The organism is Rhodopseudomonas palustris (assembly GCF_003031265.1).
Taxonomy (GTDB): Bacteria; Pseudomonadota; Alphaproteobacteria; order Rhizobiales; family Xanthobacteraceae; genus Rhodopseudomonas; species Rhodopseudomonas palustris_H.
Genome location: NZ_CP019966.1, coordinates 3,582,006 through 3,639,676, shown reverse-complemented (window position 1 = coordinate 3,639,676; position 57,671 = coordinate 3,582,006). Strand labels below are relative to the sequence as shown.

Annotated in this window: 47 protein-coding genes and 2 tRNA genes (2 of these 49 cut by a window edge); 36 read left to right on the top strand and 13 right to left on the bottom strand. The window is 64.8% G+C overall.

Annotated features, from left to right (window positions below; translation table 11 throughout):
- A protein-coding gene (locus tag RPPS3_RS16990; RefSeq protein ID WP_107345116.1) for a ferritin-like domain-containing protein crosses the window boundary here: on the bottom strand, window positions 1–232 show its 5' portion. Its footprint begins 278 nt before the window's first position; 232 of the gene's 510 nt are visible here — the first part of the coding sequence; its start codon is at window positions 230–232; its stop codon lies off the left edge, out of view.
- A 230-nt stretch (window positions 233–462) separates the two neighbouring features.
- On the opposite strand from RPPS3_RS16990, the gene RPPS3_RS16985 reads away from it, so the two are divergent.
- Window positions 463–536: transfer RNA gene (locus RPPS3_RS16985), tRNA-Gly, on the top strand.
- A gap of 201 nt (window positions 537–737) precedes the next feature.
- Complete coding sequence (locus RPPS3_RS16975; protein WP_107345114.1) at window positions 738–1,505, top strand: exodeoxyribonuclease III; 768 nt, start codon at window positions 738–740, stop codon at window positions 1,503–1,505.
- A gap of 29 nt (window positions 1,506–1,534) precedes the next feature.
- Here the strand turns inward: RPPS3_RS16975 and nirK are convergent, their stop codons facing one another.
- The 6 genes from nirK to RPPS3_RS16940 form a co-directional block, all read right to left on the bottom strand.
- Complete coding sequence (nirK, locus tag RPPS3_RS16970) at window positions 1,535–2,641, bottom strand: copper-containing nitrite reductase (protein WP_107345113.1); 1,107 nt, start codon at window positions 2,639–2,641, stop codon at window positions 1,535–1,537.
- Between the two features lie 259 nt (window positions 2,642–2,900).
- Window positions 2,901–3,677: an enoyl-CoA hydratase-related protein gene (locus RPPS3_RS16965; RefSeq protein ID WP_107345112.1), complete on the bottom strand. Its 777-nt coding sequence runs from the start codon at window positions 3,675–3,677 to the stop codon at window positions 2,901–2,903.
- A gap of 14 nt (window positions 3,678–3,691) precedes the next feature.
- The gene (locus RPPS3_RS16960; RefSeq protein ID WP_107345111.1) at window positions 3,692–4,519 is read right to left on the bottom strand and encodes an SDR family NAD(P)-dependent oxidoreductase; all 828 of its coding nucleotides are present in this window, start codon (window positions 4,517–4,519) and stop codon (window positions 3,692–3,694) included.
- A gap of 148 nt (window positions 4,520–4,667) precedes the next feature.
- Window positions 4,668–5,090, bottom strand: a complete 423-nt coding sequence (locus tag RPPS3_RS16950; RefSeq protein WP_199852148.1) for a MaoC family dehydratase — start codon at window positions 5,088–5,090, stop codon at window positions 4,668–4,670.
- Window positions 5,087–5,533, bottom strand: coding sequence for a MaoC family dehydratase N-terminal domain-containing protein (locus RPPS3_RS16945; protein WP_107345110.1), 447 nt, complete (start codon window positions 5,531–5,533; stop codon window positions 5,087–5,089). The genes RPPS3_RS16950 and RPPS3_RS16945 overlap by 4 nt, the downstream gene beginning before the upstream one ends.
- Before the next feature lie 10 nt (window positions 5,534–5,543).
- Window positions 5,544–6,728 carry a lipid-transfer protein gene (locus tag RPPS3_RS16940; RefSeq protein ID WP_107345109.1) on the bottom strand — a complete coding sequence of 395 codons (1,185 nt, stop codon included), beginning with the start codon at window positions 6,726–6,728 and terminating at the stop codon, window positions 5,544–5,546.
- A gap of 126 nt (window positions 6,729–6,854) precedes the next feature.
- Here RPPS3_RS16940 and RPPS3_RS16935 point away from each other — a divergent pair, with 126 nt between their 5' ends.
- The 10 genes from RPPS3_RS16935 to RPPS3_RS16890 all read left to right on the top strand — a co-directional run bounded on the left by RPPS3_RS16935 (window position 6,855) and on the right by RPPS3_RS16890 (window position 18,937).
- Entirely contained in the window at window positions 6,855–7,637 is a 783-nt protein-coding gene (locus tag RPPS3_RS16935; RefSeq protein ID WP_107346652.1) for a TetR/AcrR family transcriptional regulator, read from the top strand.
- Entirely contained in the window at window positions 7,555–9,111 is a 1,557-nt protein-coding gene (locus RPPS3_RS16930; RefSeq protein ID WP_107345108.1) for an acyl-CoA synthetase, read from the top strand. Before RPPS3_RS16935 ends, RPPS3_RS16930 begins: the two co-directional genes overlap by 83 nt.
- A 343-nt stretch (window positions 9,112–9,454) precedes the next feature.
- Window positions 9,455–10,660 (top strand): alpha/beta hydrolase family protein, encoded by a 1,206-nt coding sequence (locus RPPS3_RS16925; protein WP_234819971.1) that lies wholly within the window; start codon window positions 9,455–9,457, stop codon window positions 10,658–10,660.
- 453 nt (window positions 10,661–11,113) lie between these two features.
- Complete coding sequence (locus tag RPPS3_RS16920) at window positions 11,114–12,466, top strand: substrate-binding protein (protein WP_107345106.1); 1,353 nt, start codon at window positions 11,114–11,116, stop codon at window positions 12,464–12,466.
- Window positions 12,467–12,711: 245 nt separating this feature from the next.
- Complete coding sequence (locus RPPS3_RS16915; RefSeq protein WP_107345105.1) at window positions 12,712–13,719, top strand: branched-chain amino acid ABC transporter permease; 1,008 nt, start codon at window positions 12,712–12,714, stop codon at window positions 13,717–13,719.
- Window positions 13,720–13,723: 4 nt separating this feature from the next.
- Window positions 13,724–14,947 (top strand): branched-chain amino acid ABC transporter permease, encoded by a 1,224-nt coding sequence (locus RPPS3_RS16910; RefSeq protein WP_107345104.1) that lies wholly within the window; start codon window positions 13,724–13,726, stop codon window positions 14,945–14,947.
- Complete coding sequence (locus RPPS3_RS16905; RefSeq protein WP_107345103.1) at window positions 14,944–15,714, top strand: ABC transporter ATP-binding protein; 771 nt, start codon at window positions 14,944–14,946, stop codon at window positions 15,712–15,714. The genes RPPS3_RS16910 and RPPS3_RS16905 overlap by 4 nt, the downstream gene beginning before the upstream one ends.
- Window positions 15,711–16,463, top strand: coding sequence for an ABC transporter ATP-binding protein (locus RPPS3_RS16900; RefSeq protein WP_107345102.1), 753 nt, complete (start codon window positions 15,711–15,713; stop codon window positions 16,461–16,463). The genes RPPS3_RS16905 and RPPS3_RS16900 overlap by 4 nt, the downstream gene beginning before the upstream one ends.
- A gap of 336 nt (window positions 16,464–16,799) precedes the next feature.
- Window positions 16,800–17,066 carry a hypothetical protein gene (locus RPPS3_RS16895; protein WP_107346651.1) on the top strand — a complete coding sequence of 89 codons (267 nt, stop codon included), beginning with the start codon at window positions 16,800–16,802 and terminating at the stop codon, window positions 17,064–17,066.
- A 209-nt stretch (window positions 17,067–17,275) separates the two neighbouring features.
- Window positions 17,276–18,937 (top strand): NRAMP family divalent metal transporter, encoded by a 1,662-nt coding sequence (locus tag RPPS3_RS16890; RefSeq protein WP_107345101.1) that lies wholly within the window; start codon window positions 17,276–17,278, stop codon window positions 18,935–18,937.
- A 30-nt stretch (window positions 18,938–18,967) separates the two neighbouring features.
- Here RPPS3_RS16890 and RPPS3_RS16885 read toward each other — a convergent pair whose 3' ends face one another.
- On the bottom strand, window positions 18,968–19,630 hold the full coding sequence (locus RPPS3_RS16885; RefSeq protein ID WP_107345100.1) for a TetR/AcrR family transcriptional regulator: 663 nt from the start codon (window positions 19,628–19,630) through the stop codon (window positions 18,968–18,970).
- A 241-nt stretch (window positions 19,631–19,871) separates the two neighbouring features.
- On the opposite strand from RPPS3_RS16885, the gene RPPS3_RS16880 reads away from it, so the two are divergent.
- Window positions 19,872–21,104, top strand: a complete 1,233-nt coding sequence (locus tag RPPS3_RS16880) for an acyl-CoA dehydrogenase family protein (protein WP_013501889.1) — start codon at window positions 19,872–19,874, stop codon at window positions 21,102–21,104.
- Between the two features lie 152 nt (window positions 21,105–21,256).
- The gene (locus RPPS3_RS16875; RefSeq protein WP_107345099.1) at window positions 21,257–22,315 is read left to right on the top strand and encodes a phosphotransferase; all 1,059 of its coding nucleotides are present in this window, start codon (window positions 21,257–21,259) and stop codon (window positions 22,313–22,315) included.
- A 352-nt stretch (window positions 22,316–22,667) separates the two neighbouring features.
- Here RPPS3_RS16875 and RPPS3_RS16870 read toward each other — a convergent pair whose 3' ends face one another.
- Entirely contained in the window at window positions 22,668–23,453 is a 786-nt protein-coding gene (locus RPPS3_RS16870) for an SDR family NAD(P)-dependent oxidoreductase (protein ID WP_107346650.1), read from the bottom strand.
- 156 nt (window positions 23,454–23,609) lie between these two features.
- On the opposite strand from RPPS3_RS16870, the gene RPPS3_RS16865 reads away from it, so the two are divergent.
- Window positions 23,610–24,365 carry a histidine phosphatase family protein gene (locus tag RPPS3_RS16865; protein ID WP_107345098.1) on the top strand — a complete coding sequence of 252 codons (756 nt, stop codon included), beginning with the start codon at window positions 23,610–23,612 and terminating at the stop codon, window positions 24,363–24,365.
- 146 nt (window positions 24,366–24,511) lie between these two features.
- Window positions 24,512–25,279: an SDR family NAD(P)-dependent oxidoreductase gene (locus RPPS3_RS16860; RefSeq protein WP_107345097.1), complete on the top strand. Its 768-nt coding sequence runs from the start codon at window positions 24,512–24,514 to the stop codon at window positions 25,277–25,279.
- Window positions 25,280–25,404: 125 nt separating this feature from the next.
- On the opposite strand, the gene RPPS3_RS16855 is transcribed toward RPPS3_RS16860, so the two are convergent.
- Window positions 25,405–26,628 carry a serine hydrolase domain-containing protein gene (locus tag RPPS3_RS16855; protein ID WP_107345096.1) on the bottom strand — a complete coding sequence of 408 codons (1,224 nt, stop codon included), beginning with the start codon at window positions 26,626–26,628 and terminating at the stop codon, window positions 25,405–25,407.
- Between the two features lie 185 nt (window positions 26,629–26,813).
- Here RPPS3_RS16855 and tuf (RPPS3_RS16850) point away from each other — a divergent pair, with 185 nt between their 5' ends.
- The 13 genes from tuf (RPPS3_RS16850) to RPPS3_RS16785 all read left to right on the top strand — a co-directional run bounded on the left by tuf (RPPS3_RS16850) (window position 26,814) and on the right by RPPS3_RS16785 (window position 47,360).
- Window positions 26,814–28,004, top strand: a complete 1,191-nt coding sequence (tuf, locus tag RPPS3_RS16850; protein WP_107345079.1) for an elongation factor Tu — start codon at window positions 26,814–26,816, stop codon at window positions 28,002–28,004.
- A 528-nt stretch (window positions 28,005–28,532) separates the two neighbouring features.
- Window positions 28,533–28,608, top strand: a tRNA-Trp gene (locus RPPS3_RS16840).
- Between the two features lie 299 nt (window positions 28,609–28,907).
- A complete protein-coding gene (gene secE, locus RPPS3_RS16835; RefSeq protein WP_012496665.1) occupies window positions 28,908–29,096 on the top strand; it encodes a preprotein translocase subunit SecE in 189 nt (62 codons plus the stop codon).
- Window positions 29,097–29,112: 16 nt separating this feature from the next.
- Complete coding sequence (nusG, locus tag RPPS3_RS16830) at window positions 29,113–29,643, top strand: transcription termination/antitermination protein NusG (RefSeq protein ID WP_011158817.1); 531 nt, start codon at window positions 29,113–29,115, stop codon at window positions 29,641–29,643.
- Window positions 29,644–29,857: 214 nt separating this feature from the next.
- On the top strand, window positions 29,858–30,286 hold the full coding sequence (gene rplK, locus RPPS3_RS16825) for a 50S ribosomal protein L11 (RefSeq protein WP_107345094.1): 429 nt from the start codon (window positions 29,858–29,860) through the stop codon (window positions 30,284–30,286).
- 7 nt (window positions 30,287–30,293) lie between these two features.
- Entirely contained in the window at window positions 30,294–30,983 is a 690-nt protein-coding gene (rplA, locus tag RPPS3_RS16820) for a 50S ribosomal protein L1 (protein WP_012496664.1), read from the top strand.
- Window positions 30,984–31,083: 100 nt separating this feature from the next.
- Window positions 31,084–32,034: a 2-hydroxyacid dehydrogenase gene (locus RPPS3_RS16815; RefSeq protein WP_107345093.1), complete on the top strand. Its 951-nt coding sequence runs from the start codon at window positions 31,084–31,086 to the stop codon at window positions 32,032–32,034.
- Window positions 32,035–32,849: 815 nt separating this feature from the next.
- Complete coding sequence (gene rplJ, locus RPPS3_RS16810) at window positions 32,850–33,368, top strand: 50S ribosomal protein L10 (RefSeq protein ID WP_107345092.1); 519 nt, start codon at window positions 32,850–32,852, stop codon at window positions 33,366–33,368.
- 55 nt (window positions 33,369–33,423) lie between these two features.
- Window positions 33,424–33,801 carry a 50S ribosomal protein L7/L12 gene (gene rplL, locus RPPS3_RS16805; protein WP_107345091.1) on the top strand — a complete coding sequence of 126 codons (378 nt, stop codon included), beginning with the start codon at window positions 33,424–33,426 and terminating at the stop codon, window positions 33,799–33,801.
- 466 nt (window positions 33,802–34,267) lie between these two features.
- Window positions 34,268–38,392, top strand: a complete 4,125-nt coding sequence (gene rpoB / locus RPPS3_RS16800) for a DNA-directed RNA polymerase subunit beta (protein ID WP_107345090.1) — start codon at window positions 34,268–34,270, stop codon at window positions 38,390–38,392.
- A gap of 141 nt (window positions 38,393–38,533) precedes the next feature.
- Complete coding sequence (gene rpoC, locus RPPS3_RS16795; RefSeq protein ID WP_107346649.1) at window positions 38,534–42,736, top strand: DNA-directed RNA polymerase subunit beta'; 4,203 nt, start codon at window positions 38,534–38,536, stop codon at window positions 42,734–42,736.
- A gap of 302 nt (window positions 42,737–43,038) precedes the next feature.
- A complete protein-coding gene (locus RPPS3_RS16790) occupies window positions 43,039–45,102 on the top strand; it encodes an FAD-dependent oxidoreductase (protein ID WP_107345089.1) in 2,064 nt (687 codons plus the stop codon).
- A gap of 119 nt (window positions 45,103–45,221) precedes the next feature.
- Window positions 45,222–47,360, top strand: coding sequence for an ABC transporter ATP-binding protein (locus RPPS3_RS16785; RefSeq protein ID WP_107345088.1), 2,139 nt, complete (start codon window positions 45,222–45,224; stop codon window positions 47,358–47,360).
- A 101-nt stretch (window positions 47,361–47,461) separates the two neighbouring features.
- Here RPPS3_RS16785 and RPPS3_RS16780 read toward each other — a convergent pair whose 3' ends face one another.
- Window positions 47,462–47,914 carry a MarR family winged helix-turn-helix transcriptional regulator gene (locus tag RPPS3_RS16780; protein ID WP_107345087.1) on the bottom strand — a complete coding sequence of 151 codons (453 nt, stop codon included), beginning with the start codon at window positions 47,912–47,914 and terminating at the stop codon, window positions 47,462–47,464.
- 145 nt (window positions 47,915–48,059) lie between these two features.
- Here RPPS3_RS16780 and RPPS3_RS16775 point away from each other — a divergent pair, with 145 nt between their 5' ends.
- The gene (locus RPPS3_RS16775; RefSeq protein ID WP_107345086.1) at window positions 48,060–48,488 is read left to right on the top strand and encodes a VOC family protein; all 429 of its coding nucleotides are present in this window, start codon (window positions 48,060–48,062) and stop codon (window positions 48,486–48,488) included.
- Between the two features lie 232 nt (window positions 48,489–48,720).
- Entirely contained in the window at window positions 48,721–49,929 is a 1,209-nt protein-coding gene (locus RPPS3_RS16770; RefSeq protein WP_107345085.1) for an MFS transporter, read from the top strand.
- A 40-nt stretch (window positions 49,930–49,969) separates the two neighbouring features.
- Here RPPS3_RS16770 and RPPS3_RS16765 read toward each other — a convergent pair whose 3' ends face one another.
- A complete protein-coding gene (locus RPPS3_RS16765) occupies window positions 49,970–50,371 on the bottom strand; it encodes a MerR family transcriptional regulator (RefSeq protein WP_107345084.1) in 402 nt (133 codons plus the stop codon).
- Window positions 50,372–50,436: 65 nt separating this feature from the next.
- On the opposite strand from RPPS3_RS16765, the gene RPPS3_RS16760 reads away from it, so the two are divergent.
- Window positions 50,437–52,560 (top strand): heavy metal translocating P-type ATPase, encoded by a 2,124-nt coding sequence (locus tag RPPS3_RS16760; RefSeq protein WP_107345083.1) that lies wholly within the window; start codon window positions 50,437–50,439, stop codon window positions 52,558–52,560.
- 87 nt (window positions 52,561–52,647) lie between these two features.
- Here the strand turns inward: RPPS3_RS16760 and RPPS3_RS16755 are convergent, their stop codons facing one another.
- Window positions 52,648–53,574, bottom strand: a complete 927-nt coding sequence (locus RPPS3_RS16755) for a hypothetical protein (RefSeq protein WP_234819970.1) — start codon at window positions 53,572–53,574, stop codon at window positions 52,648–52,650.
- A 918-nt stretch (window positions 53,575–54,492) separates the two neighbouring features.
- Between RPPS3_RS16755 and rpsL the strand changes: the two genes are divergently transcribed.
- The 4 genes in view from rpsL to tuf (RPPS3_RS16735) are tightly spaced (at most 38 nt apart) and all read left to right on the top strand, a layout consistent with a single transcriptional unit that may run on beyond the window.
- Window positions 54,493–54,864 (top strand): 30S ribosomal protein S12, encoded by a 372-nt coding sequence (gene rpsL / locus RPPS3_RS16750; RefSeq protein ID WP_008969396.1) that lies wholly within the window; start codon window positions 54,493–54,495, stop codon window positions 54,862–54,864.
- Between the two features lie 15 nt (window positions 54,865–54,879).
- Window positions 54,880–55,350, top strand: coding sequence for a 30S ribosomal protein S7 (gene rpsG / locus RPPS3_RS16745; RefSeq protein WP_107345081.1), 471 nt, complete (start codon window positions 54,880–54,882; stop codon window positions 55,348–55,350).
- A gap of 30 nt (window positions 55,351–55,380) precedes the next feature.
- On the top strand, window positions 55,381–57,453 hold the full coding sequence (gene fusA / locus RPPS3_RS16740) for an elongation factor G (RefSeq protein ID WP_107345080.1): 2,073 nt from the start codon (window positions 55,381–55,383) through the stop codon (window positions 57,451–57,453).
- 38 nt (window positions 57,454–57,491) lie between these two features.
- Window positions 57,492–57,671, top strand: the 5' end (the start) of a protein-coding gene (gene tuf, locus RPPS3_RS16735) for an elongation factor Tu (protein ID WP_107345079.1). 1,011 nt of this gene lie beyond the right edge of the window; 180 of the gene's 1,191 nt are visible here — the first part of the coding sequence; it begins with the start codon at window positions 57,492–57,494; the stop codon falls past the right edge of the window.

The following is a 57,671-nucleotide window of genomic DNA, read 5'->3' as shown; positions in this document are numbered from 1 at the left end:
TCACGCCCGATGGCGTCTCGCCGAGCTTCTTGAACACCTGGTCGAGCCGTTCGATCTGCTTCTGGGTCTCTTCCAGATGCGCCTTCAGGCCCTGCGACAGGTCGCGGTTGGTGGCCTGTTCGATCATCTTCGGCAGCGCCTTGGTGATCTGCTGCTCGGCGTAATAGATGTCGCGGAGGCCGTGCAGCAGCAGGTCCTCCATCGTCTGAATGTCCTTGCTGAAAAATCCCATCGTCGCCTCCGCCCAAATGGTCCGCGTCCCGCGGCTCGACCGGAGAACAGGGGACGGCCGATTCTGTTCCGTCGCGTGGCAAGCGCCCGGGGGCGCGGGGCCGCTGGGCCGGGGCAAGACGGGGCGGGCAGCGGTCCGGCGAACTGTCGGGCAATCGGACGACAGAAGTTGGTGGCGCGCCGGCGAGGGGAGTTGAGAGCCCCGGGCGAACGTGTTACGGGGGCTGCATCGCGGGTGTAGCTCAATGGTAGAGCAGCAGCCTTCCAAGCTGAATACGAGGGTTCGATTCCCTTCACCCGCTCCAGTCTCCGATCAAAATTTGATAGATATTGTTGAGGCTTACGGTCCTCGGACCAGGGTCTCCGTTTGACTCTTGCTGGGCAGCCGGACGTCCAGGGCGCAAATCGGGCGCAGGCCCGCGCCGTCGCGGATCAATCCGGCAGCGCTGGCGTTGCTCACGCCGTGGACCTGCTGAGGCGCGGCAGGCGAGCGGGTGCGGAGCGGCGTGAAGATCGCGACCTTCAACGTCAACAACGTCAACAAGCGGCTGCCGCAACTGCTGGCGTGGCTGAAGGCGGCGCGGCCGGACATCGTCTGCCTGCAGGAGCTGAAGGCGGCTGACGCCGAGTTTCCTGACGCGGCACTGCGCAAGGCCGGCTATGCGGCGGCGTGGGTCGGGCAGAAAAGCTGGAATGGCGTCGCGATCCTCGCCCGCCGCGAGATTGTGGTGACGCGGCGGCGGTTGCCCGGCGCGCCGCACGACAAGCAGAGCCGCTACATCGAGGCGGCGGTCGCCGGTATCATCGTCGGCTGCCTGTACGCGCCGAACGGCAATCCGCAGCCCGGACCGAAATTCGACGATAAGCTCGCCTGGCTGAAGCGACTGAACCGCCATGCGGCGACACTGCTGAAGAGCGGGGCGCCGGTGGTGCTGGCGGGCGATTTCAACGTGGTGCCGACGCCGGCCGATATCTACCCGACCAAGTCATGGGACAAGGACGCGCTGGTGCAGCCGGCGGCGCGCAAGCTGTTCGCGGCGCTGCTGCGCCAGGGTTGGACCGATGCACTACGGCACTGCCATCCGGACGACGCGCCCTATACGTTCTGGTCGTACTGGCGAAACCGGTTCGAGCGCGACGCGGGCTTGCGGATCGATCACTTGCTGCTCGATCCGTCGCTGGCGGTGCGGCTGAAGCGGGCCGGTGTCGATCGCAAGGTGCGGGCGGCACCGCAGGCGAGCGATCACGCGCCCGCCTGGATCGTGATCGATTGAACGCGACGTCAGGGGTCTGTTGAAGAAGGCTAGTTACTGGATCCTGCCGGGATCGGCGCCGGCGCCTTTACCTGTTGCATCAGGTCGTCGTTCCACTTGCCTTCGACGTTGAAATTGGCGCTGGCGCCCAGCTCGACCCCTTCGATCAGATTGTGATTGAGGTATGCGTAGATGCCCGGCTGCTTGAAGGTGTAGAGGGCAGCAGCGGCGGACCCACCACGGACGAACCAGGTTTCAAGATTGGTTTCCGGCGGATTTGAAAACTTGCCGGTTTCCCAAACGTAGTCGCCATGTCCGCCGATCAAATGCGGGCGGGTGTCGCGATTCGCCTGGGAATGGATGATCAACACCGACTCGCCGACCTTGGCCGTCATCGCGTTCTTGCCGGTGAGCGCGCCGACGCGACCATTGAATACTTCGTGTGTCGGGATGAGTTTGCGCATCACCTCACGGGTGTCGAAATATGCCTCGGCGGGCGATCCGTAGGTCTTGTAGTTCCCCTTGTCGTCCTTCGGGACATAGAAATCCTGTTCGCCGACATAGTAGATGCGGTCGTAACGAAGCGGCTTTCCCGCGCCGTCCTTCAGGCCGTCGCGGGGCAGCACCATGATCGCGCCATTCATGCCGGACACGACGTGCCAGGGGATCATCGTGCCGCCGGGCGCGCAGTGATAGACGAAAACGCCCGGGCGATCGGCCTTGAAGCGCAGGACGACCTGCTCGCCAGGATTGATCAGCGTCAGCGCGCCGCCACCCAGCGCGCCCGTCGCGGCGTGCAGGTCGATGTTGTGAGGCATGGTGTTGGGGGCAGGATTGATGAGCGTCAGTTCGACGTAGTCGTCCTGATGCACGACCATCAGCGGGCCCGGGATGGAGCCGTTGAATGTCATGGCTTGAATTTTCGTGCCCTCGTCGTCGATCACCAGTTCCTTCTCATGCACCACCAGCTTGAACTCGACGACTTTGGGGCCGTCGGTCGTGGCCTGCTGATGTGAGTGGACGAACGGCGGCGCGACCAGATCGATGCGTTGGCGGGGCAGTTTGGAGATGTCGTCGGCGGCCGGTGACTGGCCTGGTACGCTCAGCGCGACTGCGATGACGGCGGCGTTCAGGAGGAGACCTCTAGGGAATAACATCGTTGTAATCCCTTCGCCTGGGTACGGGAAAGGGAGGCTGTACTAATCGCGCTCTGGTTGTCCAGCGCCTGTGATGCTCGAAAATCCTGGTCGTTAAAGATCAGTAAAGCCTACGCGGACGGTTCATTGAAAATGCCTCCGTCCGCGCTCCACCCCAGCAAGAGCGAAGTTTAGGCTTGGATCACCTCCATCAAACGGATGGCACAAGCCGCGACCAGCTCTGCGGCCGTTGACCCGCTACAGCCTCGGCACTGCGCCGTCAGCGGCCGGTGAAGTTCGGCGCGCGTTTCTCGACGAAGGCGGCTGCGCCTTCGCGCAGGTCGGCGGTGACGAAGGCACGGCCCTGCTGTTCGGCTTCGTCGTCCAGCACCTCGGCGAGCGGGGCGCTCCATGCCGCTTCGATCTGGCGCTTGATCAGGCCGATGCCGATCGGCGGGCCGGCCGCGAGTTGCTCGGCGATGGCCATCGCCTCATCCATCAGGCGCTCATCGTCGACGGCCTGGAAGATCAGGCCGGATTGTTCGGCCTGTTCGGCGGACAGCGGACGGCCGAGCAGCGCCAGGGCGCGCGCACGCGCCACGCCGATCGCGCGCTGTACGAACAGCGAGGTGCCGGCATCGAGTGCGGCGCCGAGCTTGACGAAGCTCAGCACGAATTTGGCCGAGCGCGCCGCCAGAACGATGTCGCCTGCGAGTGCCAGCCCGACACCGGCGCCGGCCGCGGGGCCGTTGACGGCGACGACGATCGGCTTCGCGGCACCGCGCATCGCCTCCAGCACCGGGCTGAGTTCGGCGCGCATCCACGGCGCGACGTCGGCGCCGGCGTTGAAGGTCTCGCTGCCGAGCGCCGCACCGGCGCAGAAGCCTTTGCCGGCACCGGTGAGCAGGATGGCGCGCACCGCGTCGTCTTTGAGCGCCGCGTTCAATGCCGCGCCGAGCTCGCTGAGCAGGCCGCGGCGCATCGCGTTGTATTGCGCCGGGTTGTTCAGCGTCAGCACCGCGACGGCGCCGCGCCGCTCCGACAAAACCACAGTCATCGCCGTATGTCCGCTTACAGGATCAAGCCGCCGCCGCAGACCAGCACTTGGCCGCTGACGTAGTTGGATTCCGGGCTGCAGAACAGATACACCGCGTCAGCCGCTTCCTCCGGCGTGCCGCCGCGCCCGAGCGGGATCATCCGCGCCATCGCGTCCAGCATCTGCGGCTGCACGCCGACCTTGATGTCGCGACCGGCGACGTCGATGGTTTTCTGCTGCGCTTCGATCGGCTGGGTGAGGCGGGTGTTGATCAGGCCGAACGCGACGCAATTGACGTTGACCTTGTAGCGGCCCCATTCCTTGCACAGCGTGCGGGTCAGTCCGACCAGCGAGGCCTTCGCCGACGAGTAGCTGGCCTGGCCGGCATTGCCGTAGAGCCCGGCGATCGACGAGATGTTGACGACTTTCCGGAACACCTCCTGACCGGCCTCGGCTTCCTTCTTGGCGAAGATCCGGATCGGCTCGGCGGCCGCGCGCAGGATGCGGAACGGCGCCACCAGATGCACGTCGAGCATCGCCTGGAATTGCTCGTCGGTCATCTTCTGGATCGTCGAGTCCCAGGTGTAGCCGGCGTTGTTGACGATGATGTCGAGGCCGCCGAACGTCTCCACCGCAGCGCCGACGAAGCGATCGGCGAAGCCGGCTTCCGAAACGCTGCCATTGATCGCGATCGCGTCGCTGCCCATCGCCTTGATCTCGGCAGCGACGGCGTCGCCCGGTTCGGCGTCGAGATCGTTGACGACGACGCGCGCGCCTTCGGATGCGAGCTTCAGCGCGATGGCGCGGCCGATGCCGCGGCCCGATCCGGTGACCAGCGCCACCTTGCCTTGCAGTTTGCCCATGAGATGTCCTTCAAATTGTTGAACGCACACGCAGTTATTAGTGGGTCGTCATGCCCGGGCTCGTCCCGGGCATCCACGCCTTACGGCGGGCAACGACAGCAAAGACGTGGATGGCCGGGACAAGCCCGGCCATGACGGATGAGTAGTGCTAAACGGCGATGATCGCTTCGCCGGCGAGCTTGATCTCGCCGGTCTGGTCGCGGGCGGTCAGGGCGAGTCGGGCGCGGCGCTCGCCGCCGGCCTCGATCAGCTCAGTGACCTGGCCTTCGCAGGTGATCTCGGCACCGAGCTGGGTGATCGCCGCAAATCGCGTCGAAAAGCTGCGGATCCGGCCCGGCGGCACCGCGTCGCTGAGCGCCTGGCCGAGATAGCCCATCACTAGCATGCCGTGGGTGAATACGTCCGGAAAGCCCGACGCCTTGGCGAAGTCGATATCGACGTGGATCGGATTGTGGTCGCCGGAGGCGCCGCAATACAGCGCCAGCCGGTGGCGGTTGATCGCGGGGAAGCGCTTGTGGACGATGCGGTCGCCGACCGCGGGGGAGGTGGTCATGTCCATCGTGTCGGTCATCCGTTACGCACCACGATGGTCCGCGTCGTGTCGGCAACGTGGACGCCGTGCTGATTGGTGACGGCGGTTTCGACGCCGATCAGCGTCATCGCGCCGCCCTTCTTGTCGGTGACGCTGGTCACCTGGGGGCTGAACGTCAACGTGTCGCCGACCATCACTGGGGCGTGGTAGGTGAAGCTCTGTTCGCCGTGCAGCACCCGGCCGAGATCGATCTGAAGCGCGGTGAGAAACTCGAACGGGTTTTCGTTGTCGAGCATCTCGAGGCAAAACAGATAGGTCGGCGGGATCGGCGGCGCCGCGAAGCCTTCGGCCTTGGCCGCAGCGGCGTCGCGATAAACCGGATTGGTCTCGCCGAGGGTGTCGAGGAAGTAGCGCAGTCGTCCTGCTTCGACATGGGCAGTCACCGGCGTGAACCGGCGACCGACAGCGGATTGATCGACCATCAGAGTTGCCTCACGCGCGCTCGTACAGTGTCACCACACAGGCGCCGCCGAGACCGAGATTGTGCTGCAGCGCGCGCTTGGCGCCGTCGACTTGGGTCGCCTCCGCGGTGCCGCGGAGCTGCCGGGTCAGCTCGTAGCATTGCGCCAGGCCGGTGGCGCCGAGCGGATGGCCCTTCGACAGCAGCCCGCCCGACGGATTGGTGACGAACTTTCCGCCATAGGTGTTGTCGCCGTCGGCGATGAACTTCTCGGCCCCGCCTTCGGGGCACAGCCCGAGCGCCTCGTAGGTGATCAGCTCGTTGTGGGCGAAACAGTCGTGCAGCTCGACGACGTCGATGTCATCCGGCCCGACGCCGGCATCTTCGTACACCTTGGTGGCCGCAGCGCGCGCCATGTCGTAGCCGACCACGCGCATCATGTCGTGCGCCTCGAAGGTCGACGCCGTATCGGTCGTCATCGCTTGCGCGGCGATGCGAACGTCGGTGCGGAGGCCGTGCTTCTTGGCGAAGTCTTCGGACACCAGCACCGCGGCGGCGCCGCCGCAGGTGGGGGGACAGGCCATCAGTCGGGTCATCACGCCCGGCCAGATCACCTGGTCATTGAGCACGTCGTCGGCCGAGACCTCCTTGCGGAACAGCGCCAGCGGATTCTTCGCCGCGTGACGGCTGGCCTTGGCGCGGACCTTGGCGAAGGACGACAGCGGCGTGCCGTATTTCTGCATGTGGCTGAGGCCGGCGCCGCCGAAATAGCGCAGTGCCAGCGGCACGCCGGGGGCGTCGATCAACTGATCGGCGGCGGCGTCGAAGTCCTCGAACGCGCTGGGGCGATCGACGAACACCGAGCCGAGCGCGCCGGGCTTCATCTGCTCGAAGCCGAGCGCCAGCACACAGTCGGCAGCGCCGGAAGCAATCGCCTGTCGCGCCAGATAGAGGGCCGTCGAGCCCGTCGAGCAGTTGTTGTTGACGTTGACGATCGGGATGCCGGTCATGCCGACCTGGTACAGCGCGCGCTGACCGCAGGTGGAGTCGCCATAGACGTAACCGACGAAGGCCTGCTGGATCGCATCGTAGCCGAGGCCGGCGTCGCGCAAGGCCAGCCGCGCCGCTTCGGCGCCCATCAGGTGATACGGCTCGTTCGCGCCCGGCTTGACGAACGGGATCATGCCGACGCCGGCGACGTGGACGGGTGACGCCATTGTTCTCTCCCTAAACTTACCCATTGGACTTTTTATTACCCACGAGTAATATATGCGAGCTGCTGGCGAGTCAATCGATCGGCGCCGGATCAGTTACTTGCCAAATTGCTGCCTGCGGAATTTGTGATGAGCGGACATACCGCCGACGACCGATCACCCTGGATGCCGTTCGAGAGCCGCCGCCGCGCCCGCGACGAAAAGCGCGAGGCGGTGCTGCGAACGGCGGTGCATCTGTTCCTCGAACAGGGCTATCATCGCGCCACGCTCAACGAAGTGGCGGAGCGGCTGAACATCACCAAGCCGGCGCTGTACAATTACTTCCGCAGCAAGGAGGAGATTCTGTTCGAGTGTTGGGCGCTCGGTCAGGAGCAGGTCGACGAGATCATTGCGGACATCAGCCGGTCCGGTGACGACGGACTCGGCAAGCTGCGCGCGCTGGTGCGCGCCTATGCCGCAACGATGGCCACGGAGTTCGGTGCCAGCATGGTGCGGTTCAATCCGCGCGATCTGTCGCCGGACAACGAGAAGACGGTGCGCGCCGCCAAGCGCGGCATCGACCAGACGTTCCGCCGCTTCATCGCGGAGGGCGTCGCCGACGGATCGATCAAGTCGTGCGATCCGAAGCTTACCGCGTTCGCGATCGCCGGATCGCTGAACTGGATCGGCCACTGGTATCAGCGCGACGGCGCGCTGTCGCCGGAGGCGATCGCCGACGAATTCGCGATGCGCCTCACCGAGGGGCTCGCCACCCGATCAACCAAGAAGAAGAGCGCCCTTCAGGCGCCCGACGGCAACAACAACAGGAAACGACCCAAGGGAGGACATCATGAACATCACCCACGGCCTGCGCCGCGCGCTGCAGATCAACCCGGAAGGGCTGGCCACCGTCTGCGCCGGCCGCCGACGTAACTGGCGCGAGGTCGGCGACCGCGTCGCGCGGCTCGCTGCCGGCTTGCGTGCCAGCGGTGTCGGCGAGGGCGAACGCGTTGCCATCCTGTCGCTGAATTCGGATCGCTATCTCGAAATGTATCTCGCTGCCGGCTGGTGCGGCGGCGTGATCGTGCCGCTGAACATCCGCTGGAGCGCGCTGGAGAACGAAGACGCGCTGCGCGACTGTCGCGCGGTGGCGCTGGTGGTCGACAAGGCGTTCGCCGCGACTGGTGCCGCATTGGCGCAGGCGATCCCGTCGATGGTGCTGATCTATGCCGACGAAGGCGACGTGCCGGCCGGCATGCAGAGCTATGAGGATCTGATCGCCACTCACGCGCCGATTCCGGATGCGATGCGCAAGGCCGAGGATCTCGCCGGCATCTTCTACACTGGCGGCACCACGGGCCGCTCCAAGGGCGTGATGCTGAGCCACGGCAATCTGATGGCGAACGCACTCAATGCGCTGGGCGAGGGGCTGTTTCCCGGGACGTCTGTCTATCTGCACGCCGCGCCGATGTTCCACCTCGCCAACGGCGCCGCGATGTATTCGCTGCTGCTGTCGGGCGGCTCCAACGTGATGATCCCGTCGTTCACGCCGGAGGGCGTGATGCAAGCGATGCAGAACGAGCGGGTTACCGACGTACTGCTGGTGCCGACCATGATCCAGATGTTCGTCGATCATCCGGCGCTGAAGAATTACGACCTGTCGTCGCTGAAGAACATCGTGTACGGCGCCTCGCCGATCAGCGAGGCCGTGCTGGCCCGCGCTTCGGCGGCGCTGCCGAAGGTGCAGTTTACCCAGGCCTACGGCATGACCGAGCTGTCGCCGATCGCGACGCTGCTGCATTGGAAGGAGCACATCGGCGAGGGCAAGGCCAAGGGGCGGCAGCGCGCCGCCGGCCGGGCCACGCTGGGTTGCGAAGTGCGGATCGTCGATGCCGAGGATCGCACCGTGCCTTATGGGACGGTCGGCGAGATCTGCGTGCGCGGCGACAACATGATGATGGGCTATTGGGAGCGGCCGGAGGAGACCGCGCGCTCGCTCGCTGGGGGCTGGATGCACACCGGCGACGGCGGCTACATGGACGACCACGGCTTCGTTTACGTCGTTGACCGGGTCAAGGACATGATCATCTCCGGCGGTGAGAACGTGTACTCGGTCGAGGTCGAGAACGCAGTGGCGCAGCATCCGGCGGTGGCGCAATGCGCGGTGATCGGCATTCCGCACGAGGCGTGGGGCGAGCAGGTTCACGCGGTGGTGGTCACCAAGGCCGGCGCCACCGTAACGGCGGAAGAGCTGATCGCCCACTGCAAGGCGTTGATCGCCGGCTACAAGTGCCCGCGCAGTGTGGAGATCACCGAGACGCCGCTGCCGCTGTCCGGTGCCGGCAAGATCCTCAAGCGTGAACTGCGCCAGCCGTATTGGGAGAGCCGCGAACGTCGCGTCAGCTGACGCGGCGGCAGGCTGCCACGCACCATCCGCGCCGCGCCGGATCGCCTCGATTGAGGCGTTTCCCGTGCGGCGTTTTCTTTGCGCTCTGCATGCTGGGTCACTGGCGCGCGCTACACTGGCCCGATCGTCGATTCGTCCTTGCTTGCGATCCGAGGCCCTCCATATGCCGGCGCTTTTGAAACACCTGTCAGTTCCTGCTCAGTCAGAGGCAGCCTCAGGCGGGATCGACCGGCAGCGTCGGTCTCTGGTGTTCGGTGCCGCGGCTACCGCCGGCGCCGCTGCGCTCGGCTTCAGCCCGGCACAGGCGGCGGTGCGGCGCTCCTTCCTGCGATCCGGGATTGACATGTCGGCGCGGGTCAGCGCCGCGCGGCTCGACGCCGAGGTCGCCAAGGCGTTCCCGCTGTTCAACGCTCCGGCGATCCTGCCTGCCTTCGATGCCGCCACCGCGAGCGCGCAGGTTGACGTCGATCTACACCGGATCGTGACCACGACCCGCGTTCCCGAGACCGGAGAGCGGCTGAAGGTCAGCGGGCTGTTGGCGGTGCCGGCCGGCAAGACCGGCGAACTGCCGCTGCTGTCGTGGCAGCACGGCACCATCCTGTCGTTCGATCAGGTGCCGTCGAACCTGACCAAGCTGGCCGATCCGGCGTACCAGCTCAGCGATGCGGCGGATTCGCTGGAGACGCTGTTCAACGTGCAGCGGTTCGCGGCGCGCGGCTATGCGGTGATCGCCGCCGACTATGTCGGCAAGGGGCCATTCCGCAACGGCCGAGGGGAGGGCTACGCAGTCAAAGGCGTCAGCGTCCAGACCTGTCTCGACATGCTGGCGGCGGGCGAGGTGGCGATGGCGTCGCTTGGCCTGAAGCCGTCGAAACTCTTCCTGCACGGCTGGTCGCAGGGCGCGCTCAACACCCAATGGCTTCATCAGGCGCTGCGCCGCCGGTCGCGACCCATTGCTGCCACGGCGGTCGCCAGCCCCTTCAACGATCTGAACGAAGCCTGGAGCTACTGGGCCGGCGCGCAAAGCTTCGCGCTGCCGGCCGGCACGACGTCCTATCCGGCGCTGCCGAACTGGATCTCGCTGTGCATGATCGTTGCGCTGGGCAGTTACGAGCTGAACTATCGCCTCAGCGGTCTGCTCGACAGCGCCATCCGCCCCGAATACCGGGCGATGGCCCGCAAGTACTTGGAAGACTACAAGGTCGTGGCCGATCCGCAGCAGCCGTTCCCGACCGGCTCCGATCTGTTGGTGCCGGGCTTCTTCGAGCGCGCCACCGACGATCGCAACAGCGCCTTCGTGCGTCACCTCGCAGCCAATCGGGCTTCGTATTGGCGCTACGATTCGCCGATCCGGTTTCACTATGGGCTTGCCGACGAAGCGCTGCATCCGGCGATGGTGTATCGGGCGCTGTCGGCCGGCGGTCACCAGGCTGTGGGAATCCCGACTGCCAACGCCAGCCATCGCGCGACCTTTCTCGCGGGGCTGTATGGCGATGCCGCCAGTCTCGGCGGTGCTGAGAATGTGCCGACCTGGTTCGGTAAATTCTAAACGATCCTCACACTCAGAACTGTGCGGTATCGGACATGATGTCGCGGGCGTGCATAGTCCAAGGCGCGCTTGAGCGACCAAACGTCACATAAATTGGCGGACGCGGATGCGGAGACGTCCGAGTTGTTATTTGGTGCAGCGCGATATGTGACAGTTGTGACAACGCTGCAGTGACTGATCTGCCGACGCTTTCTGATCGATATGCACAATAGTTACTGTGACCAGTTGTCACGACAAACTGACGATTAGTTCTGTCAACTGCGGGAGCAATTACCTTCGCGGCGAACTGATCGACGCTCCTTAGACAAAAGGAGCGGTTGACCCTATTGGACCCGCTCTCCAAGACTTCGGCTCCGCTGCCACCAAGAGCAGCCCGGGCATCGATCAGCGTGTGAGCGCGACGACCCGAGACTAACAAGAAGACTTCCCGAGGAACCCGAGGAGAGACGCCCCATGGCCGACAAAAAATTTATCATCGACCGCAGAACTGCGCTCAAGACCGGCTTGGCCGGTGCTGCCGCCCTTGCCACGCCGAGCTTTTTCATCCGCGATGCCTGGGCCGACGATTTCTGCAACATCCCGAAGGGCAAGGAAGTCGTTTTCGGCTTCAACGTTCCGCAGTCCGGCGCCTATGCCGACGAAGGCATGGATGAACTCAAGGCCTATCAGCTCGCGGTGAAGCACCTCAACGGTGAGGGCGACGGCGGCATGCTGAAGACCATGAAGCCGCTGGCGCTCAAGGGCAACGGCGTGCTCGGCAAGAAGGTCACCTTCGTTTCGGGTGATACTCAGACCAAGGCCGATCAGGCGCGCGCCACCGCCAAGCGCATGATCGAAAAGGACGGCGCGATCATGATCACCGGCGGCTCGTCGTCGGCCGAAGCGGTCGCGGTGCAGTCGCTGTGCCAGGACGTCGGCGTGATCTTCATGGCCGGCCTGACCCACTCCAACGACACCACCGGCAAGGACAAGCGCGCCTACGGCTTCCGCCACTTCTTCAACGCCTACATGTCCGGCGTCGCGCTCGGCCCGGTGCTGGCCGAAGCCTATGGCAAGGACCGCGTCGCCTATCACCTGACCGCCGACTACACCTGGGGCTGGACCCAGGAAGAGTCGATGAAGGACGCGACCGAGAAGCAGGGCTGGAAGACCGTCAAGGCGGTCCGCACCCCGCTCGGCGCCGCCGACTTCTCGCAGTACATTACGCCGGTGCTGAATTCCGGCGCCGACGTGCTCGTGCTGAACCACTACGGCAAGGACATGATCAACTCCTTGACCCAGGCGGTTCAGTTCGGCCTGCGCGACAAGATGGCGAACGGCAAGAAGTTCGAGATCGTCGTGCCGCTGTTCTCCGAGCTGATGGCGCAGGGCGCCGGCGATGCGATCAAGGGCATCTACGGCACCGCGAACTGGGACTGGAAGCTCGAAGACGCCGCCACCAGCGCCTTCACCAAGTCGTTCGGCGCCGCTTACGGCACCCCTCCGTCGCAGGCCGCGCAGACCTGCTACGTCCAGGCGATCCTGTATGCCGACGCCGTCGAGCGTGCCGGCACCTTCAACCCCTCGAAAGTGATCGCAGCGCTCGAAGGCTTCGAGTTCGACGGCCTCGGCAACGGCAAGACGCTGTATCGCGCCGCCGACCATCAGTGCTTCAAGGACGTGCTGGTGGTGCAGGGCAAGGAAAAGCCGAAGGACAAGTTCGACCTGCTCGAAGTCAAGAAGATCGTGCCGGCGTCGCAGGTCACCTACGACCCGAGCATCTTCGGCGGCGAACTTGGCTCCAAGGACGCCAAGGCGTGCGGCTGATCTGATCCGGCCGGGTTGCGAGCTGCGGCCCGGCGAGCAGAATCGTGACCGGTCGGCTGAGCCCCGCGGCGCAGCCGACCGCCACGTGTCTCTTGAGCCGCAATAAAGCGCGTACCGCCTCTGACCGATGGTCGGGCGACAGTGACTGCAAAGTTTGTATTGGCCCGCCGGCCGGGGTCGGTCGCCGGGGAATTTCGATGGACGCGCGCCTTGGTGCCGCGGACACAGGGGGAGATTGACCACGCATGGACGCGATCGTTCTGCAGATCCTGAACGGCCTCGACAAAGGAGGGGCCTATGCGCTGATCGCGCTCGGGCTGACCTTGGCCTTCGGCACGCTCGGCGTGGTGAATTTCGCCCACGGCGCGCTGTTCATGCTCGGCGCGTTCTGCGCCGTGGTGTTCAACAAGCTGCTGACGCTGGAAATCGTCAAGATTGATCCGACGCGGACGACGCCCTGGGGCTCGCCGCTGGAGGTCAAGACGCCCTACGTGCAGTCGATGCTCGGCGACTGGGGCAAGGTGCTGATCGATTACTCGGTGCCGGTGTCGATCTTGCTCGCGATCCCGGTGATGCTGCTGATCGGCATCCTGATCGAGCGCGGCCTGATCCGGTTCTTCTACAAGCGCCCGCACGCCGACCAGATCCTGGTCACGTTCGGCCTCGCCATCGTGCTGCAGGAGATCGTCAAGCACTTCTTCGGCGCCAATCCGATCGCTCAGTCGGCACCGGCGCTGTTCTCCGGTTCGCTGCAGATCACCGAGGCGATCGTCTATCCGTACTGGCGCATCGTCTATCTGTGCTTCTCGCTGGTGGTGATCGGCGCGGTGTTTGCCTTCCTCCAGCTCACCACCTTCGGCATGGTGGTGCGCGCCGGCATGCAGGACCGTGAAACCGTGGGCCTGCTCGGCATCAATATCGAGCGGCGCTTCACCATCGTGTTCGGCCTCGCGGCGATCGTCGCCGGCCTCGCCGGCGTGATGTACACGCCGATCGTGCCGCCCGATTATCACATGGGGATGGACTTCCTGGTGCTGTCGTTCGTCGTCGTCGTGGTCGGCGGCATGGGCTCGCTGCCGGGTGCGGTGCTGGCCGGCTTTCTGCTCGGCATCCTGCAGTCGTTCGCCTCGATGAACGAGATCAAGGGCCTGCTGCCCGGCATCGACCAGATCATCATCTATCTGGTCGCCGTGGTGGTGTTGTTGGTGCGTCCGCGCGGATTGCTGGGACGCAAGGGCGTGATGGAGAGCTGATCCGATGAAGCATACCTCCAAACTCGCCGACATCGCGCTGCTGATCGGCTTTGCCATCGTGGTGGCGCTGGGCCCGATCATCTTCACCCCGATCGGCGCCGGCTATCCGGACCTGCTGCAGAAGTTCGCGATCTACGGCATCTTCGCGATCGGCTTCAACATCCTGTTCGGTCTCACCGGCTACCTGTCGTTCGGCCACGCCGCGTTCCTCGGCGTCGGCTCCTACGCCGCGGTGTGGTCGTTCAAGCTGCTGTCGATGGATCTGCTGCCTGCGGTGGCGATGTCGGTGGTGCTGGCCGGGGTGCTGGCGCTGGCGATCGGCTTCGTCAGCTTGCGCCGCTCCGGCATCTACTTCTCGATCCTGACGCTGGCGTTCGCGCAGATGTGCTACAACATGGCATATTCGGTGCTGACGCCGATCACCAACGGCGAAACTGGCCTGCGCGTGCTGCGCCAGGATCCGCGTTATCTCGACGCCGCGATCGGCTACGTCTCGCCGACGCCGTCGCTGTTCGGCATGCAGATCACCGGCTGGACCGGGTTCTACATCTGCGGCGCGGTGCTGGTGGCGGCGTTCGGCTTGTCGATCGCGATCTTCCGCTCGCCGTTCGGCATGACGCTGCGCGCCATCAAGTCGAACCAGAACCGGATGGGCTACACCGGCTATTCGACCCGGCCGTATCTGCTGTCCGCCTTCGTGATCTCCGGCATGTTCGCCGGTCTCGCCGGCGCGCTGCTCGCCGCGACCGATCCGCTCGCGGGCGCTGAGCGCATGCAGTGGACCGCGTCGGGCGAGGTGGTGCTGATGACCATCCTGGGCGGCGCCGGAACGCTGCTCGGCCCGGTGCTCGGCACTGGCATCATCAAGTACTTCGAGAACATCTTCTCGGCCTACAACGAAGCTCAGCTCAAGGCGATGTTCACCTTCGTGCCCGACGGGCTGCGCGAGCCGGTGGTGAAGACGCTGAGCCTGTTCGTCGGCGAAGGCTGGCAGCTCACTCTCGGCCTGCTGTTTATGGCGGTGGTGATCTTCCTGCCGGGCGGCGTGATGGAAGGCATCAACCGACTGATCGGCCTGAAGCACACCCCGAAGGTCAAATCGCTCGGCGACTCGCCGCAGCGTGACGGTCTCGGCGAAATGGTGATCGAGGAGATGCCGTCGCACGACCGCACCGCCGAGATCGAGAAGAACGCCGCCGAGCAAAAAGCGAGAGCCACCGCGCCATGAACGTGAACAGCGACATCGTTCTGCACATCGATCACGTCCACAAGACGTTCGCGGGTCTGCACGCGCTGGCGGATGTGCATCTCGACATCCGTGAGGGCGAGACCCACGCCATCATCGGCCCCAACGGCGCCGGCAAATCGACGCTGCTCAACGTCTGCGTCGGCGTGCTGCCGCCGACGCAGGGCAAGGTGATGTTCCACGGCACTCAGCTCACCGGGCTGAAGCCGTATGAGATCAACCAGCTTGGCGTGGCACGGGTGTTTCAGACGCCGGAGATCTTCGGCGATCTGACCGTGCTGGAAAACGTGATGATGGCGATGCTGTCGCATCAGGACGGCGCGTTCCGGCTCAAGCTGGTGTCGCGGTTCGACGAGCAGGGCGAGATCGGCCAGCGCGCCGTGCAGGCGCTGCGCGAGCGCGGCCTCGGCGGCCATCTGTATCACCTCGCCGGTGCGCTCTCGCGCGGCGACAAGCGCCGGCTCGAGCTGGTGATGGGCTTGGTGCAGAAGCCGAAGCTGCTGCTGCTCGACGAGCCGACCGCCGGCATGGCGCGCGCCGACACCAACGCCACCATCGAGATCCTGCGGCAGATCAAGCAGTCCGGCATGACCATCGTGATCATCGAGCACGACATGCATGTGGTGTTTTCGCTCGCTGACCGCATCACCGTGCTGGCCGGCGGCCGCGTCATCGCGCAGGGCGTGCCCGACGAGATCAAGGGCAACCCGAAAGTGATCGAAGCCTATCTCGGCGAGGAGCAAGTATGACGACGATGACCGCCGAACGACCGCACGCCAACCATGCGGGCGAGACGCCGTATTTCTGCTGCCGCAACCTCAACGCCTATTACGGCGACAGCTATATCGTGCAGAACGTCTCGTTCTCGCTGAACAAGGGCGAGATCCTGGCGCTGCTCGGCCGCAACGGGGCCGGCAAGACCTCGACGCTGCGCTCGATCGCACGCGCCTCGACGCCCGAGCTGGTCTCGGGCGAAGTAATCCTCGACGGCGTCAAGCTGCACGGCAAGCCGAACTATGTCGCCGCCCAGGCCGGCATCCAACTGGTGCAGGAAGATCGCCGCATCATCCCGGGGATGACGGTGGAGCAGAATCTGCAGATCGCGGTGATCTCCGGCAGCGTCGGCTGGTCGTTCGAACGGATCTACGAGCTATTCCCGCGGCTGGCCGAGCGCCGCAAGCAGGAAGGCGTGACGATGTCGGGCGGTGAGCAGCAGATGCTGGCGATCGCCCGCGCGCTGGCCCGCGATCTCAAGCTGCTGCTGCTCGACGAGCCCTACGAAGGCTTGGCTCCGGTGGTCCGCCACGACATCGCCAAGGCGCTGAAGGAAGTACGTGCTGCGGGCATCACCACCATCATCGTCGAGCAGAATGCAGTGGCGGCGTTGGAACTGTCCGACCGCGCCGTGATCCTCGACACCGGCGAAGTGGTGTTCGACGGTACCGCCAAGCACGTCCTCGACAGCGAAGAACTGCGCCATCGCTATCTGGCGATCTGAGGCGTCCGCGCACGCGCGCGCAGCAAGGACGGGCGGTGCTGCGCACCGTCCGTGCCCGCCGAACACGGCGGCGTGACCGGCCACAAACAGTGTTGACTCGATCGCAGGTGCGGGCGTAGGGCTCCGGCCGGGTCGAGCCTTTGCGCGCGATCCTTCCTTCTCATCCAACGAAGAGCACATGGGCCCTAGCAGCTTTGGCCGCCTTCCCCCCGCGATAGGCCGGGCGAATGCGACCGCAACACATCGGACCGCCACCGTGTCGGGCCGCGTGAGCAAGGTGCGCTGCTAGCCGCCTGATCTCACCGTCCCGCCGCGTTGCGGCCGTGGAGGTGAGTGATGTCGATCAACTTCAAAACCGCGTGGTGGCCGGTCTGGACCGGCCGCGCCGCGCGCCCGGCCGAGAGCCGGCGCGCCCACGCCAACGACAACGTCCGCAGCATGCCGCGCCGGGCGCAGCGTCCCGCGCTCGCACTGCATTGGTATGTCGGCTCGGCCGGCACACTGGTGGCCGGATGGACTGTGGTGCCGTCCGGCGCCGCCGCGGGCGCCGAAGGCGGTGACACCGGCGACCGCGTGTACCAGCCGCCCTCGCGCGCGGCGTAAATCCGAGCGCCCGGCGGCTTGCCGGGCAGGAGCCTTCCCGATGGACCATCAACCCAGATCGCCCGCCGCCGCCTTCGTGCGTGCGGCGGGCCTGCCACTCCCGAAATCAGCACCAGACGTGGCCGCGCCGCACCGGCGCCGGGCCGGCGAGGGCGCTTAGCGCCGCTCTCCGAGTTCGGCCGCTGCGCGAGCCGGATCAGGAGAGTCAAATGACCAAGCACATCCCCTTACAGGCGACGGCAGCCTGCGCCGCCGTTCCGCCGAGCGCGGTGCTGGACAGCGCCCATCTCGGCGAGATCCGCGGCGCACTCGGCACTATCGCGGCCGATGACCGCGCGCCCCGGCGTACGCTCAAAGCCCGGCTGCAAACGCTGCTGGCAATCGCCGGTCCCGGCCTGATCGTGATGGTTGGCGACAATGACGCCGGCGCGTTCGGCACCTACACCCAGGCCGGCCAGAACTACGGCACCACGCTGTTGTGGACGTTGCTGCTGTTGATCCCGGTGCTGTACGTCAATCAGGAGATGGTGGTGCGGCTCGGCGCCGTTACCGGCGTCGGCCATGCGCGGCTGATCTTCGCACGGTTCGGTAAGTTCTGGGGCGCGTTCAGCGTCGCTGACCTGTTCCTGCTCAACGCGCTGACGCTGGTGACCGAGTTCATCGGCATCAGCCTGGCGCTGCAATATCTCGGCCTGTCGCAATTCTGGGGCGTGATCGCGGCTGCGGTGATCATCACCTTTGCGGTCTCGACCGGTGACTTCCGCCGGTTCGAGCGGTTCGCCTTGGTGCTGGTCGCCGGCAGTCTGCTGCTGATCCCGGTTGCCGTGATGGTGCATCCGCCGCTGCCGCAATTGGCGCACGATTTCTTCGTGCCGAAGATGCCGGCCGGCGCGCCGCTCGGCGAGGTGATGCTGCTGATCATCGCCATCGTCGGCACCACCATCGCGCCGTGGCAGCTGTTCTTTCAGCAGAGCTATTTGATCGACAAGCGTATCACCCCGCGCTTCATCCGCTACGAGCGCTGGGATCTCTGCGTCGGCATTGGCCTGGTGATCATCGGCGCGGTGGCGATGATCGGGTTCTCGGCGGCGGCGTTTGCAGGCCGGCCTGAGTTCGGCGCCTACACCGATGCGCTCGGCACCGCGCACGGGCTGGAGCAGGCGGCCGGGCGGCTGCCCGCGATCCTGTTCGCCCTGGCGCTGCTCGACGCCAGCATCATCGGCGCCGCGGCAGTCTCGCTGTCGACCGCTTATGCGATCGGCGACGTGTTCGCGGTGGCGCATTCGCTGCATCGCAAGCCGCGCGAGGCGAAGGGGTTCTATGCGGTCTATGCCGGACTGATCGCGTTTGCGGCGGCGCTGGTGGTCACGCCGGGAATGCCGCTCGGCCTGCTCACCAACGCGGTGCAGACGCTGGCCGGCGTGCTGCTGCCGAGCGCAACGGTGTTTCTGCTGCTGCTGTGCAACGACAAGGCCGTGCTCGGGCCGTGGGCCAACGGCCGCGCCGGCAACCTGTTCACCGGTGCGATCGTCGCGGTGCTGGTGCTGCTGTCGGTCATCCTCACCGTGTCGGTGCTGTTCCCCGAGCTCGGCGAGCGAACGATCCTCGGCATCCTGGGCGGCGGCGTGGCCGGCGCGCTGCTGCTGTCCGCACTCGTGGCGCTGATCGCGCGACGCCGACAGAATTTTCGCGCCGAGCCCGTGGCGGAGCCCGCTGTTGCGCCGGAAGAGTGGCGGATGCCGCCACTCGCAACGCTGCCGCCGGCCCGTCTCAGTGCCGTCAGCCGCACCTGGCTGCTGGTATTGCGCGGCTATCTGGTGCTGGCTGCCGGGCTGGTGCTGTACCGCATCTTCGAGCTGATCGCGCGATGAGTTGAGGTCGTCGGCGGCCGCCGCGCAGGCTCAGCGTCGCCGCGACACTGCGGCCTCGCTGGTGCCGACGGTGCCCATCTTCAGCGCCAGCGACGCTACCGCCACGACGCGGTCGATCACCCCGTCGACGTCGTCGAGATCGCAAGTGCCCTCCGACAGCCGCAGCAGGCGCTCGCTGTCCCGCACCGTCTGCTGCGCCATCGCCAGGGCGAAGTGCAGGCCCCAATAAATCTCGGCGTCCGGCTTGCCGGGCAGGGAGCGCCGCATTGCCGCTGCGAATTTGCGCAAGTGGTCGATCTCGCGGTTCTTGATCTTGCGGATCGGCGGAATGGTTTCGATCGCGGCGCGGATCATGAAGCGTGCGGCATCCGAGCGCTCGCTGTCCTGGCCAAGGCAGCCGCGCAATGTCGGGCCGATCAGCGCCCGCAACACCGCCTCGATCGGCGCGCGACCGCCGCCGGCGGTTTCCGCGGCCTTGAGCTCGTTGAACCGCTCGCGATTGGTGGCGATCGAGCGGGTCACGAACAGTTCGGCGATCAGCTCGTCCTTCGAGCCGAAGTGATAGTTCACCGCGGCGAGGTTGACGCCGGCTGCGGCGACGATGTCGCGCAAGGTGACGTCGCCGAAGCCGCGCTCGGCATACAGCCGTTCGGCGGCGGTCAGGATCGCACTGCGTGTGGTGTCGGTGGACATGCCGCTCCGCGGGAAATCATCGTTCTTGCAATTCAAACAGTTGTATGAAACTATCGTTTCACAGCCGGAAGTCAATGCGCCGTAGGCGCTGAAGCGCCGGCAGCTTCGTTTTCGCGGTTCGTGGTCTCCCGGCCCTCGGGGGATGCGGGGCGGAATCCGACTTGCGGGCGCGATGCGGCAGGACGACAGTGCCGCCACCCCGTCGGTCACAACAGTCTGGGAAAACAGTGAGGATCGCCTGATGGATTTCACGATGTCCGATCGCCAAAGCGAATGGCTGGACCGCGTCACCAAGTTCATGAACGACCACGTCCGCCCCGCGGTGCCGATCTACAAGCAGCAGGACGCCGAGGGCGAGCGCTGGAAGGTGATCCCGGTTCTCGAGGAACTGAAGGCCAAGGCGAAGGCCGAAGGTCTGTGGAATCTGTTCCTGCCGCCGTCGTCGCACGACGATGACGAATTCCACGGCGCGGGTCTGTCGAACCTCGAATACGCGCTGCTGTCCGAGCAGATGGGCCACATCTCCTGGGCCTCCGAAGTGTTCAACTGCTCGGCGCCCGACACCGGCAACATGGAAGTGCTGTTCCGCTACGGCACCAAGGAGCAGAAGCAGAAGTGGCTGCGGCCACTGATGGCCGGCGAAATCCGTTCGGCGTTCCTGATGACCGAGCCGGCGGTGGCGTCGTCGGATGCGACCAACATCGAGACCCGGATCGAGAAGGACGGCGATCACTACGTCATCAACGGCCGCAAGTGGTGGTCGTCGGGCGTCGGCGATCCGCGCTGCAAGATCGCGATCGTGATGGGCAAGACCGATCCGAACGCTGCGCGCCATCAGCAGCAGTCGCAGATCCTGGTGCCGCTCGACACCCCCGGCATCACCATCGAGAAGATGCTGCCGGTGTTCGGATTCGACGATGCGCCGCACGGTCACGGCATGGTCAAGCTGGAGAACGTCCGCGTTCCGGCGTCGAACCTCCTGCTCGGCGAAGGCCGCGGCTTCGAGATCGCGCAGGGCCGTCTCGGTCCGGGCCGCATCCATCACTGCATGCGCACCATCGGCAAGGCCGAAGAGGCGCTTGAGAAGATGGTCAAGCGGCTGCAGTCGCGCGTCGCGTTCGGCAAGCGGATCATCGAGTTCTCGGTGTGGGAGCAGCGGATCGCCGAAGCCCGCATCGACATCGAGATGAACCGCCTGCTGTGCCTCAAGGCCGCCGACATGATGGACAAGGTCGGCAACAAGACCGCTCAGCTCGAGATCGCGATGATCAAGGTGGCGGCGCCGCGCATGGCGCAGCGCATCATCGACGAAGCGATCCAGGCCTTCGGCGGCGCCGGCGTGTCCGACGATGCGGGTCTCGCCAAGGATTACGCCAACATCCGCACGCTGCGGCTCGCGGATGGTCCGGACGAGGTGCACAACCGTGCCATCGCCCGGCTGGAGATGAAGAAGTACGCCAACGCGGCGCACTGACCGCGTAGGCCGCATAAAAACGTCATCGCCGGACTTGATCCGGCGATCCATCTCTTGAAAAGATGGATACCCGGGTCAAGCCCGGGTATGACCATTTTGGGATTGTCGGAACGCGCGGCGCGTAACGCGCGAACAAGAACAAGGAGCGTCACTTGGTCGGGAAGCGAAACGACGACGATTACACCGGCACCAAGCCGGTCGAGGAGCGGCATCGGGTCGACGAGGCCCGCCTCGCCGAATGGATGCAGGTGAACGTCGAGGGCTATCAGGGCCCGCTCGAGGTTCAGCAATTCAGGGGCGGGCAGTCCAACCCGACCTATAAGCTCATCACCCCGAACCGTTCCTACGTGATGCGGCGCAAGCCGTTCGGCAAGCTGCTGCCGTCGGCGCACGCGGTCGATCGCGAATTCCGCGTCATCGCCGCCCTCGGCAAGCAAGGCTTCCCGGTCGCCAAGGCCTATGCGCTGTGCACCGACGACTCCGTGATCGGCGTGTCGTTCTACATCATGTCGATGGAAGAGGGCCGGGTGTTCTGGGATCCGACCCTGCCGACCCAGACGCCGGAGTCGCGCTGGGCGATCTTCAAGGCCAAGATCGAGACACTAGCGCAGCTGCACAGTTACGAGCCGGAAGCCATCGGCCTCGGCGACTTCGGCAAGCCCGGCAACTACTTCGCCCGCCAAGTCGACCGCTGGAGCAAGCAGTACAAGGCGTCGGTGGCCGAGCCCATCCCGGAGATGGAGCGGCTGATGGAGTGGCTGCCGAGCACTGTGCCGGTGCAGGAGCGGGTGTCGGTGGTGCACGGCGACTACCGGCTCGACAACATGATCTTCCACGCCACCGAGCCGCGGGTGCTGGCGGTGCTGGATTGGGAGCTGTCGACGCTCGGCGATCCGATGGCCGACTTCACCTATCTGCTGATGCAGTGGGCGATGCCGGGCCTCGCCGAAGCCGATCTCAAGGCGCTGAATATCCCCACGCTGGAGCAGGCTGCCGACATCTATTGCAAGGCCGCGGGCATCGCCGGCGTTCCGAACCTCAATTGGTATCTCGCCTATAACACCTTCCGCCTCGCCGGCATTCTGGCGGGCATCGCCGGCCGCGTCCGCGACGGCACCGCGGCCTCCGACAAGGCCAAGGAATCCGCCGCCCGCACCGTGCCGATGGCGGAGCTGGCGTGGGAATACGCCCAGAAGGCGGGCGCGAAGTAAGCGGCTTCGAGATTGAAAAAGGCGCGGTCCGCAAGGATCGCGCCTTTTCTGTTGCTCTCACCAACGTCATTCCGGGATGCACACCGAAGGTGTGCAGACCTGGAATCCGAGCTGACAAGAAACGACTGACGGCCAAGAGGAGAGTCCGGGGTCGCGCGTTACACGCGCGCCCCGGAATGACGAAATTGCGATCTTGATCTCAAAAAGGTCGTCATCGCCCGGCTTGACCGGGCGACCCAGTATCCCAGTGCGTCTTGGTCATCACGAACGCTCTGGAATACTGGATCCCCGCATGCGCGGGGATGACTTTCGTGTGTAGAGCGGTCCGCTCCGCTCCGCTCATCATCCGGTCTTAGATCGGCTTGCCCGCATAAGGCATCGACGCGGTGAGGCCGCCGTCGACCGGGAAGGCCTGGCCGTTGACGTAAGACGCTTCGTCGCTGAGCAGGAACAACCCCATGGTGGCGAGTTCGTGCGGTTGGCCGGCGCGCTTCAGCGGGTTGAGCTGGCCGATCTTGTGATCAGTGCCGCGCTGCTTGGCATTGTCGAAAACCGGCTTGGTCATGCCGGTCTCGATCAGGCCGGGGCAGACCGCGTTGATGCGCACGCCGGTGCCTGACAGCGAGTAGGCGGTGGTCTGCACCAGGCTGATCACGCCGGCTTTCGACGCCGCGTAGGGGTGGCCCGACGCGCCGCTCTTCAGGCCCGCGACCGAGGCGGTGCACACGATCGCGCCGTGTCCCTGTTTGATCAGATGCGGCATGGTGTGCTTGATCGCCAGGAACGGACCGATCAGGTTGACGCGCAGGATCTCCTGCCAGTGTTCCGGCGTCTGTTCGGGCAGCGGCACCAGCCCGCCGCTGATACCCGCATTGGCCCAGATGCCGTCGAGCTTGCCGTAAGCGGCGATCGCCTTGGCGACGAACCCCTTCACGTCGTCCTCGGAGCCTGCATCGGCCATCACCGCTTCGGCGGTGCCGCCCGCCTTGCGCACTTGCTCGACCGTCTCCTGCACGCCTTCGGTGCGATCGACCGCGATCAGTTGCGCGCCTTCCTTGGTGAACAGCAGCGATGCCGCGCGGCCGATGCCGCTGCCGGCGCCGGTGATGATGATGGATTTGCCTTCGAGGCGGCCCATGCGTTGCTCCCTGCTGATCGCTTCGGCGTTTGCCGTTTGACGGAATTGGAACGACGATCGTTCGATCGACATCGCGCGTTCGACACACAAGTGACTTGAGGCGATGCGAGGTCTGACGTACAGCGACTTGTGACCGGATTGAAAGGATTTTCTCGCATGACGAACGTGCCGCCGTCTTCCAACGACAAACCGTTCGTCGCCCAACATTCGGTGCCGGTCGGCGTCACCGCGACTCGGTGGTGGTGGGTGCGGCATGCACCGGTGCGCAGCGACGGCGGCAACATCTACGGCCAGATCGACATCGACTGCGACTGCAGCGATCGCGTAGTGTTCGATGCGGTCAGCCGGGTGCTGCCGCAGAACGCAGTGTGGTACGCGAGCAAGCTGAAGCGCACCCACATGACCGCGGAAGCGATCTTCGCCGCCGGTTTCCCGCGCCCCGACACCATCACGCAAGAGGCTGATCTCAACGAGCAGCATCTCGGTGATTGGCAAGGCACCAACCGTGCCGCGTTCTTCGCCAAGCTGCCGGTCAATCTCGACACCTTCTGGTTTGCGCCGATCGACGAGCGCGCGCCAAACGGCGAGAGCTTCATGGATCTGTACGAGCGCACCAAGCGCGCGATCGCGCGGATCACTGCCGCGCATCCGGGCGAAGACATCGTCGCGGTCGCGCACGGCGGTACCATCAAGGCCGCGATCGGCGTCGCGCTGCGCGATCAGCCGGAGCGGGGGCTGGCCTTCACCATCGACAACTGCTCGATCACCCGGCTTGATCACATGGCCTCGAACGGCCACGAGGGGTGGCGGATTCCGATGGTCAATCAGCAGCCGTGGATCGCCGATCCGTCGCACGCCGCGATGCACCAGCCCGCGGGCCCTGAATTGGCGACGCCGAGCAAGCTGGCCTAAGCACCATTGTCGAATCCAATCCATCCGTCATTGCGAGGAGCGAAGCGACGAAGCAATCCAGCGTCGTGCACGGACCTGGATTGCTTCGCTACGTTCGCAATGACGGATAAGTCATCCACTCACAACAATCACAACGGGAGAGAAACATGAACTTGTTCGACCTGAGCGGCAAAGTCGCCGTCATCACCGGCTCGTCGCGCGGCATCGGCAAGGCGATCGCCGAGCGGATGGCGGAGCATGGCGCCAAGGTGGTGATCTCGTCGCGCAAGCAGGATGCTTGTGACGCGGTCGCCAAGTCGATCAACGACAGCTATGGCGCCGGGACTGCGCTGGCGCTCGCCGCCAACATCTCCAGCAAGGACGACCTGAAGCGCCTCGCGCAGGAGGCGACTCAGAAACTCGGCAGGATCGACGCGCTGGTCTGCAACGCTGCGTCGAACCCGTATTACGGTCCGCAGGCCGGCATCAACGACGATCAGTTCCGCAAGATCCTCGACAACAACATCGTCGCCAACCACTGGCTGATCAGCGAAGTCGTGCCGCAGATGATTGAGCGCAAGGACGGGTCGATCACCATCGTGTCCTCGATCGGCGGCCTGAAGGGCTCGACCGTGATCGGCGCCTACTGCATCTCCAAGGCCGCCGACATGCAGCTCGCCCGCAACCTTGCCTGCGAGTACGGCGTGCACAACATTCGCGTCAATTGCATCGCGCCCGGCCTGATCAAGACCGACTTCGCCCGCGCGCTGTGGGAGAACCCCGAGACGCTGAAGCACTCCACCGCGCGCTCGCCGCTGCAGCGGATCGGTGAACCCGACGAAATCGCCGGCGCCGCCGTGTTCCTCGCCTCCAAGGCCGGCAGCTTCACCACCGGCCAGACCCTCGTGATCGACGGCGGCGCGACGATCAGCTGACCCTCTGGGTCATTCCGGGGCGCGCGAAGCGCGAACCCGGAATCCCGAGGTTATAGGAACGAGAGAGATTCCGGGTTCGCTCGCTGCGCGAGCGCCCCGGAATGACTCGGGGAGAGGGCGGCTAACTACTCCACCGCCGCATACACCAGATCCCGCACCAGGGTGCGGAAGTATTCGCGCTGGCCGGGGCCCTGCGACATGAACACCGCGAACAGCTGTTCGGCGGGGTCGATCCAGAAGAACGTGCCGGCGATGCCGCTCCAGTAGAACTGACCGACCGAGCCGGGGAAGGGCGAGATGCCCGGCTGGGTGCGGACCGCGAAGCCGAGGCCGAAGCCGTTGCCCGGCGGCAGGATGTAGTTGTCCGGCGGGATGTGCGGCTCGAGGTGATTGCTGGCCATCAGCTCGAGCGTCTTGCGGCCGATGATACGCTCGCCATCCAGGGTGCCGCCGTCGAGCAACATTTGGCAGAACCGCGCGTAGTCCATCGTGGTCGAGACCAGGCCGCCGCCGCCGGATTCCATCACCGGCTTTTCCAGCATGTTGAACAGCGCCACCGGATCGCCGGTCCACGGATCGGTCGGGAACGCCTCGGCGAGCCGGCCCTTGTTGTCGGCCGCGGTGTGGAAGCCGGTCTCGCTCATCTGCAGCGGCGCCAGGATGCGTTCGGTGAGGAACGCGCCGAGTGTCTTGCCGGCGACCACTTCGATCACCCGCCCAAGGATGTCGGTCGACCGGCTGTAATTCCACGCCGCGCCGGGCTGACACACCAGCGGCATCGAGGCGATCAGGGTGGCGTGTTCTTCGTTGGTGATCTTGCGGCTGCGGATCCGCGAGGCGCGGTACATTTTGTGGATCGGGCCGTCGCCGGTGTGGTCATAGGTGATACCCGAGGTGTGGCGCAGCAGGTCCTGGATGGTGATCGGGCGCTGCTGCGGCACCAGTTCGAGCTCGCCGCCGCGCACGATGCCGACGTTGGTATTCTCAAATTCGGGAATGAACTTCGAGAGCGGATCGTCGAGCAGCATCTGGCCGTCTTCGACCAGCTGCATGATGCCGATCGAGACGATCGGCTTGGTCATCGAGAAGATGCGGAAGATGCTGTCGCGGCGCATCGGTGCGTCGGAGCCGGGCGCCTGCCGGCCCAGCGCCTCGAACCAGCCGATCTTGCCCTTGCGCGACACCAGCACGGTGACGCCGGGGATGGTGCCCTTGTCGATCTCGCGCTTGAAGGCGTCCGACATCACCTGCAGCCGGCGCGGCGACAGCCCCAGGGTTTCTGGCTTGGCCTCCGGCAAAGCCGGGGTCTGCGGGGTGGGGGCGGAGGTTGCGGCGGCGGTCGCGGTCATGGCGTTTCCCGATTGCTGTTTTTGTTGTGGTCCGGCGCCGGTGTTCACACGGGTGTCATCCGGGCCTGCGGGGGCATTCCGCGCCAGATTGACCCATAAAATCCGGCTTGAACAGGGTGCTTTTCCGCAGTAACCAGCCGCGGTTTCGCCGCCTTCCAGGCTGGCGCCGACAAGGATGGAGAACGATGGCCAAAGCAAAGTTTGAACGTACGAAGCCGCATTGCAACATCGGGACGATCGGTCACGTCGACCATGGCAAGACGTCGCTGACTGCGGCGATCACCAAGGTTCTGGCGGAGACGGGCGGTGCGACGTTCACGGCCTATGACCAGATCGACAAGGCGCCTGAAGAGAAGGCGCGCGGCATCACGATTTCGACCGCGCACGTCGAGTACGAGACGCAGAACCGTCACTACGCGCACGTCGACTGCCCCGGCCACGCCGACTACGTGAAGAACATGATCACCGGTGCGGCGCAGATGGACGGCGCGATCCTGGTGGTGTCGGCGGCCGACGGCCCGATGCCGCAGACCCGCGAGCACATCCTGCTGGCCCGTCAGGTCGGCGTGCCGGCGCTGGTGGTGTTCCTGAACAAGTGCGACATGGTCGACGATCCGGAACTGCTCGAGCTGGTCGAGATGGAAGTGCGCGAGCTTCTGTCGAAGTACGACTTCCCGGGCGACGACATTCCGATCGTCAAGGGCTCGGCTCTCGCCGCGCTGGAGAACTCGGATCCGAAGCTGGGTCACGACGCGATCCTGGAGCTGATGCGCCAGGTCGACGCCTACATCCCGCAGCCGGAGCGTCCGATCGACCAGCCGTTCCTGATGCCGGTGGAAGACGTGTTCTCGATCTCGGGCCGCGGCACCGTGGTGACCGGCCGTGTCGAGCGCGGCATTCTGAAGGTCGGCGACGAAATCGAAATCGTCGGCATCCGCGACACGCAGAAGACCACCTGCACCGGCGTCGAAATGTTCCGCAAGCTGCTCGATCAGGGCCAGGCGGGCGACAACATCGGCGCGCTGCTGCGCGGCACCAAGCGTGAAGACGTCGAGCGTGGCCAGGTGCTGTGCAAGCCGGGTTCGGTGAAGCCGCACACCAAGTTCAAGGCCGAAGCCTACATTCTGACCAAGGAAGAGGGCGGCCGCCACACCCCGTTCTTCACCAACTACCGTCCGCAGTTCTACTTCCGCACCACCGACGTGACCGGTGTGGTGCACCTGCCGGAAGGCACCGAGATGGTGATGCCGGGCGACAACATCGCGATGGAAGTGCACCTGATCGTGCCGATCGCGATGGAAGAAAAGCTGCGCTTCGCCATCCGCGAAGGCGGCCGCACGGTGGGAGCAGGAGTGGTTGCTGCAATCATCGAATGATCGCAGCAAACGTTCCGTGCGCTCCAACCGCATCTATCATGCGCAAGTGCGATAAATCGCACTCGCGTGGGCGCAGGCGTCGTCGCCGCGATCATCGAGTAACAACTCGAGCGACGTGATGAGCTTGGGGAAGCCGCGCATACGCTTTGCCGTATGCGCGGCTTTTCTTTTCGCTTGGGCATGGCCGATGGCAGGCGAGGCGGCCTGTCCGGACCGGCCGCCGTGCAAAGGTTGCGGCTGCAGGGGCGGTCCTGGCTATCGCGCGCCGGATGGCCACTGCGTCGGTTTCCGCGAGCTCAACCGGGTGTGCGGCACCCCGCCGAGCCGCTGCGTTTTCGAGAATGCGCCGGGCACCGGCGCCAACCGGGAATGCGCGCTGGCGCGCCCGGCGCGGCCCGGATCGAAGCCGGCCGCAGAGCCCGCCCCCAACGCGGCAGTGGAATAGACCAAAGCCTAACCGCGCATCCCACTTGCCAGCAGGGGGGTGCCTATGCTTCAACCGGCGCGTTCGGCGGCGACGCCGGCCCTAGGAGTGTAGCTCAATTGGTAGAGCACCGGTCTCCAAAACCGGGGGTTGGGAGTTCGAGCCTCTCCACTCCTGCCAGGCGCGCTCCGTAAATCTGACAGCTGGTTGAAACTGAACGGCTTTTCTGTCTGCGGCGGGTTGCCGCGACGGTCCCGTGCGCGGCTCTGTCCACCGCCGCGCAGCTTGACGTTTTGCCGAACTCGCCATACAAGGCCTCACTCGCTGCCGGCCCGCTTCGACGGATTTCCGGCGCGGCTTTGATTTCCCGAAAATTGGGCCCGTTGTCGGCTCATCCCCGGCGAGGTTCGCCAGGGTTGGGTTCACCGGGGCTGTTCGGATTTCTGAAACACCCACATTCGACTGATCTGGATCACACGATGGCCTTCAGCCCGTTCAAATTCCTGCAGGAAGTGCGGAGCGAGACCGCCAAGGTGACCTGGCCGACCCGCCGCGAGACCTCGATCACCACGATCATGGTGTTCGTGATGGTGGCGCTGGCTTCGATCTTCTTTTTTGCCGCCGACCAGGTGATCAGCGTTCTGATCCGCCTGTTGCTCGGCGTTTGACGGCAGGCCCCTTACCATGAGCATGCGCTGGTATATCGTCCACGCCTATTCGAACTTCGAAAAGAAGGTCGCCGAATCGATCAAGGAGCAGGCCAAGCAACGCGGCCTGGAAGATCTGTTCGAGCAGGTGCTGGTGCCGACCGAGAAGGTCACCGAGGTGCGCCGCGGCCGCAAGGTCGACGCCGAGCGCAAGTTCTTCCCGGGCTACGTGCTGGTGAAGATGAACCTCACCGACGAAGCCTTCCACCTGATCAAGAACACCCCGAAGGTCACCGGCTTCCTCGGCGCCGAGAACAAGCCGATGCCGATCTCGGAGTCCGAGGCGATGCGCATCCTGCACCAGGTGCAGGAAGGCGTGGAGCGCCCGAAGGCGTCGGTGTCGTTCGAGATCGGCGAGAACGTCCGCGTCGCCGACGGCCCGTTCGCGTCGTTCTCCGGCGTGGTCGAGGAAATCGACGAAGCGCGTTCGCGCGTGAAGGTCGCGGTGTCGATCTTCGGCCGCGCGACCCCGGTCGAACTGGAATTCGGTCAGGTCGAGAAGGTCTGATCGTTACTGTCATTGCCGGGCTTGACCCGGCAATCCATCCGCTTCGTTTGAAGAGGGATGGATGCCCGGATCAAGTCCGGGCATGACGGGAGTGAGCGGGGCTTGCGTCTTGCTCAAAAGCGACGTGGGAGGCGTGCCGGTGATCGCCAGTCATCGGAAAGCGCCCCACCACGGAACCTGAAACCGCCGGTTCGCCGGCAACAGGAGAGTTGGTATGGCAAAGAAAGTGACCGGATACCTGAAGTTGCAGGTGCCGGCCGGAGCGGCGAACCCGTCGCCTCCGATCGGTCCCGCGCTTGGTCAGCGCGGCCTCAACATCATGGAGTTCTGCAAGGCGTTCAACGCGCAGACCCAGAAGGAAGAGAAGAACACGCCGATTCCGGTGGTGATCACGATCTACGCCGATCGTTCGTTCACCTTCGAGATGAAGACCCCACCGATGTCCTACTTCCTCAAGCAGGCGGCCAAGATCCAGTCCGGCTCCAAGGCGCCGGGCCGTGACTTCGTCGGCAAGGTGACCTCCGCGCAGGTGCGCGAGATCGCCGAGAAGAAGATGAAGGATCTCAATTGCGACACCGTCGATTCGGCCATGCGTATGGTCGAGGGCTCTGCCCGTTCGATGGGCCTGCGGGTCGAGGGGTAAGGCGAACATGGCAATCGGTAAGCGTCTGAAGAAGATCCGGGAAGGCATCGACCGCACCAAGCTGTATCCGCTCGACGAAGCGGTGAAGCTGGTCAAGGAGCGCGCCATCTCGAAGTTCGACGAGACCATCGAGGTCGCGATCAACCTCGGCGTCGATCCGCGTCACGCTGACCAGATGGTCCGCGGCGTGGTCATGCTGCCGAACGGCACCGGCCGCACCGTGCGCGTCGGCGTGTTCGCGCGTGGCGCCAAGGCTGACGAAGCCAAGGCTGCGGGCGCCGACGTGGTCGGCGCGGAAGATCTGGTGGAGCAGGTTCAGGCCGGCAACATCAACTTCGACCGCTGCATCGCGACCCCGGACATGATGCCCCTGGTTGGCCGCCTCGGTAAGGTGCTCGGCCCGCGTGGCATGATGCCGAACCCGAAGATCGGCACGGTGACCATGGACGTCGCCGGCGCGGTCAAGGGTGCCAAGGGCGGTTCGGTCGAGTTCCGCGTCGAGAAGGCCGGTATCATCCAGGCCGGCGTCGGCAAGGCCTCGTTCGATGCCGACAAGCTGGTGGAGAACATCAAGGCGCTCGCGGACGCGGTCAATAAGGCCAAGCCGACCGGCGCCAAGGGTACCTACATTCAGCGCGTCGCGGTGTCCTCGACCATGGGCCCGGGCGTGAAGGTCGAGCCGGGCACCGTCCACTAAGTCCGTTGCCCGGACGATGACGATTTGAAGAGGGCGGACGGGGCAACCCGTTCGCCCTTTTTGTTTGCTCGCAAAACAACAAAAAACGGGAGGGGCAGAAATGGCCGACAAGGTTCTGGTGGCGTCGCGGTTTGGGCGGTCGATGCTGGGGAGATTTGCCGAGCGGTTCGAGCTTCTGGAGACCGCCGGCAAGCCGGCGGATCAGGTGTTCAGTGCCGCCGAGCTCGCCGATGTCCGCGCGCTGCTGACGATGGGCGGCCAGCCGCTCGGCCGTGAGACTTTCGACATGCTGCCGGCGCTCGGCGCGGTGGTCTGCTACGGCACCGGCTATGACGGCGTCGACCTGAAGGCGGCCGCCGAGCGCGGCATCGTGGTCGGCAACAGCCCGGCAGCGAATGCCTCCGCGGTCGCCGATCTGGCGCTGGCGCTGCTGTTGGCGCTGATGCGGCGGGTGCTGCCGGCCGACGCCTATGTGCGGGCTGGGGGCTGGTCCGGCGCCAAGCCGTCGCCGATGCTGAAGCCGCCGCGCGGACTGACCGGCGCCAAGGTCGGGGTCTATGGTATCGGCGAGATAGGCCGCAAGATTGCCGCCCGTGTCGCCGGCTTCGAGACCGAGGTCGCCTATCACAGCCGCAGCCGCCACGACGTGCCTTACACCTATATCGGCAGCCTCACCGAACTGGTGGAGTGGTGCGACGTGCTGCTGGTCGCGGTCCGCGCCGGCCCGGATACCGAGAACATCATCGATGCCGGCATGCTGAAGCGGCTCGGGCCGAGCGGTGTCGTGGTCAACATCTCGCGCGGTTCGGTGATCGATCAGCCGGCGCTGATCGCCGCTCTGGCCGATGGCACGATTGCCGGGGCCGGCCTCGACGTGTTCGCGCAGGAGCCGTACGCGCCCGATGCGCTGGCCGAGTTTCCGAACGTGGTGCTGACGCCGCATATCGGCGGCCACACCCAGGAAGCCCACCGTGCGATGCAGGACTGCGTCATCGCCAATCTGGCGGCGTTCTTCGCGGGGCAGGCACTGCCGAATCCGGTGCAGGGGTAACACTTACCGGCCCAGGTCACGCCGACAGGTTGGGAACTGCCGCCAGATCTGCAGCCGAACCCGCAACGCCGACAAGGACATGGTCACCCCGGCTCATCGTCTCGCTGAAGATGAGCGGGCGGGCCGGCGCCTCTTGTCGGACCGCTGAGTCGGTCGACCGGAAGGCTTGCGCGGCCCGGCTCGATCCGGCAAGATTCACCTCGTCGCTGCCGCCGCGGCCCCCTTGAGTGGGCCCCTATGCCAAAATCGTGCCGATTGGCGAAGTTTGCTCTTGGCAAGCGCATTAAGACTCGCTAAACACCCCGCTCCGGGCGTGCCGGCTGTGGTTGGCGCGCCCGTGCGCGCATTCCAATGACTTGATCGATAGGAGACTGTTCCTTCAACTCATCCACCCGGATCGCTGAAGGATGCAGAACACTGTCGCTCGATCGGAATGCGGGCAGGGATCGGAAAGGTCGATAGGCCGGCTCGCCGGACTATTTGCCAGAACGATCTTGGTCCTGTCCAAGACTGCAGGCGCCGAAGCGGAAGCTTACGTTTCCTCAAAGGCTTAATCATACGGCCTGCATAGACGGGTGAAGACCGGATTTTGTGTCCCAACGCTACGGGCGTCGGGATGCGGATAGGGTTCGAACCTCGACACCCCGTTCGGGCGAAGGCGATCAGCCGGAGCCGGTTCGGGAGGGCAGGCAATTCACGATCGTCTCGCCCTACGTGTCCTTGGAGGCTTGTGCCTCGGGGTCGGGTTGGAGCGGGACGGTGGGTGCAACCCGGTGGTCCTGCTCGTAGGGACCGCCAACCGGAGAGAGCTTGCTGTGGAAAGAGCGGCAAAAAAAGAGGCGGTCGAATCGCTGAATGGTCTGTTCCAGACCACCAGCGTCGCGATCGTCGCTCACTATTCCGGCCTCACCGTTGCCCAGATGCAGAAGCTGCGCCAGCAGATGAAGCAGGCGGGCGCCTCGGTGAAGGTTTCGAAGAACCGTCTCGCCAAAATTGCTCTTGAAGGCACCGACGTCGCAGCCATCGGCTCCCTGCTGAAGGGGCCGACTGTGATCGCTACATCCAGCGATCCGGTGGCGGCGCCGAAAGTTGCCGTCGAATTCGCCAAGGCGAACGAGAAGTTCGTCATTCTCGGCGGTTCGATGGGCACAACCGTCCTGAACGTCGATGGCGTCAAGGCTCTTGCCTCGCTGCCGTCGCTCGATGAACTGCGCGCCAAGCTGGTCGGCCTCGTCCAGGCCCCGGCGACCAAGATCGCGCAGGTCACCACCGCTCCGGCTGCGAAGCTGGCCCGCGTGGTTCAGGCCTATGCCTCCAAAAGCGAAGCGGCCTGACGCTTCACTCCCAATCAACCCTGGTTCGAACTGATACCCGTAAGGAACTGATTCAATGGCTGATCTGCAGAAGATTGTTGACGACCTCTCGAGCCTCACCGTGCTCGAAGCCGCTGAGCTCGCCAAGATGCTCGAAGAGAAGTGGGGCGTCTCGGCCGCTGCGGCCGTCGCGGTTGCCGCTGCTCCGGGCGCCGGTGGCGCCGCCGCTCCGGCGGAAGAGAAGACCGACTTCACCGTTGTCCTGGCCTCGGCCGGCGACAAGAAGATCGAGGTGATCAAGGAAGTCCGCGCCATCACCGGCCTGGGCCTCAAGGAAGCCAAGGATCTGGTCGAAGGCGCTCCGAAGCCGCTCAAGGAAGGCGTCAACAAGGAAGAAGCCGACAAGATCAAGGCCCAGCTCGAGAAGGCTGGCGCCAAGGTCGAGCTCAAGTAAGCCGATCGGTTTGGCCGGGCCCGGGTCTCCCCGGGTCCGGCACGATCGCGGTTCGGGCCCTCGGGTCCGGGCGGCAACGGCGAGGCGGGCTGCGGTGTGCCCGGACGAGCCGTCACAGGAATGTGTGGAAAGACGCGGGGACAACCCCTCGAATCTCCACATTGCCGTCCCATATTGGTCCGGCAGCACGAAAGCGCAGGCGCGAGGACGTGGTAATGTGTCCGCGCAGCCTCTGGGAGAATCGGCAATTTCGGGCTTTTTCGGTCTGTGACGATGAGGTTTTCGACGGGCGGGTGCGGCAGCGCCCCGCGCGTCATTTTGCGTTCGGAATTAGTGCTGAGCCGACTTAGGATTTAGTTCCTGAAATCTGGCTCCTGAATTTCGGATGTTCGGTATTCAACCCGGGGGCGAGGCGGCTCGCGCTCCGGAAGGTTCGCCCCACCGGGCGACGAAACGAGAGGCCACGATGGCGCAGCAGACGTTCACCGGTCGCAAACGCGTTCGCAAGTTTTTCGGTCACATCCGGGAAGTCGCGGAGATGCCGAACCTCATCGAGGTTCAGAAGGCGTCTTACGACCAGTTCCTGATGGTCGCCGAACCTCCCGGAGGACGTCCAGACGAGGGTCTGCAGGCGGTGTTCCGGTCGGTTTTCCCGATTTCGGACTTCTCCAACGCCTCGATGCTCGAATTCGTTCGCTACGAATTCGAGCCGCCGAAGTACGACGTCGATGAGTGCCGCCAGCGCGGCATGACCTATGCTGCGCCCCTGAAGGTGACGCTGCGCCTCATCGTGTTCGATATCGACGAGGAAACCGGCGCCCGCTCCGTGAAGGACATCAAGGAGCAGGATGTCTACATGGGCGACATCCCGCTGATGACGATGAACGGTACCTTCATCGTCAACGGTACCGAGCGCGTCATCGTCTCGCAGATGCACCGGTCGCCGGGCGTGTTCTTCGACCACGACAAGGGCAAGACCCACTCGTCGGGCAAGCTGCTGTTCGCCGCCCGCATCATCCCGTATCGCGGTTCCTGGCTCGACATCGAGTTCGACGCCAAGGACATCGTCTATGCGCGTATCGACCGTCGCCGCAAGCTGCCGGTGACGTCGCTGATGTTCGCCCTCGGCCTCGATGGCGAAGAGATCCTGTCGACCTTCTACAACAAGATCCTCTACAAGCGGACCAAAGAAGGCTGGCGTGTGCCGTTCGACGTCAACCGCTTCCGCGGCTACTCGACCGTCAACGACCTGATCGACGCCGACACCGGCAAGGTCGTGCTCGAGGCCGGCAAGAAGCTGACCGTGCGTGCCGCCCGCCAGCTGCAGGAAAAGGGCCTCAAGGCGCTGCGGATGTCCGACGAGGAACTCGTCGGCAATTACCTGGCCGAAGACCTGGTCAACCCGAAGACGGGTGAAATCTATGCGGAAGCCGGTGAGGAGATCACCGACAAGACGCTGAAGATGCTGAACGAGCAGGGCTACAAGGAACTGCCGCTGCTCGACATCGACCATGTCAACGTCGGCCCGTACATCCGCAACACGCTGAACGCCGATAAGAACATGACGCGTGAAGACGCGCTGTTCGACATCTACCGGGTGATGCGCCCGGGCGAGCCGCCGACTCTCGAGTCCGCGCAGAACATGTTCCAGTCGCTGTTCTTCGACGCCGAGCGCTACGACCTGTCGGCCGTGGGTCGCGTCAAGATGAACATGCGCCTCGACCTCGATGCGCCCGATACCCATCGCACGCTGCGCAAGGAAGACATCCTGGCGGTGATCAAGACCCTGGTCGGCCTGCGGGACGGCAAGGGCGAGATCGACGACATCGACCACCTCGGCAACCGCCGTGTGCGCTCGGTCGGCGAGCTGATGGAGAACCAGTACCGCATCGGCCTGCTCCGCATGGAGCGCGCCATCAAGGAGCGGATGAGCTCGGTCGACATCGACACCGTGATGCCGCAGGACCTGATCAACGCCAAGCCGGCGGCGGCGGCGGTGCGCGAGTTCTTCGGCTCGTCGCAGCTCTCGCAGTTCATGGACCAGACCAACCCGCTGTCGGAAATCACCCACAAGCGGCGTCTGTCGGCGCTCGGCCCGGGCGGTCTGACCCGCGAGCGTGCCGGCTTCGAAGTCCGCGACGTGCATCCGACCCACTACGGTCGTATCTGCCCGATCGAGACGCCGGAAGGTCCGAACATCGGTCTGATCAACTCGCTGGCGACCTTCGCCCGCGTGAACAAATACGGCTTCGTCGAGACCCCGTACCGCAGGGTCAAGGAAGGCCGCGTCACCGACGAGGTGGTGTATCTGTCGGCGATGGAAGAGGGCCGCTACGCGGTCGCTCAGGCCAACGTGTCGCTCGACGCCAAGGGCAAGTTCACCGACGATCTGGTGGTCTGCCGCGCCGGTGGCACTCGCGACGTCGTTCCGATGCCGGCCGACCAGGTCGACTACATGGACGTGTCGCCGAAGCAGCTGGTTTCGGTCGCCGCGGCGCTGATCCCGTTCCTCGAGAACGACGACGCCAACCGCGCGCTGATGGGCTCGAACATGCAGCGCCAGGCGGTGCCGCTGGTTCGCGCCGAGGCGCCGTTCGTCGGCACCGGCATGGAAGGCGTGGTCGCCCGTGACTCGGGCGCGGCGATCGCCGCGCGCCGCACCGGCGTGATCGACCAGATCGACGCGACCCGCGTCGTTATCCGCGCCACCGAGGATCTCGATCCGACCAAGTCGGGCGTCGATATCTATCGGCTGATGAAGTACCAGCGCTCGAACCAGTCGACCTGCATCAACCAGCGTCCGCTGGTGAAGGTCGGTGACCACGTCAAGAAGGGCGACATCATCGCCGACGGTCCGTCGACCGATCTCGGTGAGCTCGCGCTCGGCCGCAACGTGCTCGTCGCGTTCATGCCGTGGAACGGCTACAACTTCGAAGACTCGATCCTGCTCTCCGAGCGGATCGTGAAGGAAGACGTCTTCACTTCGATCCACATCGAAGAGTTCGAAGTGATGGCCCGCGATACCAAGCTGGGTCCGGAGGAAATCACGCGCGATATTCCGAACGTGTCGGAAGAAGCGCTGAAGAACCTCGACGAAGCCGGCATCGTCTACATCGGCGCCGAAGTCCGCGCCGGCGACATCCTGGTCGGCAAGATCACGCCGAAGGGCGAAAGCCCGATGACGCCGGAAGAGAAGCTGCTGCGCGCCATCTTCGGTGAAAAGGCTTCGGACGTTCGCGACACCTCGCTGCGGGTGCCGCCGGGCGTGCAGGGCACCATCGTCGAAGTCCGCGTGTTCAACCGCCACGGCGTCGACAAGGACGAGCGTGCGCTGGCGATCGAGCGGGAAGAGATCGAGCGGCTCGCCAAGGACCGCGACGACGAGCAGGCGATTCTCGACCGTAACGTCTACGGCCGTCTCGCCGACCTGCTCGACGGCCGCCAGGGCATCGCCGGTCCGAAGGGCTTCAAGAAGGACACCAAGATCACCCGCGCGGAGCTCGAGGAGTATCCGAAGTCGCAGTGGTGGCTGTTCGCGGCGCCGAACGACAAGCTGATGGCCGAAATCGAGGCCATGCGGAAGCAGTACGACGAGTCGAAGAAGGGCCTCGAGCAGCGCTTCCTCGACAAGGTCGAGAAGCTGCAGCGCGGCGACGAACTTCCGCCCGGCGTGATGAAGATGGTCAAGGTCTTTGTCGCGGTGAAGCGCAAGATCCAGCCGGGCGACAAGATGGCCGGCCGCCACGGCAACAAGGGTGTTGTGTCGAAGATCGTTCCGATCGAGGACATGCCGTTCCTCGAGGACGGCACTCACGCCGACATCGTGCTGAACCCGCTCGGCGTGCCGAGCCGCATGAACGTCGGTCAGATCCTCGAGACGCATCTCGGCTGGGCGTGCGCGGGCCTCGGCAAGCGCATCGGCCAGACCATCGACACCTACTACCAGAGCCAGGATCTCAAGCCGCTGCGCGAGACCCTGAAGAAGATCTACGGCGAGGACGAGACCATCAAGTCGCTCGACGATGGTGAGCTGCTCGAACTCGGCCGCAATCTCAGCCACGGCGTGCCGATTGCCACCCCGGTGTTCGACGGCGCCAAGGAGACCGACATCGAAGAGATGCTGAAGCTCGCGGGCTTCGACGCTTCGGGTCAGTCGACCGTGTACGACGGCCGCACCGGCGATCAGTTCGATCGTCGTGTCACCGTCGGCTACATCTACATGCTGAAGCTGCATCACCTCGTGGACGACAAGATCCACGCCCGGTCGATCGGTCCGTACTCGCTCGTCACCCAGCAGCCGTTGGGTGGTAAGGCGCAGTTCGGCGGCCAGCGCTTCGGCGAAATGGAGGTGTGGGCGCTCGAAGCTTACGGCGCGGCCTACACGCTGCAGGAAATGCTGACGGTGAAGTCGGACGACGTCGCCGGCCGCACCAAGGTGTACGAGGCGATCGTGCGCGGCGACGACACGTTCGAGGCCGGTATCCCGGAATCGTTCAACGTGCTCGTCAAGGAAATGCGCTCGCTCGGCCTCAACGTCGACCTGCACAACTCCAAGCTGGCGGCACCGCCTCCGGCCGAGGCTGCCGAGTAACTCAATGCGTCGAGCCCGGCGGCGTGCGCTTTGCGCCGGCCGCCGGGTGTCTCCGCCGCGCCAGCGTCACGCGCGCGACGGGGAGTGCCTCTGGAATTCCGATTTTGCGGCTGGTGACGACCGGCACGCGAGGAGATGGCGATGAACCAGGAAATTATGAATCTGTTCAATCCGACGACGCCGGCTCAGGTCTTTGACCAGATCCGGATCTCGATCGCGTCGCCGGAGAAGATTCTGTCGTGGTCGTACGGCGAGATCAAGAAGCCGGAAACGATCAACTACCGTACCTTCAAGCCCGAGCGCGACGGCCTGTTCTGCGCCCGCATCTTCGGGCCGATCAAGGACTACGAGTGCTTGTGCGGCAAGTACAAGCGCATGAAGTACAAGGGCATCATCTGCGAGAAGTGCTCGGTCGAAGTGACTCTCAGCCGCGTCCGTCGCGAGCGCATGGGCCACATCGAGCTGGCCGCGCCGGTCGCCCACATCTGGTTCCTGAAGTCCTTGCCGTCGCGTATCGGGCAGCTGCTCGACATGACGCTGAAGGACCTCGAGCGCATCCTGTACTTCGAATACTACGTGGTGCTGGAGCCGGGCCTCACCGACCTCAAGGAGCGTCAGCTCCTGTCGGAGGAGGAGTACCTGCGCGCCCAGGATCAGTACGGTCAGGACAGCTTCACCGCCATGATCGGCGCGGAAGCGATCCGCGAACTGCTCAAGGGCCTGGAACTCGAAAAGATCGACGCGCAGCTGCGCGCCGAGATGGCCGAGACCGACTCCGACATCAAGCACAAGAAGCTCGCCAAGCGGCTGAAGATCGTCGAAGCGTTCCGCTATTCCGGCAACAAGCCGGAGTGGATGATCCTCACGGTCGTGCCGGTGATCCCGCCGGATCTGCGCCCGCTGGTGCCGCTCGACGGCGGCCGGTTCGCGACTTCGGACCTCAACGACCTGTATCGCCGCGTCATCAACCGTAACAACCGCTTGAAGCGGCTGATGGAGCTGCGCGCGCCGGACATCATCATCCGCAACGAAAAGCGCATGCTGCAGGAAGCTGTGGACGCGCTGTTCGACAACGGCCGCCGCGGCCGCGTCATCACCGGCGCCAACAAGCGCCCGCTGAAGTCGCTCGCCGACATGCTGAAGGGCAAGCAGGGCCGGTTCCGTCAGAACCTGCTCGGCAAGCGCGTCGACTATTCGGGCCGTTCGGTGATCGTGGTCGGTCCCGAGCTCAAGCTGCATCAGTGCGGCCTGCCGAAGAAAATGGCGCTCGAACTGTTCAAGCCGTTCATCTACTCGCGGCTCGACGCCAAGGGTCTGTCGACCACCGTCAAGCAGGCCAAGAAGCTGGTGGAGAAGGAGCGGCCGGAGGTTTGGGACATCCTCGATGAGGTGATCCGCGAACATCCGGTGCTGCTGAACCGCGCGCCGACGCTGCATCGTCTCGGCATTCAGGCGTTCGAGCCGGTGCTGATCGAAGGCAAGGCGATCCAGCTGCATCCGCTGGTGTGCTCGGCGTTCAACGCCGACTTCGACGGCGACCAGATGGCCGTGCACGTTCCGCTGTCGCTCGAAGCGCAGCTGGAAGCGCGCGTGCTGATGATGTCGACCAACAACATCCTGCATCCGGCGAACGGCCAGCCGATCATCGTGCCGTCGCAGGACATCGTGCTCGGCCTGTACTACCTGTCGATCATGCGGGAAGGGCTGCCGGGCGAGGGCAAGGTGTTTGCCGACCTCGCCGAGCTCGAGCACGCGCTGTACTCGAAGGTCATCCACCTTCACACCAAGATCAAGTATCGCTGGCATTGGGTGAACGAGGAAGGCCAGAACACGGTTCGTCTGCTGGAGACCACCGCGGGCCGCATCCTGCTCGGTCAGGTGCTGCCGAAGTCGCCGAAGCTGCCGTTCGACGTCATCAACAAGCTGATGACCAAGCGCGAGATCTCCGGCGTCATCGACCAAGTCTATCGTCACTGCGGTCAGAAGGAGACGGTGATCTTCTGCGACCGGATCATGGCGCTCGGCTTCTTCAACGCGTTCAAGGCCGGCATCTCGTTCGGCAAGGACGACATGGTCGTGCCGGGTTCGAAGTGGAAGATCGTCGACTCGACCCGTACGCTGGCGAAGGATTTCGAGCAGCAGTACAACGACGGCCTCATCACCCACGGCGAGAAGTACAACAAGGTGGTCGACGCCTGGTCGAAGGCCACCGAAGAAATCGCCAAGGAGATGATGAAGGAGATCTCCGCGGTTCGGAAGGCGCCGGACGGCTCCGAACAGCAGGTCAACTCGATCTACATGATGGCCCACTCTGGTGCGCGTGGTTCGCCCGCGCAGATGCGTCAGCTCGCCGGTATGCGCGGCCTGATGGCCAAGCCGTCGGGTGAAATCATCGAGACGCCGATCATCTCGAACTTCAAGGAAGGTCTGTCGGTTCTCGAGTACTTCAACTCGACCCACGGCGCCCGTAAGGGTCTGGCCGACACCGCGCTGAAGACCGCGAACTCGGGTTACCTGACCCGTCGTCTTGTCGACGTGGCGCAGGACTGCATCATCACGCAGGCCGACTGCGGCACCTCGCTCGGCATCAAGATGCGGGCGATCGTCGACGCCGGCACCGTGGTCGCTTCGCTGGGCAGCCGTATCCTCGGCCGCACTGCGGGCGAGGACGTGCGCGACCCGGCCACCAACGAGATCATCGTCAAGCGCGGTGATCTGATGGAGGAGCGGGACGTCGAGGCGATCCACCAGGCCGGCGTTCAGGAAGTGAAGATCCGCTCGGCACTGACCTGCGAGCTGGTCAACGGCATCTGCGGCAAGTGCTACGGGCGCGATCTCGCCCGCGGTACCCCGGTCAACCACGGCGAAGCGGTCGGCGTGATCGCGGCGCAGTCGATCGGCGAGCCGGGCACGCAGCTGACGATGCGTACCTTCCACATCGGCGGTGCGGCGCAGATCAACGAGCAGTCGGTGATCGAGTCGAACTTCGAGGGCAAGATCGTCATCAAGAACCGCGCCATCGCCCGCAACGGCGAAGGCCACAATGTTGCGATGGTCCGCAACATGGTGATCGCGATCGTCGATCCGGACGGCTCCGAGCGTGCGACCCATCGCATCCAGTACGGCGCGCGCGTGCACGTCGACGAGGGCGATATGGTCAAGCGCGGCCAGCGTATCGCCGAGTGGGATCCGTACACCCGTCCGATCCTCACCGAGGTCGAGGGTACCATCGACTTCGAGGATCTGATCGAGGATCAGTCGATCTCCGAAACGCTCGACGAGTCGACCGGTATCGCCAAGCGTATCGTTATCGACTGGCGCTCGACCCGCGGTGGCGCGGATCTGCGTCCGGCGATCGTGATCAAGGGCAAGGACGGCAAGGTGCTGAAGCTGGCGCGCGGCGGTGACGCCCGCTACATGCTGTCGGTCGACGCCATTCTGTCGGTCGACGTCGGCGCCCAGGTCAAGCCCGGCGACATCCTCGCGCGTATCTCGACCGAGAGCGCCAAGACCCGCGACATCACCGGCGGTCTGCCGCGGGTGGCGGAGCTGTTCGAGGCGCGGCGGCCGAAGGATGCGGCGATCATCGCCGAGATCGCCGGCACCATCCGGTTCGGTCGCGACTACAAGAACAAGCGCCGGCTCTCGATCGAGCCGCTCGACAAGAACGAGGAAGCGCGCGAGTACCTGATCCCGAAGGGCAAGCACATCCACTTGCAGGACGGCGACGTCGTCGAAAAGGGCGACTTCATCGTCGAGGGCAATCCGGCACCGCACGACATCCTGGCGATCAAGGGCATCGAAGAACTCGCGGCCTATCTCGTCAACGAAATCCAGGAGGTCTATCGACTCCAGGGCGTGTTGATCAACGACAAGCACATCGAGGTGATCGTTCGCCAGATGCTGCAGAAGATCGAGATCACCGACCAGGGCGATACCGACATGATCTCGGGCGAGCAGGTCGACAAGATCGAGTTCAACGCGGTCAACGCCAAGGCGGTCGAAGAGGGCAAGAAGCCGGCAACCGGCAATCCGGTCCTGCTCGGCATCACCAAGGCGAGCTTGCAGACCCGCTCGTTCTTCTCGGCGGCGTCGTTCCAGGAGACCACCCGGGTGCTCACCGAAGCCGCGGTCAACGGCAAGGTGGATCCGCTGGAAGGCCTCAAGGAAAACGTCATCGTCGGCCGGCTGATCCCGGCGGGTACTGGCGCCTCGATGGCCAAGATCCGCGAAGTGGCGATGAAGCGCGATCGTCTGATCCTCGACGAGCGCGAGAAGCAGGCGGCGATCGTTCCGGCCGCTGCGCCGGAAGCCGAACCGCTGTCGCTGCCGCCGGCAGAGTAACGTTCGCTTCTGCCATTCAATCCTGGGAAGGGCCGGCCTTGTGCCGGCCTTTCTCATATCTGGGCCGCATTCCGGGCCTTTTGCCGCCACCTTACGGGTTGTTCATCTTCCCTTCAGGTGAAAGGCGCCTTGCTGTATGCCGAACGACGGGAATCCGGCACAGGGGCGCCGTTTCGCCGTCAAAACCAGCCCCAAGTCGCTGAAGTCACGCTGATTTTCTCGGAGAATCACGCCTCGACCGATGGCGCGGAGCAGAGACACGCTGCGTGGCGATCGATGCCGCGGGATGTTGAAAGAGCACCATGTTTGACCTTGCAATCGTAGGTGGCGGCCCGGGCGGTCTGATGAGCGCCTGGTATCTCAAACGAAAGCTCGGGGGCCTGTGCAAGGTCACCATCTTCGAGGCCTCCGATCGGCTCGGCGGCAAGATCGTCACCCAGAAATTCGAGACCGCGCCGGCGATGTACGAGGCCGGCGTCGCCGAACTCTACGATTACTCGATGACCGGCCCGGATCCGCTGCGGGAACTGGTGCAGCACTTCGGCCTGCAGACCATCCCGATGGATGCCGAGCAGGTGCAGCTCGACGGCGAGCTGCTCAACGACGTGCCGGGCATGCGCAAGAAGTACGGCGACAAGACCGCCGAGGCGATCGTCGCGTTTCGCAAGAAGTGCACCGAGCAGATGACGCCGACCCAGTATTACGAAGGCGTCGGCGCGCACGACAACGAACATCCCTGGGCCTGGACCAATTGCGAGCAGCTGCTCGACAAGGAAGTCGAGGACTCCACCGCCAAGCGCTTCTTCAAGGTGATGGCGAAGTCCGACATCGCCACCGAGAGCCACAACACCAACGGCCTCAACGCGCTCAAGAACTTCGTGATGGATATCGACGGCTATATCGGCCTGTATTCGATCCAGAATGGCAACGAGCAGCTGATCGAGTGCCTGCGCTCGGAGATCGACGCCGACATCCAGTTCAATCATCGCGTCCTCAAGGTCGGCAAGACCGAGAGCGGCCGCTATGAGCTGAACATGATGAACGGCAAGGGGCCGGAGACGCGCGACTTCGATCTCGTGCTGATGTGCCTGCCGCACAACTGGCTCGCCACGCTGAGCTGGGGCAACGAGCAGCTGCGCAAGGCGATGGTCAAGCACGTCGCCTATTTCGATCGCCCGGCGCACTACCTGCGGATCTCGATGCTGTTCGATTCCCCGTTCTGGGGCGACAAGATCCCGGGCTCGTGGTTCATGTCAGAAGCGTTCGGCGGCTGCTGCGTCTACAACGAAGGCTCGCGCCACGACGTCGGCAAATACGGCGTGCTCAACTTCCTGATCGCCGGTTCGGACGCGCTGGCGTTCTCGAACCTGACCGACAAGGAGCTGATCGAGCTGGCGCTGAAGTCGCTGCCGGCCGAGCTCGGCGACGTCCGCGGGCATTTCCTCGAAGGCAAGACCCACCGCTGGCTGTCGTCGGTGAACTGCATCCCCGGCGGCCTGCCGGTGCGCGACGTCATGACCAACCATCGCCCCGAGCCGAAGAACCATCCGGGCTTCGTCATCGTCGGTGACTATCTGTTCGACTCGACGCTGAACGGTCTGCTCGACTCTTCGGACGCCGCCACCGACATCATCGTCACCGAAACGATGAAGCTGCGCCGTGCCCGCGCCCAGGACGGCAAGCCGGTCTCCGACAAGATCGACCGCGACTATTTCGAGAACTATCGCAACCAGGGCCCGTATCGCGAGGTCTGGAGCCGGTTCACCGATCCGGACTATCTGATCCAGACCATCAAGACGGTGTGGGACAAGCCGGGCGGCTACAAGCTGCTGGTCGCGGGCTCTGCCAGCGGCGAGCTGGTTGGCGCGCTGCGCGAGCGCGGCATCGATGCTTACGGCGTCGAGAACAACCGCTACGTCCACGGCAAGACGCCGGAGGCGCTGAAGCCTTACAACAAGCTCGGTTCGGTCGCCGAACTGCCTTTCGAAGACGAAGAGTTCGACTTCGTGTTCGAAACCAGCCTGTGCCACCTCGCCGAGAACCGCGTCGTCAAGGCGATCCGCGAGCTGCACCGCGTTGCGCGCACCGGCGTGATCTTCGGCTCGGTCACCAGCGACATGGATCCGGGCGTGATCGACCGCTACGACCTGCTGCGCGGCGTCAAGAAGCTCGGCACCTGGTGGGAATGGTCGGAGCTGTTCTTCAACAACGGCTTCGACCTGTCGGTGCATCGCAACGATTGCGGCGACGCGCTGTGGGAGCTGGCGGTGAAGGCGGGCAGGGGCCCGGGCCAGTGGTACAGCGACGCCGACAGCCTGCGCTATTCGTTCTTCGACAAGGTCGACGACGAGGGTGACGACGACTGAGCCAAGGTCGTCGCGGACGGCTCGCGTTCGCTTCAGCAGATCCGGCGCCGTGGCTTTGAACGAGTCACGGCGTCGCTTATTGTAGTCGTGCGGTCCGGCCACCTAGCGGTTTTCAATTCATGGCGCGTAAGCCCAATCCTCCCGTCACCCCGGACTCTCCGCCAGGCGACAAGTCCGCCGTCACGCCGCCGGCCGATGCCGCCACCGGCAGTCCTGCGCCGGGCAGTGAAGGCACCGCCGCCCCGGCTTCGCCGCTCGACGAGAAGTTCGCGCTTCCGGTCGGCGCCGCAGCGCCGGTGGTGCCGACCACCAAGCCCCCGGTGAAGCAGCTGATCGCCGACAAGGTCCCGGCCGCTCCCGCGGCCGGCGCCAAAGCCGCCGCGGACGACGGCGACGAGGACGATGAGGACGACGACGAGGAGGATGACGACGACGACGATGAGGACGAGGAACTCGTCGTCTTCACCGCGCGCGAGGCCGCCGGCGCATTCGCGACGGTCGCCGGCTTCATCCGGCCGGTCGTTGCCAACTACAAGAAGATGCTGGCGTTCGTGGTGTTCGGCGTGGTCGTCGAAACGCTGTTCAACGTCATCATGCCGCTCAGCCTGAAGTTCCTGATCGACGACGCGCTCGGCGAGGAGGACTTCCACGAACTCTACAAGATCCTGTCGATCCTCGGCGTCGCCGGCGTCATCACCTCGATCATCGCGGTGTGGTACGAGCGCTGGGATGCGCGGCTGTCCGCGGCGGTGATCTCCGACGTCCGCACCCGGCTGTTCGAACACGTCCAGCGCCTGCCGGCCGGGTATTTCGCCCGCACCAAGCGCGGCGAGATCCTGTCGCGGTTCTCGATCGACATGGCGGCGTTCTCGCGGGTGGTCGAAATCCTCGCCAACACTGCGCTGCTGCCGTTCCTCGAATTGGTCGCCGGCGTCGTCCTGATGCTGTTCCTGAACTGGCAGCTCGCAGTGTTGGCGCTCTTGATCTTCCCGATCACGCTGATCGGGCCGCGCATCCTGACGCCGAAGGCGGTGCAGGCGAACTACGAGCAGAAGGTGCAGGAGGCCGGACTGCTCGGCCTGGTGCAGGAGAACGTCGGCGCGCAGGCGGTCGTCAAGGCGTTCAGCCTGCAGCGCAAGATGTTCGGCTTCTTCTCGCTGCGCAATCAGGCGACGCGGCAGAAGATGGCGCAGGCCACCTTCCTGACCTCGATGGTCGAACGCAGCGTCACCGTCGCGGTGCTGATGCTGCATTTGATGGTGCTGGCGCTCGGCGCCTATCTGGCGACCACCGGTCAGATCACCGTCGGCACCTTCGTCACCTTCGAGAGTGCATTCTGGGAGGTGTCGTACAACATCGCCCATCTGATGCAGTTCATCCCGGTGTCGATCCAGGCGGCCGCCGCGGTGCGCCACATGCAGGAGCTGCTCGACGAGAAGACCCCGATCGCCGACAAGCCGGGCGCTGCCGAGATGCCGCGCATCGTCGACAACATCGCGTTCGAGCGGGTGTCGTTCGCCTATGAGGGCGCCGAGCAGCCGGTGATCGACAATCTCAGCCTGAAGCTGAAGGCCGGCAAGACCATCGCGATCGTCGGCCCGAGCGGCTCGGGCAAGAGCACGCTGCTCAACATGGTGCTGCGGCTGTACGACCCGACCGAAGGCCGGGTCTCAGTCGACGGCGTCGACATCCGCAACGTCACGCTGGATTCGCTGCGCCGGAGCATGGCCGTGGTGTTCCAGGAGAACATGCTGTTCAACATGTCGATCCGCGACAACATCCGGCTCGGAAAGGAAGGCGCGACCGACGCCGAGGTCGAGCAGGCCGCCAAGAAGGCGGAGATCCACCGCTTCATCATGAGCCTGCCGCAGAAGTACGACACCGTGGTCGGCGAGCGCGGCGACACGCTGTCCGGCGGCCAGCGCCAGCGCATCGCGATCGCCCGCGCGGTTGTCCGCGATCCCTCGGTGCTGCTGCTCGACGAGGCGACTTCGGCGCTCGACCAGACCACCGAGGCGGCGATCAACAAGACGCTGATGAAGCTGGCGCGCGGCCGCACCATGATCTTCTCGACCCACCGCCTGACCTCGGTGGTCGACATGGACGAGATCGTCGTCGTTTCCGGCGGGCAGGCGATCGAGCGCGGCTCGCACAAGGAGCTGCTCGCCAAGAATGGTGTGTATCGCAAGCTGTGGGACGACCAGGAACGCCACGGCGCCGGCGATGATGACGACGATGAGGATGACGACGACGAGTGAGGAGCGGGCGGCCCGCCCGCGGGACGCCGTCTTGTGCCGGGCTTGATCGCCTGGACTTAGTCGCCGTCGATATCAGTCCAATTTTGAAGAGCCAGACCGCCTCAATCGGCGAGGCGGCCGAGCACGTTCAGCTCGGCGCGCAGGCGGTCGGCATCGGCGAGATCGGCTTCGATCTCCGCATGCAGCTTGCGCCAGATCGGCACTGCCGCGGCCAGCGTCTTCCGCCCCGTAGGCGTTAGCCGCAACAGCCGCGCGCGCCGGTCCGCCGGATCAATCAGCACTTCGAGCAGATTGCGCCGCTCCAGTGGCTTCAAGTTCGCCGTGAGCGTGGTGCGGTCCATCGCCAGCAGCGCAGCGACGCCGCCGAGTGGGGCAGGCTGCGGACGGTTCAGCGACATCAGCAGCGAGAACTGACCGCTGGTGAGCCCGGCCGGCTTCAGCGCGAGGTCGAACCGCCGCGCCAGCGCCCGCGCGGCCCGTTGGGCGTGCAGGCACAGGCAGCTATCGCGCACCAGCAGCGTGGTTTCGAAACTCGGTTCGGCCGGGGAGCGCATTTGCGAACGGCTCTTGACAACGGAAGGACGATATACGTTGATATCAACCTAAATCGACGGGATCAAGCGCCGCCACCGGCGGGCTGCGCGGGCCTTAAGCCAGCGCGGCATTCATCGCGCCACGTCGATCAGGGAGGACCACCGCATGAAGATCGTGACCAGCCTGAGCTTTCAGGGGCAGTGCCGCGACGCGTTCGAGTTCTACGCCAAGGTTCTGGGCGGTAAGATCACCGCGGCCATTCCATACGGCGATGGGCCTCCGGACATGCCGATCACCGATCCGAAGTACAAAACCTGGCTGATGCATTGCTGGCTCGAAGTCGGCGATCAGGCGCTGATGGGCGCCGACATGGACGTCGGTTGGGCCTCCAACATCGACAAGCCGAAGAACGGATTCGATGTCACGCTGCACACCCAGGACAAGGCTCAGGCGCAGCGCTGGTACGAGCAATTGTCCGAAGGCGGCAAACCGATGATGCCATTCGCCGAGACGTTCTGGTCGCCCGGGTTCGGCTCGCTGATCGACCGCTTCGGCATCCCGTGGATGATCAATACCCAACCCGCGCAGACCTGAAGGCGCCGCGGACCCGGCGAAAAAATGCCGGTCCGATGTCGGCTGCAGCAGGAGTGTTTCGTCCTTGAAGCACGGGAGACTCACGCCTCTAGCGCAAGCCTTTCAACGTCATTGCGAGCGAAGCGAAGCCAACCAACTTCGTGCACCGAGCTGGATGGCTTCGTCGCTTCACTCCTCGCAACGATGCGGCAAGGAATGACGCGGGAAACGCTCGCACAACACGGAAACAGCCATGAACCAATCCTATCGTTGGGTGATCGTTGCGGCCGGCGGCGTGCTCGGCTGCGTTGCCGCCGGCGCGATGTTCTCGCTGCCGGTGCTGATCCGGCCGATGTCGCAGGACACCGGCTGGTCGGTCACCGGTATCTCGACCGCGATGACCATCGGCTTCCTGGCGATGGCCGCCGCCAGCATGCTGTGGGGCAATCTGTCGGACAGGTTCGGCCCGCGCCCCGTGGTGCTGACCGGCTCGGCGGTGCTCGCCGCCAGCCTCGCGCTCGCCAGCCGGGCCGGTTCGCTGATCGAATTGCAGTTGCTGTTCGGCGTGCTGGTCGGTGCTGCGACAGCCGCGGTGTTCGCGCCCATGATGGCCTGCGTCACCGGCTGGTTCGACACCGGGCGGGGCCTTGCGGTGTCACTGGTCTCCGCCGGCATGGGGATGGCGCCGCTGACGATGGCGCCGCTGGCGGCATGGCTGGTGACGATCCACGATTGGCGCGGCGCGATGCTGATCATCGCGGCGATCACAGCCGCGCTGATGATCCCCGCAGCGCTGCTGGTGCGGCGGCCGCCGGCGCTAGCAATGGGCGGCGCCGAGGTTACTTCCGCCGATGCGCCGGACGACATGACACTCAAGCAGGCGGTGCGGTCGCCGCAATTCGTCACGCTGATGCTAGCGAATTTCTTCTGCTGCGCGACCCATTCCGGCCCGATCTTCCACACCGTCAGCTACGCTGTGACCTGCGGCATTCCGATGATCGCCGCGACCTCGATCTACAGCGTCGAGGGGCTGTCCGGCATGTTCGGTCGGCTCGGCTTCGGCCTCGCCGGCGATCGCTTCGGCGCGCAGCGCGTGCTCGTGATCGGCCTGCTCGCGCAGGCGTTCGGCGTGTTGGCCTACGCCTTCGTTGGCGGGCTCGGCGGCTTCTATGCGGTCGCCGTCGCGGTCGGCTTCATCTACGCCGGCACCATGCCGCTCTACGCCGTGATCATCCGCGAGAACTTTCCGCTGCGGATGATGGGCACCATCGTCGGCGGCACCGCGATGGCCGGCAGCCTCGGCATGTCGACCGGCCCCGTGCTGGGCGGGCTGATCTACGATGCCTACGGCAGCTACGCGCCGATGTATGTCGCCTCCTGCGGCATGGGCCTCGCCGCGATGCTGATCCTGGCGACCTTTAGGCCGTTCCCGCAGCGGCGGAGCGAGTTGGCAGTGGCGTAGGAGAGGGGGCCGTTCTGCTGCGCCGGCAGCGCGGCGGGCCTTACGGAGACAGCGCCTCGATGATGCGGCAGTCGGCGACCGTTCCGCAGCTGCATTGGGTGATCATGTGGTCGAGCTCGTGGCGCAGGGCCTTGAGGTCGGCGATCTTGCGATCGACTTCGGCCAGATGCTGCTTGGCGATGGCGTCGATGGCATCGCAGGAGCGGGTGCGGTCGTCAGACAGATCGAGCAACGCGCGGATCTGATCGAGTGAAAAGCCGAGATCGCGGGCGCGTCGGATGAAGCTCAGACGGTTGAGATGCTCGGTCGTGTAGGCGCGGTAGTTGCCCGGCGTGCGCGCGGGGGCCGACAGCAATCCGATCCGCTCGTAATACCGGATGGTTTCGACCTTGGTGTCGGTCTGACGCCCGAGATCGCCGATTGCGAGATGGTCCGTCTGCATGTCTTGACCCTGTAGCTGCTACAGGGTGCATATGGGGTGTCACAACGCTTTGTCGAGGTGACGCTATGGCGACCAACGCCTACAAAACTCGCGTAGAGGGCATGGATTGCGCCTCCTGCGCGCTCAAGATCGAAACGGCGATGCAGCGGCTGCCGGGTGTCGCGGATGTCCGCGTCAGCTATTCGGCTGCCACCTTGGCGCTTCGGTTCGATCAGGACAGAATCTCGCCGAGCACCATCGACGAGGAGCTGCGCTCGCTCGGTTATCGACCGCAGGCAATTGCGCCGTCGCCCAGCAGCATCCGGGCCGAGCGGAAACGACTGCCGTGGTGGCAGGATGCGAAGCTGCAAACCGTCATGATCGCAGCGGCGGTTTTCGCTCTGGCGTTCGCCTTGTCGCATTTGTTTCCGGCCTACGAGCGATGGCTCTATTCCGCAGCGGCTGCGATCTGTCTGATCCCAATCGCACGCCGGGCCTTGATCGGCGCACGTTCGGGATCGCCTTTCAGCATCGAAACGCTGATGACCGTTGCGGCGATCGGCGCGGTCGTGATCGGTGAGGCCGAGGAAGCGGCCGTGGTCATCGTTCTGTTCAACGTTGGCGAATGGCTGGAGACATTCGCGGCGGGGCGTGCACGAGCGGGCATTGAAGCGCTGACCGACGTCGTGCCACGCACCGCGAGACGGCTGCGCGACGGCTCGGACCAGGTCGAGGAAATTCCGGCCGCCGACCTGATGATCGGCGATGTCGTGGTGGTGCGTCCCGGCGACCGTATCCCGTCAGACGGCAAAGTCCTCGACGGCCATTCCGACGTGAACGAAGCGCCGATCACCGGCGAGTCCGTGCCGGTCGCCAAGGCGGTCGGTGATCACGTCTATGCCGGTAGCATCAATGCCAACGGCGAGCTGCGCATCGAGACGACGAATGCGGCGGCCGACAACACCATCGCGCGCATCATTCACCTCGTCGAACAAGCGCAGGAGAGCAAAGCGCCGACGGAACGGATGATCGATCGGCTCAGCCGGTGGTACACGCCAGCCGCAATGCTGCTGGCGTTCCTGGTCATCATCGTGCCGCCGCTCGGCTTCGGCGAGGATTGGGCGACCTGGATCTATCGCGGCCTGGCCACGCTGCTGATCGCGTGTCCATGCGCCCTGGTGATTTCGACCCCGGCCGCGATTGCGTCCGGACTTGCGGTGGGGGCTCGCAAAGGGCTGCTGATCAAGGGCGGCGCGGTGCTGGAAACGCTCGGCAAGGTGAAGACCGTCGCCTTCGACAAGACCGGTACGCTGACGCTGGGGCAGCCTCAGGTGACCGACGTTGTTTCTGTCATCGGTCAGCAGGACGACGCGGTGCTCGCGCGCGCCGCGGCGGTCGAAGGCAACACCAGTCATCCGATCGGGCAGGCGATCGTCCGCGCCGCGAAGGCACGTGCCTTGCAGCTGCCCGTCGTGTTCGGCGGGAGCCAGGCGGTGCCGGGCAAGGCGATTTCCGCGCGTCTGAAAGACGGCTTCGCCTTCGTCGGATCTCCGCGCTTTGCCGCCGAACGGACTACGATCCCGCCGGAGCTTGCGACGACGATCTCGGACCTCGAGCGTGAGGGCAAGACGGTCGTGGTCCTCATCTCTGGAAACACCTGCGAGGGAGCGATTGCGGTGCGCGACGAGCCGCGCCCGGATGCGGCAGGAGCTTTGCGGCAACTGACGTCCAAAGGCATCGCGGTGGTGATGTTGACCGGCGACAACGCACGAACCGCGCAGGCCATCGCCGGACAGCTCGGCATGGAAGCGCGTGCGGAGCTGCTGCCCGACGCCAAGCTCGCAGAGATTAGTCGCCTGAAGGAAGTGTCTCCCGTCGCGATGGTCGGCGACGGCATCAATGATGCGCCGGCGCTCGCGGCCGCGTCCGTCGGCATCGCCATGGGCGGAGGAACCGACGTGGCGCTGGAGACCGCCGACGCGGCGCTGCTGAATGATCGCGCCCATGGCGTCGCGGAACTGATCGCGCTGTCGCAGGCCACGCTCGGCAATATCTGGCAGAACATCTCGATCGCGCTCGGGCTGAAAGCGGTGTTTCTCGCTACCAGCCTGCTCGGCGTGACGACGTTGTGGATGGCGATTCTTGCCGACACCGGCGCCACGGTGCTGGTCACCGCGAACGCCCTCAGATTACTGCGGTGGCGGGCGTGAGAGGCATGATCCGGCGTGCGGGCTTCGAGGCTGGGCGGCAGCTGCCGCGTCCTGTCTGCTTGCGCTTGCTCGACGACGTGTGCCGCTTCAGTTCTTTGTCAGATACAGCGGCGTCCTCACCGTGAGCTGATACGCAGGCTTCGGTGTCCATGACACCTGCGCGGTGATGCCGAACAGGCGGTTGTCGTTGTCGTCGAGCTTGTCGAGGTCGATCCGCAGGATCGGCTGGGTGAAGGCATCGATCGGGGTGAAGCGCAGCAGCTCGGCGCCGCCGAATGACTGTAGGCCGGCGCGCCCGGTGAGCTTCCAGTTGTTGTCCCACTGATAGTAGCCGCCGAGCCAGCCGACCGTGTTCGGATGGATCGCGGCGCGGTCGGCGTCGATCGCTGTGGTGGTGAACTGGACGCCGGCGAGGACGCCGCGGGTCTCGTCGGCGTCGAACGCGTAGGACGCCTCCAGGATGGTGTTGAGCGATGTGGTGGCCAGCGGTCCGCTCGGCACCGAGCGGGTGAGGGTGGTCTGCAGCGTCAGGGTCGGCAGCGAGCCGCCGTCCTGGCGATAGATGTCGGCCTGGACGCCGACGTTCCAGCTGGTGATGTCGACCGAGCTCCAGCCGGCGCCGCTGTTGCTGGTGGTGGTGCTGAAGCCGCCGTACAGCGAGACGCGGTCGTTGACGTCGATCGTCAGCGGTACGTCGAGCTCCACGCTCTGGCTCGCCGGCAGCGTCGGTGCCTGCAGCGGCGGCAGCGCCGCCAGCTCGCGCAGGCGGGACAGCACGGCGATGGTCGGGTTCGAAAAGCCGATCGAGAGCGTGCCGGCCGGGGTGCGCCCGTAGGTGGTGCGGAAGTCGAGGTAAATATTGGGGTAGGTCTGCGCCGGCGTCTCGTCGTCGTCATCGTCGTCGGCCGCGAAGGCCGGGCCGCCGAGGAACTGCAGCGCGGCGGCGGCGATCGCGATCGCTGCCACCCGGCGCCAAGAGTGCGGCAGTGACCGATTTCGCCCCGAACCCGCCATTTGTTTCCACGCATCCCGCGGCCGGCCGACACGGCGCCCCGGCGGCCACTTAGCCATAGCGCCGCCGCTGCCGGCAATCCGGAGCGGCGGCCGGTCTGTGGATCGTCCCGCCCCGCGACGCTCCCGGCGAGCTGGCTCGCCGATCAGTAATCTCAGCGGCATGGCAGGTCGCTACTAAAATACCGCCATGTGGACCGGAAGCCTGAGCGGGGGCGGCTGTCTCGAATCGAGACGCCAAGGGAGCGCGAATCCGTCGCCGAGTCGGTACGGAATCGCTCTTCCGATTGCTCACGATTCTATGAATCGGGTCCCGCGAGGTGCCGATCCGCGTCCCGCGAGCCGGTCGTCGAGGCCGAAATTGGAGCTCGATCGCGCGCCAAGCGGGACGCCACAACGCCCCATTTCATCGGCGTTTCATGACGGTCGGAGAGGTAGTAGAAAGTCGTCGCCGAACCGTCATCTGGCAGCGGTTTTGCCTTGACTTAGGATAGGTCCGCCGATACAACCCGCCCACTTCAAGACAGGCGGTGAGCGTCGCCAACGTCGGAACGGACAACCCGGGCCGTCCTTTCAAGGACTTACGGGCACCACCCTCGACCCAAGACGCTCAAACGCTGTCGACATAAGCCAGGCAATGCCAGGACATTAAGCGTTCTTTCGAGTTCTTTCTCGGCAAGGACGGTTTTGGAAGTATGACCTCGGTAGGAACCGGTCAGCGGAAAGCTGCCCGGTCTTTGCTGCGGTCCTCTGTTGCGTGGAAGCGCTTTCCGCTCAGCGATGGGTGGCTGGCGCGATTTCGCTTTGCGTGATCGGACGATTGGTTCGATCGAGCAGGGCGGCCGCTGGAGCGGGTAGCTCCGAACGAATTTGCGAAACCGACTGACCGGTTTCGCGCGAAGCTTGAGGGTGAAGGCGAAGATGCCGACGATCAACCAGCTGATCGCAAATCCGCGCGTGGTGCAGAAGTCGCGCAAGAAGGTTCCGGCGCTGCAGCAATCGCCGCAGAAGCGCGGCGTGTGCACCCGCGTCTACACCACGACGCCGAAGAAGCCGAACTCGGCGCTGCGTAAGGTCGCCAAGGTGCGCCTGACCAATGGCTTCGAGGTCATCGGTTACATTCCGGGTGAGGGCCACAACCTGCAGGAGCACTCGGTGGTCATGATCCGCGGCGGCCGCGTCAAGGACTTGCCGGGCGTGCGCTACCACATCCTCCGCGGCGTCCTCGATACCCAGGGCGTCAAGAACCGTAAGCAGCGCCGTTCGAAGTACGGCGCGAAGCGTCCGAAGTAAGCGGGGAGAGCATCCATGTCCCGTCGTCACGCCGCCGAGAAGCGCGAAGTTCTTCCCGATCCGAAGTTCGGGAACATCATTGTCACCAAGTTCATGAACTCGGTGATGTACGCCGGCAAGAAGTCGGTCGCCGAAAGCATCGTTTACGGTGCGTTCGACCTGATCGAAGCCAAGACCAAGCAGCCACCGCTCGGTGTGTTCGAGCAGGCGCTCGACAACGTGATGCCGACCATCGAGGTCCGCTCCCGCCGCGTCGGTGGTGCGACCTACCAGGTCCCGGTCGAAGTTCGTTCGACCCGTCGTCAGGCTCTGGGCATTCGCTGGCTGATCGCCGCCGCCCGCGGCCGCAACGAAAAGACCATGACCGAGCGGCTGTCGGCTGAACTGCTCGATGCGTCGAACAACCGTGGCAACGCGGTGAAGAAGCGTGAAGACGTGCACAAGATGGCGGAAGCCAACCGCGCGTTCTCGCACTATCGCTGGTAACGGCGAAGCAACGGAATCAAGGAAGACGCTATGCCCCGCGTTCACGCCATCGAGGACTACCGCAACTTCGGCATCATGGCCCACATTGATGCCGGCAAGACCACGACGACCGAGCGCATCCTCTATTACACCGGCAAGAGCCACAAAATCGGCGAAGTGCACGAAGGTGCCGCGACGATGGACTGGATGGAGCAGGAGCAGGAGCGCGGCATCACCATTACGTCGGCCGCCACGACCGCGTTCTGGAACGGCAAGCGTCTGAACATCATCGACACTCCCGGCCACGTCGACTTCACCATTGAAGTCGAGCGTTCGCTGCGCGTGCTCGACGGTGCCGTGTGCGTTCTCGACTCCAACCAGGGCGTCGAGCCGCAGACCGAGACCGTGTGGCGTCAGGGCGACAAGTACAAGGTTCCGCGTATCGTCTTCGCCAACAAGATGGACAAGACCGGCGCTGACTTCTTCAAGTGCCTGCAGGACATCATCGACCGCCTCGGCGCCAAGCCGGTGGCGATCCAGCTGCCGATCGGTTCGGAGAGCAACTTCAAGGGCGTGATCGATCTGGTCCGCATGAAGGCTGTGGTCTGGAACGACGAGTCGCTGGGCGCGAAGTTCGAAGACGCCGAGATCCCGGCCGAGCTGCTCGACCAGGCCAAGGAATATCGCGAGAAGATGATCGAAGCCGCCGTCGAGCTCGACGACGACGCGATGTCTGCGTATCTCGAAGGCAACGAGCCGGACGAGGCGACCCTCAAGCGCCTGATCCGCAAGGCGGTGCTGACCGGCGCGTTCTATCCGGTGCTGTGCGGCTCTGCGTTCAAGAACAAGGGCGTGCAGCCGCTGCTCGACGCCGTGGTCGACTACCTGCCGTCGCCGATCGACGTGCCGGCGATCAAGGGCACCGACGACAAGGGCAACGAAGTCGTGCGCAAGGCGGACGACAAGGAGCCGCTGGCTCTGCTTGCGTTCAAGATCATGGACGACCCGTTCGTCGGCACCATCACCTTCTGCCGCATCTACTCGGGCATCCTGCAGAGCGGCACCGGCGTGGTGAACTCGACCCGCGAGAAGAAGGAGCGCATCGGCCGCATGCTGCTGATGCACGCCAACAACCGCGAAGACATCAAGGAGGCCTATGCCGGCGACATCGTCGCGCTGGCCGGCCTCAAGGAAGCTCGCACCGGTGACACGCTGTGCGATCCCGCCAACCCGGTGATCCTCGAAAAGATGGAATTCCCGGAGCCGGTGATCGAGATCGCGATCGAGCCGAAGTCGAAGGCCGACCAGGAAAAGCTCGGCGTCGCGCTGGCGAAGCTGGCGGCGGAAGATCCGTCGTTCCGGGTGTCGACCGATCAGGAGTCCGGCCAGACCATCCTCAAGGGCATGGGCGAACTCCATCTCGACATCAAGGTCGACATCCTGAAGCGTACCTACAAGGTGGACGCCAACATCGGTGCGCCGCAGGTGGCGTTCCGTGAGCGCATCACCAAGAAGGCCGAAGTCGACTACACCCACAAGAAGCAGACCGGTGGTACCGGTCAGTTCGCTGCGGTGAGCTTCGTCGTCGAGCCGACCGAGCCGGGCGCCGGTTACATCTTCGAGTCGAAGATCGTCGGTGGTGCGGTGCCGAAGGAGTACATCCCGGGTGTCGAAAAGGGCATCGAGAGCGTGCTGTCTTCGGGCGTGGTCGCGGGCTTCCCGGTGGTCGACGTCAAGGTGACGCTGGTCGACGGTAAGTACCACGACGTCGACTCGTCGGCGCTGGCCTTCGAAATCGCCTCTCGTGCCGCGTTCCGCGAAGCGCTGCAGAAGGGCAAGTCGGTTCTCCTCGAGCCGATCATGAAGGTCGAAGTTGTGACCCCGGAAGACTACACCGGTTCGGTCATCGGCGACCTGAACTCGCGGCGTGGCCAGATCCAGGGTCAGGACATGCGCGGCAATGCCAACGTGATCAACGCGATGGTGCCGCTGATGAACATGTTCGGCTACGTCAACAACCTGCGCTCGATGAGCCAGGGCCGGGCGAACTTCACCATGCAGTTCGACCACTACGCGGAAGCGCCGGCCAACGTGTCGGCTGAAGTCCAGAAGAAGTTTGCCTGATTGTCGCAGGTGTAAGCCGCGACTGAACGGAGAGAGCAATGGCCAAAGCAAAGTTTGAACGTACGAAGCCGCATTGCAACATCGGGACGATCGGTCACGTCGACCATGGCAAGACGTCGCTGACTGCGGCGATCACCAAGGTTCTGGCGGAGACGGGCGGTGCGACGTTCACGGCCTATGACCAGATCGACAAGGCGCCTGAAGAGAAGGCGCGCGGC

Excerpts from the sequence above, each read along its gene's own strand:
- RPPS3_RS16765 (WP_107345084.1), bottom strand. The coding sequence starts at position 50,371 with ATGCAGACGGACCATCTCGCAATCGGCGATCTCGGGCGTCAGACCGAC.
- RPPS3_RS16900 (WP_107345102.1), top strand. The coding sequence starts at position 15,711 with ATGACGACGATGACCGCCGAACGACCGCACGCCAACCATGCGGGCGAG.
- RPPS3_RS16815 (WP_107345093.1), top strand. The coding sequence starts at position 31,084 with ATGGCCGACAAGGTTCTGGTGGCGTCGCGGTTTGGGCGGTCGATGCTG.
- RPPS3_RS16880 (WP_013501889.1), top strand. The coding sequence starts at position 19,872 with ATGGATTTCACGATGTCCGATCGCCAAAGCGAATGGCTGGACCGCGTC.
- RPPS3_RS16860 (WP_107345097.1), top strand. The coding sequence starts at position 24,512 with ATGAACTTGTTCGACCTGAGCGGCAAAGTCGCCGTCATCACCGGCTCG.
- RPPS3_RS16950 (WP_199852148.1), bottom strand. The coding sequence starts at position 5,090 with ATGACCGACACGATGGACATGACCACCTCCCCCGCGGTCGGCGACCGC.
- fusA (WP_107345080.1), top strand. The coding sequence starts at position 55,381 with ATGCCCCGCGTTCACGCCATCGAGGACTACCGCAACTTCGGCATCATG.
- RPPS3_RS16935 (WP_107346652.1), top strand. The coding sequence starts at position 6,855 with ATGAGCGGACATACCGCCGACGACCGATCACCCTGGATGCCGTTCGAG.
- RPPS3_RS16960 (WP_107345111.1), bottom strand. The coding sequence starts at position 4,519 with ATGGGCAAACTGCAAGGCAAGGTGGCGCTGGTCACCGGATCGGGCCGC.
- RPPS3_RS16855 (WP_107345096.1), bottom strand. The coding sequence starts at position 26,628 with ATGACCGCGACCGCCGCCGCAACCTCCGCCCCCACCCCGCAGACCCCG.
- RPPS3_RS16965 (WP_107345112.1), bottom strand. The coding sequence starts at position 3,677 with ATGACTGTGGTTTTGTCGGAGCGGCGCGGCGCCGTCGCGGTGCTGACG.
- RPPS3_RS16910 (WP_107345104.1), top strand. The coding sequence starts at position 13,724 with ATGAAGCATACCTCCAAACTCGCCGACATCGCGCTGCTGATCGGCTTT.
- RPPS3_RS16885 (WP_107345100.1), bottom strand. The coding sequence starts at position 19,630 with ATGTCCACCGACACCACACGCAGTGCGATCCTGACCGCCGCCGAACGG.
- rpoB (WP_107345090.1), top strand. The coding sequence starts at position 34,268 with ATGGCGCAGCAGACGTTCACCGGTCGCAAACGCGTTCGCAAGTTTTTC.
- nusG (WP_011158817.1), top strand. The coding sequence starts at position 29,113 with ATGAGCATGCGCTGGTATATCGTCCACGCCTATTCGAACTTCGAAAAG.
- RPPS3_RS16785 (WP_107345088.1), top strand. The coding sequence starts at position 45,222 with ATGGCGCGTAAGCCCAATCCTCCCGTCACCCCGGACTCTCCGCCAGGC.
- RPPS3_RS16890 (WP_107345101.1), top strand. The coding sequence starts at position 17,276 with ATGACCAAGCACATCCCCTTACAGGCGACGGCAGCCTGCGCCGCCGTT.
- secE (WP_012496665.1), top strand. The coding sequence starts at position 28,908 with ATGGCCTTCAGCCCGTTCAAATTCCTGCAGGAAGTGCGGAGCGAGACC.
- RPPS3_RS16865 (WP_107345098.1), top strand. The coding sequence starts at position 23,610 with ATGACGAACGTGCCGCCGTCTTCCAACGACAAACCGTTCGTCGCCCAA.
- nirK (WP_107345113.1), bottom strand. The coding sequence starts at position 2,641 with ATGTTATTCCCTAGAGGTCTCCTCCTGAACGCCGCCGTCATCGCAGTC.
- rpsG (WP_107345081.1), top strand. The coding sequence starts at position 54,880 with ATGTCCCGTCGTCACGCCGCCGAGAAGCGCGAAGTTCTTCCCGATCCG.
- RPPS3_RS16925 (WP_234819971.1), top strand. The coding sequence starts at position 9,455 with ATGTCGGCGCGGGTCAGCGCCGCGCGGCTCGACGCCGAGGTCGCCAAG.
- rplA (WP_012496664.1), top strand. The coding sequence starts at position 30,294 with ATGGCAATCGGTAAGCGTCTGAAGAAGATCCGGGAAGGCATCGACCGC.
- RPPS3_RS16930 (WP_107345108.1), top strand. The coding sequence starts at position 7,555 with ATGAACATCACCCACGGCCTGCGCCGCGCGCTGCAGATCAACCCGGAA.
- RPPS3_RS16905 (WP_107345103.1), top strand. The coding sequence starts at position 14,944 with ATGAACGTGAACAGCGACATCGTTCTGCACATCGATCACGTCCACAAG.
- RPPS3_RS16780 (WP_107345087.1), bottom strand. The coding sequence starts at position 47,914 with ATGCGCTCCCCGGCCGAACCGAGTTTCGAAACCACGCTGCTGGTGCGC.
- rplK (WP_107345094.1), top strand. The coding sequence starts at position 29,858 with ATGGCAAAGAAAGTGACCGGATACCTGAAGTTGCAGGTGCCGGCCGGA.
- RPPS3_RS16870 (WP_107346650.1), bottom strand. The coding sequence starts at position 23,453 with ATGGGCCGCCTCGAAGGCAAATCCATCATCATCACCGGCGCCGGCAGC.
- RPPS3_RS16755 (WP_234819970.1), bottom strand. The coding sequence starts at position 53,574 with ATGGCGGGTTCGGGGCGAAATCGGTCACTGCCGCACTCTTGGCGCCGG.
- RPPS3_RS16945 (WP_107345110.1), bottom strand. The coding sequence starts at position 5,533 with ATGGTCGATCAATCCGCTGTCGGTCGCCGGTTCACGCCGGTGACTGCC.
- RPPS3_RS16760 (WP_107345083.1), top strand. The coding sequence starts at position 50,437 with ATGGCGACCAACGCCTACAAAACTCGCGTAGAGGGCATGGATTGCGCC.
- RPPS3_RS16775 (WP_107345086.1), top strand. The coding sequence starts at position 48,060 with ATGAAGATCGTGACCAGCCTGAGCTTTCAGGGGCAGTGCCGCGACGCG.
- RPPS3_RS16915 (WP_107345105.1), top strand. The coding sequence starts at position 12,712 with ATGGACGCGATCGTTCTGCAGATCCTGAACGGCCTCGACAAAGGAGGG.
- RPPS3_RS16770 (WP_107345085.1), top strand. The coding sequence starts at position 48,721 with ATGAACCAATCCTATCGTTGGGTGATCGTTGCGGCCGGCGGCGTGCTC.
- RPPS3_RS16940 (WP_107345109.1), bottom strand. The coding sequence starts at position 6,728 with ATGGCGTCACCCGTCCACGTCGCCGGCGTCGGCATGATCCCGTTCGTC.
- rpoC (WP_107346649.1), top strand. The coding sequence starts at position 38,534 with ATGAACCAGGAAATTATGAATCTGTTCAATCCGACGACGCCGGCTCAG.
- tuf (WP_107345079.1), top strand. The coding sequence starts at position 26,814 with ATGGCCAAAGCAAAGTTTGAACGTACGAAGCCGCATTGCAACATCGGG.
- rpsL (WP_008969396.1), top strand. The coding sequence starts at position 54,493 with ATGCCGACGATCAACCAGCTGATCGCAAATCCGCGCGTGGTGCAGAAG.
- RPPS3_RS16920 (WP_107345106.1), top strand. The coding sequence starts at position 11,114 with ATGGCCGACAAAAAATTTATCATCGACCGCAGAACTGCGCTCAAGACC.
- RPPS3_RS16895 (WP_107346651.1), top strand. The coding sequence starts at position 16,800 with ATGTCGATCAACTTCAAAACCGCGTGGTGGCCGGTCTGGACCGGCCGC.
- rplL (WP_107345091.1), top strand. The coding sequence starts at position 33,424 with ATGGCTGATCTGCAGAAGATTGTTGACGACCTCTCGAGCCTCACCGTG.
- RPPS3_RS16790 (WP_107345089.1), top strand. The coding sequence starts at position 43,039 with ATGTTTGACCTTGCAATCGTAGGTGGCGGCCCGGGCGGTCTGATGAGC.